This is a genomic window from Gammaproteobacteria bacterium (assembly GCA_016199745.1).
GTDB lineage: Bacteria > Pseudomonadota > Gammaproteobacteria > Acidiferrobacterales > Sulfurifustaceae > JACQFZ01.
The window spans coordinates 1-56401 of record JACQFZ010000014.1 but is presented as its reverse complement, the minus strand read 5'-3'; the positions used below and the strand labels follow the sequence as shown (position 1 = coordinate 56401).

56 protein-coding genes (1 of these 56 cut by a window edge) are annotated in these 56401 nt (G+C 59.9%); 40 read left to right on the top strand and 16 right to left on the bottom strand.

The genetic code is table 11. The features are described 5' to 3' along the window. Together HY308_03125 and HY308_03120 are read left to right on the top strand one after the other, a co-directional pair. Positions 1-243, top strand: the 3' portion of a protein-coding gene (locus HY308_03125) for a hypothetical protein (protein MBI3897271.1). 237 nt of this gene lie to the left of the window's left edge; only the last 243 of its 480 coding nucleotides appear in the window; its start codon lies beyond the left edge, outside the window; it ends in the stop codon at positions 241-243. 19 nt (positions 244-262) lie between these two features. Beyond that, positions 263-613, top strand: coding sequence for a hypothetical protein (locus HY308_03120; GenBank protein ID MBI3897270.1), 351 nt, complete (start codon positions 263-265; stop codon positions 611-613). A 70-nt stretch (positions 614-683) separates the two neighbouring features. Here HY308_03120 and modA read toward each other — a convergent pair whose 3' ends face one another. The 3 genes from modA to HY308_03105 are packed head-to-tail and all read right to left on the bottom strand — an operon-like array spanning position 684 to position 3321. Then, positions 684-1373, bottom strand: a complete 690-nt coding sequence (gene modA / locus HY308_03115; GenBank protein ID MBI3897269.1) for a molybdate ABC transporter substrate-binding protein — start codon at positions 1371-1373, stop codon at positions 684-686. After that, positions 1342-1992: a carbonate dehydratase gene (gene can, locus HY308_03110; protein MBI3897268.1), complete on the bottom strand. Its 651-nt coding sequence runs from the start codon at positions 1990-1992 to the stop codon at positions 1342-1344. Before can ends, modA begins: the two co-directional genes overlap by 32 nt. 15 nt (positions 1993-2007) lie before the next feature. Continuing rightward, the gene (locus tag HY308_03105) at positions 2008-3321 is read right to left on the bottom strand and encodes an NAD(P)/FAD-dependent oxidoreductase (protein MBI3897267.1); all 1314 of its coding nucleotides are present in this window, start codon (positions 3319-3321) and stop codon (positions 2008-2010) included. 209 nt (positions 3322-3530) lie between these two features. Between HY308_03105 and HY308_03100 the strand changes: the two genes are divergently transcribed. The 3 genes from HY308_03100 to HY308_03090 all read left to right on the top strand — a co-directional run bounded on the left by HY308_03100 (position 3531) and on the right by HY308_03090 (position 5386). Further along, on the top strand, positions 3531-3992 hold the full coding sequence (locus tag HY308_03100) for a hypothetical protein (protein ID MBI3897266.1): 462 nt from the start codon (positions 3531-3533) through the stop codon (positions 3990-3992). Positions 3993-4066: 74 nt separating this feature from the next. After that, a complete protein-coding gene (locus HY308_03095) occupies positions 4067-5074 on the top strand; it encodes a hypothetical protein (protein MBI3897265.1) in 1008 nt (335 codons plus the stop codon). A 12-nt stretch (positions 5075-5086) separates the two neighbouring features. Continuing rightward, on the top strand, positions 5087-5386 hold the full coding sequence (locus HY308_03090; GenBank protein ID MBI3897264.1) for an antibiotic biosynthesis monooxygenase: 300 nt from the start codon (positions 5087-5089) through the stop codon (positions 5384-5386). 112 nt (positions 5387-5498) lie between these two features. Here the strand turns inward: HY308_03090 and HY308_03085 are convergent, their stop codons facing one another. Continuing rightward, positions 5499-6089, bottom strand: coding sequence for a hypothetical protein (locus HY308_03085; GenBank protein ID MBI3897263.1), 591 nt, complete (start codon positions 6087-6089; stop codon positions 5499-5501). A gap of 145 nt (positions 6090-6234) precedes the next feature. On the opposite strand from HY308_03085, the gene HY308_03080 reads away from it, so the two are divergent. Further along, on the top strand, positions 6235-6882 hold the full coding sequence (locus HY308_03080; protein ID MBI3897262.1) for a histidine phosphatase family protein: 648 nt from the start codon (positions 6235-6237) through the stop codon (positions 6880-6882). Between the two features lie 50 nt (positions 6883-6932). On the opposite strand, the gene HY308_03075 is transcribed toward HY308_03080, so the two are convergent. Further along, complete coding sequence (locus HY308_03075; protein MBI3897261.1) at positions 6933-7430, bottom strand: VOC family protein; 498 nt, start codon at positions 7428-7430, stop codon at positions 6933-6935. 510 nt (positions 7431-7940) lie between these two features. On the opposite strand from HY308_03075, the gene HY308_03070 reads away from it, so the two are divergent. The 5 genes from HY308_03070 (at position 7941) to HY308_03050 (ending at position 10368) form a co-directional block, all read left to right on the top strand. Further along, on the top strand, positions 7941-8180 hold the full coding sequence (locus HY308_03070) for a DUF378 domain-containing protein (GenBank protein MBI3897260.1): 240 nt from the start codon (positions 7941-7943) through the stop codon (positions 8178-8180). A gap of 151 nt (positions 8181-8331) precedes the next feature. Next, on the top strand, positions 8332-8781 hold the full coding sequence (locus tag HY308_03065; GenBank protein MBI3897259.1) for a GNAT family N-acetyltransferase: 450 nt from the start codon (positions 8332-8334) through the stop codon (positions 8779-8781). 69 nt (positions 8782-8850) lie between these two features. Then, positions 8851-9060 (top strand): hypothetical protein, encoded by a 210-nt coding sequence (locus tag HY308_03060; GenBank protein MBI3897258.1) that lies wholly within the window; start codon positions 8851-8853, stop codon positions 9058-9060. 8 nt (positions 9061-9068) lie between these two features. Then, positions 9069-9626: a YaeQ family protein gene (locus HY308_03055; protein ID MBI3897257.1), complete on the top strand. Its 558-nt coding sequence runs from the start codon at positions 9069-9071 to the stop codon at positions 9624-9626. Positions 9627-9759: 133 nt separating this feature from the next. After that, complete coding sequence (locus HY308_03050; protein MBI3897256.1) at positions 9760-10368, top strand: GspH/FimT family pseudopilin; 609 nt, start codon at positions 9760-9762, stop codon at positions 10366-10368. A 10-nt stretch (positions 10369-10378) separates the two neighbouring features. On the opposite strand, the gene HY308_03045 is transcribed toward HY308_03050, so the two are convergent. Further along, positions 10379-10723: a hypothetical protein gene (locus HY308_03045; GenBank protein ID MBI3897255.1), complete on the bottom strand. Its 345-nt coding sequence runs from the start codon at positions 10721-10723 to the stop codon at positions 10379-10381. An 84-nt stretch (positions 10724-10807) separates the two neighbouring features. Further along, a complete protein-coding gene (locus tag HY308_03040) occupies positions 10808-11899 on the bottom strand; it encodes a porin (protein MBI3897254.1) in 1092 nt (363 codons plus the stop codon). Positions 11900-11975: 76 nt separating this feature from the next. Here HY308_03040 and HY308_03035 point away from each other — a divergent pair, with 76 nt between their 5' ends. Beyond that, positions 11976-12293: a hypothetical protein gene (locus tag HY308_03035; protein MBI3897253.1), complete on the top strand. Its 318-nt coding sequence runs from the start codon at positions 11976-11978 to the stop codon at positions 12291-12293. Between the two features lie 24 nt (positions 12294-12317). Here HY308_03035 and HY308_03030 read toward each other — a convergent pair whose 3' ends face one another. The 3 genes from HY308_03030 to HY308_03020 all read right to left on the bottom strand — a co-directional run bounded on the left by HY308_03030 (position 12318) and on the right by HY308_03020 (position 14266). Further along, complete coding sequence (locus tag HY308_03030; GenBank protein MBI3897252.1) at positions 12318-13160, bottom strand: sulfurtransferase; 843 nt, start codon at positions 13158-13160, stop codon at positions 12318-12320. A 6-nt stretch (positions 13161-13166) separates the two neighbouring features. Further along, positions 13167-13736, bottom strand: a complete 570-nt coding sequence (locus HY308_03025) for a polyisoprenoid-binding protein (GenBank protein ID MBI3897251.1) — start codon at positions 13734-13736, stop codon at positions 13167-13169. A gap of 146 nt (positions 13737-13882) precedes the next feature. Further along, the gene (locus HY308_03020) at positions 13883-14266 is read right to left on the bottom strand and encodes a tautomerase family protein (GenBank protein ID MBI3897250.1); all 384 of its coding nucleotides are present in this window, start codon (positions 14264-14266) and stop codon (positions 13883-13885) included. Between the two features lie 110 nt (positions 14267-14376). Between HY308_03020 and HY308_03015 the strand changes: the two genes are divergently transcribed. Beyond that, positions 14377-15156, top strand: coding sequence for a helix-turn-helix transcriptional regulator (locus HY308_03015; GenBank protein MBI3897249.1), 780 nt, complete (start codon positions 14377-14379; stop codon positions 15154-15156). Here the strand turns inward: HY308_03015 and HY308_03010 are convergent. Further along, a complete protein-coding gene (locus tag HY308_03010; protein ID MBI3897248.1) occupies positions 15153-17192 on the bottom strand; it encodes a UvrD-helicase domain-containing protein in 2040 nt (679 codons plus the stop codon). The two genes, HY308_03015 and HY308_03010, sit on opposite strands and share 4 nt — an antisense overlap. Positions 17193-17303: 111 nt before the next feature. Between HY308_03010 and HY308_03005 the strand changes: the two genes are divergently transcribed. The 23 genes from HY308_03005 to HY308_02895 all read left to right on the top strand — a co-directional run bounded on the left by HY308_03005 (position 17304) and on the right by HY308_02895 (position 45956). After that, on the top strand, positions 17304-17732 hold the full coding sequence (locus tag HY308_03005; protein ID MBI3897247.1) for a hypothetical protein: 429 nt from the start codon (positions 17304-17306) through the stop codon (positions 17730-17732). Between the two features lie 1194 nt (positions 17733-18926). After that, entirely contained in the window at positions 18927-19871 is a 945-nt protein-coding gene (locus tag HY308_03000; GenBank protein ID MBI3897246.1) for a sigma-54-dependent Fis family transcriptional regulator, read from the top strand. A 353-nt stretch (positions 19872-20224) separates the two neighbouring features. Further along, on the top strand, positions 20225-20461 hold the full coding sequence (locus HY308_02995) for a hypothetical protein (GenBank protein MBI3897245.1): 237 nt from the start codon (positions 20225-20227) through the stop codon (positions 20459-20461). A gap of 85 nt (positions 20462-20546) precedes the next feature. Further along, positions 20547-22511 (top strand): type VI secretion system contractile sheath large subunit, encoded by a 1965-nt coding sequence (gene tssC, locus HY308_02990; protein MBI3897244.1) that lies wholly within the window; start codon positions 20547-20549, stop codon positions 22509-22511. 26 nt (positions 22512-22537) lie between these two features. After that, positions 22538-23134: a type VI secretion system tube protein Hcp gene (locus tag HY308_02985; protein ID MBI3897243.1), complete on the top strand. Its 597-nt coding sequence runs from the start codon at positions 22538-22540 to the stop codon at positions 23132-23134. Between the two features lie 242 nt (positions 23135-23376). Continuing rightward, a complete protein-coding gene (gene tssE, locus HY308_02980) occupies positions 23377-23790 on the top strand; it encodes a type VI secretion system baseplate subunit TssE (GenBank protein ID MBI3897242.1) in 414 nt (137 codons plus the stop codon). Further along, complete coding sequence (gene tssF / locus HY308_02975) at positions 23787-25616, top strand: type VI secretion system baseplate subunit TssF (GenBank protein MBI3897241.1); 1830 nt, start codon at positions 23787-23789, stop codon at positions 25614-25616. Before tssE ends, tssF begins: the two co-directional genes overlap by 4 nt. Continuing rightward, entirely contained in the window at positions 25580-26605 is a 1026-nt protein-coding gene (tssG, locus tag HY308_02970; protein MBI3897240.1) for a type VI secretion system baseplate subunit TssG, read from the top strand. The genes tssF and tssG overlap by 37 nt, the downstream gene beginning before the upstream one ends. Next, positions 26595-29300: a hypothetical protein gene (locus HY308_02965; protein ID MBI3897239.1), complete on the top strand. Its 2706-nt coding sequence runs from the start codon at positions 26595-26597 to the stop codon at positions 29298-29300. The genes tssG and HY308_02965 overlap by 11 nt, the downstream gene beginning before the upstream one ends. 190 nt (positions 29301-29490) lie before the next feature. Further along, on the top strand, positions 29491-32244 hold the full coding sequence (locus tag HY308_02960; GenBank protein ID MBI3897238.1) for a pentapeptide repeat-containing protein: 2754 nt from the start codon (positions 29491-29493) through the stop codon (positions 32242-32244). Then, entirely contained in the window at positions 32241-33320 is a 1080-nt protein-coding gene (locus tag HY308_02955) for a pentapeptide repeat-containing protein (GenBank protein MBI3897237.1), read from the top strand. Before HY308_02960 ends, HY308_02955 begins: the two co-directional genes overlap by 4 nt. Further along, positions 33305-33859: a DUF3540 domain-containing protein gene (locus tag HY308_02950; protein ID MBI3897236.1), complete on the top strand. Its 555-nt coding sequence runs from the start codon at positions 33305-33307 to the stop codon at positions 33857-33859. The genes HY308_02955 and HY308_02950 overlap by 16 nt, the downstream gene beginning before the upstream one ends. A gap of 3 nt (positions 33860-33862) precedes the next feature. Then, entirely contained in the window at positions 33863-34255 is a 393-nt protein-coding gene (locus tag HY308_02945) for a DUF4150 domain-containing protein (GenBank protein MBI3897235.1), read from the top strand. A 167-nt stretch (positions 34256-34422) separates the two neighbouring features. Next, positions 34423-34887 (top strand): hypothetical protein, encoded by a 465-nt coding sequence (locus HY308_02940; protein MBI3897234.1) that lies wholly within the window; start codon positions 34423-34425, stop codon positions 34885-34887. Positions 34888-34914: 27 nt separating this feature from the next. Then, entirely contained in the window at positions 34915-36321 is a 1407-nt protein-coding gene (locus tag HY308_02935) for a type VI secretion system baseplate subunit TssK (protein MBI3897233.1), read from the top strand. Further along, a complete protein-coding gene (locus HY308_02930) occupies positions 36321-37070 on the top strand; it encodes a DotU family type IV/VI secretion system protein (protein MBI3897232.1) in 750 nt (249 codons plus the stop codon). Before HY308_02935 ends, HY308_02930 begins: the two co-directional genes overlap by 1 nt. Before the next feature lie 9 nt (positions 37071-37079). Next, entirely contained in the window at positions 37080-40994 is a 3915-nt protein-coding gene (locus tag HY308_02925) for a hypothetical protein (protein ID MBI3897231.1), read from the top strand. A gap of 5 nt (positions 40995-40999) precedes the next feature. Next, a complete protein-coding gene (tssA, locus tag HY308_02920) occupies positions 41000-42121 on the top strand; it encodes a type VI secretion system protein TssA (protein ID MBI3897230.1) in 1122 nt (373 codons plus the stop codon). 138 nt (positions 42122-42259) lie between these two features. Then, positions 42260-42922: a hypothetical protein gene (locus tag HY308_02915; protein MBI3897229.1), complete on the top strand. Its 663-nt coding sequence runs from the start codon at positions 42260-42262 to the stop codon at positions 42920-42922. Between the two features lie 244 nt (positions 42923-43166). After that, positions 43167-43877 carry a hypothetical protein gene (locus tag HY308_02910; GenBank protein ID MBI3897228.1) on the top strand — a complete coding sequence of 237 codons (711 nt, stop codon included), beginning with the start codon at positions 43167-43169 and terminating at the stop codon, positions 43875-43877. Between the two features lie 36 nt (positions 43878-43913). Further along, the gene (locus HY308_02905; GenBank protein ID MBI3897227.1) at positions 43914-44687 is read left to right on the top strand and encodes a hypothetical protein; all 774 of its coding nucleotides are present in this window, start codon (positions 43914-43916) and stop codon (positions 44685-44687) included. A gap of 14 nt (positions 44688-44701) precedes the next feature. After that, on the top strand, positions 44702-45586 hold the full coding sequence (locus HY308_02900; GenBank protein MBI3897226.1) for a hypothetical protein: 885 nt from the start codon (positions 44702-44704) through the stop codon (positions 45584-45586). Between the two features lie 91 nt (positions 45587-45677). Next, positions 45678-45956: a hypothetical protein gene (locus HY308_02895; GenBank protein ID MBI3897225.1), complete on the top strand. Its 279-nt coding sequence runs from the start codon at positions 45678-45680 to the stop codon at positions 45954-45956. Here HY308_02895 and HY308_02890 read toward each other — a convergent pair. Next, the gene (locus HY308_02890) at positions 45937-46467 is read right to left on the bottom strand and encodes an SPOR domain-containing protein (GenBank protein MBI3897224.1); all 531 of its coding nucleotides are present in this window, start codon (positions 46465-46467) and stop codon (positions 45937-45939) included. The genes HY308_02895 and HY308_02890 overlap by 20 nt on opposite strands. 282 nt (positions 46468-46749) lie before the next feature. On the opposite strand from HY308_02890, the gene HY308_02885 reads away from it, so the two are divergent. Then, a complete protein-coding gene (locus tag HY308_02885) occupies positions 46750-49503 on the top strand; it encodes an EAL domain-containing protein (GenBank protein ID MBI3897223.1) in 2754 nt (917 codons plus the stop codon). A 26-nt stretch (positions 49504-49529) separates the two neighbouring features. On the opposite strand, the gene HY308_02880 is transcribed toward HY308_02885, so the two are convergent. Continuing rightward, positions 49530-49964, bottom strand: coding sequence for a heme-binding protein (locus HY308_02880; GenBank protein MBI3897222.1), 435 nt, complete (start codon positions 49962-49964; stop codon positions 49530-49532). 271 nt (positions 49965-50235) lie between these two features. Here HY308_02880 and HY308_02875 point away from each other — a divergent pair, with 271 nt between their 5' ends. Both HY308_02875 and HY308_02870 read left to right on the top strand, forming a co-directional pair. After that, the gene (locus tag HY308_02875) at positions 50236-52704 is read left to right on the top strand and encodes a hypothetical protein (GenBank protein ID MBI3897221.1); all 2469 of its coding nucleotides are present in this window, start codon (positions 50236-50238) and stop codon (positions 52702-52704) included. A gap of 2 nt (positions 52705-52706) precedes the next feature. Next, complete coding sequence (locus HY308_02870) at positions 52707-54545, top strand: hypothetical protein (GenBank protein ID MBI3897220.1); 1839 nt, start codon at positions 52707-52709, stop codon at positions 54543-54545. 120 nt (positions 54546-54665) lie between these two features. On the opposite strand, the gene greB is transcribed toward HY308_02870, so the two are convergent. The 3 genes from greB to HY308_02855 form a co-directional block, all read right to left on the bottom strand. Further along, positions 54666-55220, bottom strand: a complete 555-nt coding sequence (gene greB / locus HY308_02865; GenBank protein ID MBI3897219.1) for a transcription elongation factor GreB — start codon at positions 55218-55220, stop codon at positions 54666-54668. Between the two features lie 138 nt (positions 55221-55358). After that, positions 55359-55583: a type II toxin-antitoxin system HicA family toxin gene (locus HY308_02860; GenBank protein ID MBI3897218.1), complete on the bottom strand. Its 225-nt coding sequence runs from the start codon at positions 55581-55583 to the stop codon at positions 55359-55361. A 16-nt stretch (positions 55584-55599) separates the two neighbouring features. Continuing rightward, positions 55600-55797, bottom strand: a complete 198-nt coding sequence (locus HY308_02855; protein ID MBI3897217.1) for a response regulator — start codon at positions 55795-55797, stop codon at positions 55600-55602. A 261-nt stretch (positions 55798-56058) separates the two neighbouring features. Here HY308_02855 and HY308_02850 point away from each other — a divergent pair, with 261 nt between their 5' ends. Continuing rightward, complete coding sequence (locus HY308_02850; protein ID MBI3897216.1) at positions 56059-56268, top strand: transposase; 210 nt, start codon at positions 56059-56061, stop codon at positions 56266-56268. Positions 56269-56401: the final 133 nt, after the last annotated feature.

Sequence of the window (56401 nt, the reverse complement as noted above, 5' to 3'; positions counted from 1 at the left end):
GTGAAAGATATTGGAATTCTTCAAGGGAAGATAATAGAAATAAACTTAGATGGGACCATTATCGTAACAGGTCGGGTCGATATCAAAATATCGATGGTAGATGAACACAATGATAAAACGGAGTTGCTGGAGAAGTCGGCAGTTAAGTGCAAAGGTATGCAACTTGCCGATACGAACGTTAGGGACGTGGCTACGTTCATTAGGCGGCCGATAACACACGGCCTGTCTTCACTAGCTCGTTAAAATTGCCTGCAGGCGAATCATGTCAGAAATTATTGCGACGAATCTTGGTCAGTCCCTATGGCGCGTGCTGCTGCGGATACTTAATATCGGCGCGTTGCTCTATCAGCTCGGTATCGGCGCGGTATTAGTCGTTGGGTCGTTGTCGATCGACAACTTCGTATGTCTCGGTGGGGAAACGACGAGCGCCGTAGTGAAGTGGTTGTTTGCGGCGGGGGTTTTGGCAATCTTACTTGGGTCGGTATTCAAAGAGGTAAAAAAGAAACCGCTGGATCTGGCGCGCCGCCTTATCTTGAATATAGCGATACTCGGAGTGCTCTATGGCGGCTTTCCGGTGAGCATATACTTAGGCCGGACGTGTTTTGGATTGTAAATGACAGGGAATCGCATCCCGCTGATTACATTTATTACCTCGATCAGCATCGCCCTCGTAAGAGGGCGATTCAATCTACTACGACGCCAAATACCCCAACTCCGTAATAATCGCTTTCACCGCCGGCGATCGCAAAAACGCTAAGAACCAACGCGACGAAGCCGAGTGAGGCGTTGCCGGTGCTGATGAATTGAAAAGTTTGGGCGATGTTCTCGCCCTGCACGAGGCGCGGTTCGATGCGAGTCCAAACGCCGAGCTTACGCATGACTTGCTCGGCGGCGCTGCCGTACGGCGCGGTCTTCGGGTTGGCGATGGCGAGATGGGCAAACTCGCCGTTGTGCAACACGGTGCCGCGATCGTCGACGATCGCTGGCTTTGCGCTCCACAATACGAGTCGACCGGTGGCATAGGTAAAACGGGTGGCGGCGACCGCGAGATTTTCTTGCGCCAATTTCTTTGGATGTTCGTCGTCGGCGGCTAACAGCACGTCGAACGGTGCGCCGTTTTTGATTTGAGCGTAGAGCTTGCCGGTGGCACCGAAACTAGCGACGACTTTGTGGCCGGTGGCGCGCTCGAACTCGGGGACGAGGCGGTTCATGGCGGCGGTAAAGTTGGCGGCGACGGCGGCGTTGACCTCATCGCTTTTTGCCGGAGCTGTTGCTACCAGCAGTGCGACAACAGCGAACGCCGGTCGTAACCAGTTCGGTAAACGCACTAGCTGCTCCGAGTTATTTTTTTGCAAGAATTGCCGCGACCGCATCTTGATAGCGGCTGTCGACGTCGCCTTCGTTGTTCAGCGACACGCGCAGGTCGTGGAGCAAACCGTCGCTCAGGCCGTAAACCCAACCATGCACCGTCACATTCTGACCGCGGGCCCAGGCGTCGCGCATCACCGACGTGCGGCAGACGTGCATGACCTGTTCGATCACGTTGAGCTCGCACAGACGGTCCCACTTCGCTTGCGTGCTGAGCGGCGCCAACGACGACGTGTGTTTGTCGCGGATGTCTTCGACGTGGCGCAACCAATTGTCGATTAAACCGAGATGTTGGCCATGCAGTGCTGAGTTCACGCCGCCGCAGCCGTAGTGGCCGCAGACGATGATATGTTTTACCCGTAGCACATCGACCGCGTATTGGATCACCGACAGACAATTAAGGTCGGTATGGACCACGACGTTGGCGACGTTGCGATGGACGAATACCTCGCCCGGTTCGAGGCCGGTGATTTGGTTCGCCGGCACGCGGCTGTCGGAGCAGCCGATCCAGAGATACGCCGGCGCTTGGATGGCGGCGAGCTTTTTAAAATACGACGGGTCCTGCGCGGTTGTCTTCGCCGCCCAGGCGCGATTGTTTTCGAGAAGCTGACGTAGATAGGACATAGTGCTCCCAGATAGCTAATGCAGCTTAGTGCGTGGCCGCGTCGGTCGCGTCAAAAAGTCGGCGATGACGAGCAGTGCGGTGCGTAAGGCGCCGTACAACGCAGTTTGATGCATTCGGTACAGGCTGCGGTAAACCACACGGGCGAGCCAGCCTTCCAGGCGGATATCGCCGGTGAGATTGCCCATGAGATTACCGACGGCGGTGTACTCGCTCAACGATACCAGCGAACCGTAGTCACGATATATATAGAGTGGCAACGATTTCCCCCTGATCTTTCGCGTCAATGATCGTACTAGCATCGATGCTTGCTGGTGCGCCGCCTGCGCTGTCGGTGGCACCGGCCGTTCGTAGCCCGGGCGCGGGCAGCTGGCGCAATCGCCGAGCGCGAAAATATCATCGTCACGTGTGGTTTGCAGTGTTTGCCGCACGACCAACTGATTGAGCCGATTCGTTTCCAGGCCGCCGATGTCGCGCAGGAAATCGGGCGCCTTGATGCCGGCGGCCCAGACCTTGTGCGCGGCGGGAATGAACAAGCCGTCGTGGGTGTGCAATCCTGCACGCGTCACCTGCGTCACCCGTTTGCCGGTATGGATCGTGACGTTCAGTCGTTTGAGCTCGCGTTCCGCCGGCTTGGCGATCCGCTCCGGCAACGCCGGCAAGATGCGATCGGCTGCTTCGATAATTGTCAGCTTCACGTCCTTTTCCGGATCGATGCGATCGAATCCATAAGCGACGAACAGACGGGCGACATGATGCAACTCGGCGGCGAGCTCGACACCGGTGGCGCCGGCACCGACGATGGCGACGTTCAATTGGCCGGCCGGCGATGTTTCCAGCGTTTGTGCACGCATGAAACTTTCCAGCAAGCGGCGTTGAAACTGATCGGCCTCGTCGCGGTTATCGAGGAACGTACAATGTTCGCGTACGCCGACGATGCCGAAGTCGTTGGTCACGCTGCCGATGGCGATGACCAGGATATCGTACGGGATGGTGCGTGGCGGAATGATGACGGAGCCGTCATCGCTCAGTGTCGGCGCGAGCCGAAGCTGTTTGCGTTCGCGATCGAGCGCCTCGAACCGGCCGAGGCGGAACTCGAAGCCGCGCCAGCTCGCCTGCGCTAAATAATCGAGCTCGTCTTCATGCGCGTCGAGCGCGCCGGCGGCAACTTCGTGCAGCAGCGGTTTCCACAAATGCGTGAGCGAGCAGTCGACCAGCGTGATTTGCGCCTTTTTGCGTCGGCCAAGCTTATTGCCGAGGCGGCTGGCGAGCTCGAGCCCGCCGGCGCCGCCGCCGACGACGACGATCCGAGGTAAGGTGGCTGATTGCATCATTAGTTATTTGTTCTATATGCCGTTTTTGGGTTCCGGCGAGGGTGCACGTATGTTGTATGACGGCGCGGAGGGGGTCAATGTTGCGCTACGCACAACATCGTGCGTGCGGCACTAGTACTATTGTGTGCGTTGACGTTCCCCTGAAAGTTCCCTAGTTTAACCGGTGCTGCTGTAACGTCCGGAAAATAACGAAAGGAGCTCGAGCCATGGAACCCATCAGTCTACTCGTGTCCGCTCTCGCTGCCGGTGCCGCTGCCGGTTTGAAGCCCACCGCCGAGCAAGTCGTGAAAGACGGTTATGTGGCGCTGAAAAGCTTGATTAAGCGCAAGTGGAGCAAGGTTCCGGTCGATCTGCTCGAAGATGATCCGGCTTGCGAATCCCGCCAGGCCGTGGTCCGCGGCGATCTTACTAAAGCGAACGCGGTTGCCGATCAGGAAGCGCTGACGGCGGCGCAAGCGTTATTGGAAAATATTCGCAAGTATGCGCCGGACGACGCGCTGCGCGTCGGCGTCCGTTTAGAGGATTTTCGTGCCGGTGGTCATCTATTGATCCGCGATGTCGAGGCTGAAGCGGCCGGCGTTGATATTAAAAAAGCGGTTATCGACGGCAACGTCGAGATCAGCGGTGTGCGCCAAGGAGGCGCGCGCATCGCTAAAAACCCTCAGTAGCGGCCGGCGGCGCTGCAACAGCGCCACCGGCCGCTACCTTACTCGCCGGTAAGGGCGATATCGATCTGACCGGCGTGTCGGCGGGTCAGAGCGTCAACATCGCCGAGGCGGTTCACAACCACACCGTCAACAACACCTACATCTTGCAGGTCGACGAGCAAGTCAACTCGATGCCGACGCAGGGCTATCTGGTGCAGCGCGGTGTGGTGCCCTATCAAGGTTATTTAACGCGACCGAACGATCCGGACTTATCGATTCGCGGAATCGAGTTGATCAGCGATTTGCGCGGCAAGTTGTTGCATCGCGAGCGTCTGCCGCAACCTCTGCGTATCAGTGTCCGCGGTACGTTGTTTCCGTGCGCGCTGCTGACTGCCGGCTGGTGGGAGCGTCCGGGCAAGGCCAAGATCACCCGCATCGAGTGGAAGGATCCGTTACAACATTGGTTATTTCACGGCTTCGACCTATGGGGCCCGTCGTGGGATTTCTCGTGGACGCTCGACGCCGATCCAACCGCTGACAAACCCTATTTTATCGCTCAGCTCGGTGGCGGCGACGAGGCCGACTCGTTGCCGGTTATTATTCCGCATACCAAGGCGCGCAAGCTCCGCGAGTTGTTCTTGGACAGCTGGGGCGGGCTCGAAGTAACTGTCACTGGTCTACTCGGTCATCGCGAGCAATTTTGCGGGGCTTACCGCGAGCTCGAGAAGTTCGGCGGTTTGCTCGACTACTGCCTATGGCTCGATGACGATGACAAGACCCACAAGATCAGCATCTCTGCCGAGCGCACCGAGCTCTATTCGGGTTATCTCTGGAAGTGCATCGCGCCGCGCAAGTGGTTGCAACAAAAACGCCACTTGAGTCTCGATCAGGTGTACTTTGTATTCGAGCACGTCAACTTCGCTAAGCGCGATGCCATGAACTACGGCTTGGACTGCCTGGCGCACAAGGAAGAGTATCTACGATCGATGCACGGCGAGATGGTGACGATCCAGAAGCTGTCGCCGCTGGTGCCGGGCGATTGCGCTTGGTCGCCGCAGGCGGTGTACGACGTGTTCATCGGCAAGACCACGCAAGATATCTAAAGAGGAATGACGATGGTCGTCATCGTATTTCGTACCCGCGTTCGCGCCGACGCCGATGTGCCGGAAATGGAGGCGTTGGGCGTACGAATGTATGAGCTGGCCGCGTCGATGCCTGGCTTCGTTTCCTTCAAAGACTTCGCCGCGCCCGACGGCGAGTATGTCTCGCTGGTCGAATTCCAATCGGTGGAAACGTTAGCGGCGTGGCGCGATCATCCGGCGCACAAAGAAGCGCAACGCCTCGGTCGGGAAAAATTCTTTTCCGAGTACCACATTCAGGTGTGCACGACCGCGCGTGAGTATCGGTTTCCTTAAAAAAAAGAACACACCGGGAACCTGTTCCCTCTCCAACCCTCTCCCCGCAAGCGGGGAGAGGGAACGGCCCTGGGGGCAGGGGGATCCCGTCGTAACGGGGGGAGAGATTCTTTTATTGTAGTTCCTTCACATCAACGCCCATCGGATTGGTCTGTAGTTTCCCGTCAGCACCGACACGCAGTTGTAAGGTCTTGCCGTATTCCAACGCCTGGTCGGCGGTCGTGTGCAGGCAGCGACCGACGCGGGTGAATTTAGCGTTGCCGAAGCCGACGGTAATGCCGTAGCGGCCGTCTTCGATCCATTCCTTCCAGTGGCCGGCGCCGTCGTTGGCCGGGCTGCGTGTGACCACTTCCCATTCCATGCCATCGTGGCCGACGTCGGGCTTGCCCAGCGGCCATTGGAAGTCGCCGAACATGAAGATCTGATCGCCTTCCTGGGTCGCGCGACCGTTCCAGTCGGGATAGGTGTCGGAGACCCAGATATAGCGCTGTTGCGTGCCGACGACGCCGGCATTGTAGAAGCATAGTCCTTGCGTGGCCCATTGCGCGTGCGTGGGACTGCTGTCGTCGTAAAAGGTGATGGTCCAGCGATTGCCGTCGCCGATGAGGTCCGGCAGATGTGGCGAAACGGCGGCGGCGGACAGCGAATAAAATAAACCGGTGGCGACGAGTCCGTGGCAGGTGATGCGTTTCAGTGATTTCATTTCCGTGATCTCCTTTTCCTTGATGAACGATTTGTGTCATTGCACCGACTGCGCCATGATCGCGGCGGCTCAGTCGGCGCAGGAGTAAATCACGCAGGCGTTACTGAAAGCGACACTGCTTTAGGACGGTACTTTGGTGCTATTGATGACGCATTTAATTTTGGTACGACACGGCGAGACCGAATGGAATCGATTGCAGCGCGTGCAAGGACACACCGATATCGCGTTGAACGACACCGGTATTGCGCAAGCGCGTAAGGTCGGACAGCGGTTGGCGACGGAAACGATCGACGCCATTATTTCCAGCGATCTGCAACGCGCCTACCAGACGGCACAAGCGATCGCCGAATACACGACCCATACGATTATGCTCGACCCGGCGTTGCGCGAGCGTTGTTTCGGAATTTTCGAAGGACTGACGGCGGAGGAAATGCGCCAGCGTTACCTGCCCGAGTTCGAGCGTTGGCAGGTGCGCGATCCGGATTACGAAATTCCCGGCGGCGAGAGCTTGCGCCGGTTGTACGATCGGGTTTGCACGGTGTTAACGGCAATCGCCACGCGTTATGCAGGTCGCCGCGTCGTGCTGGTTTGTCACGGCGGCGTGCTCGATTGCGCGTATCGATTGGCGGCGCCGTTAGCGCTCGAGGCACCGCGGCAACATTTGTTGTTGAACGCGAGTCTCAATCGATTGCGATTTGATACAGCGGCGCGCACCTTTACGATCGAACAGTGGGGTGAGGTCGAGCATTTACAAATGCCGGTGCAAGATGAAGTGGATCGGCGCGCCGTGTGATCATCCTTGCTCGCTCCCTCTTAGGCGGGAGCGGGGCGCGCCGAACCGGGCTAATGCTTTTGTTGTTGTGCTGTCGCTTGATTACTAGCGGCAGACATCGCCGCTGCCCGCTTTTGCATTTCCTCGAGCGTTATATCTTCTTTGTGGGTCGCGATATGCCAGCTGTGGCCATAAGGATCGATCAGGCTGCCGGTACGATCGCCGTAAAATTTATCCTGCACGGGTTGCGCTTCCTTGGCGCCGGCGGCGAGCGCTTGCCGGAATAGCGTGTCGACGTCTTCGACATAGAGCATGATGCTGACCGGCGTGCCGCCGAGCGATTGCGGACTTTGTGCGCCCATCTCCGGGAACTCGTCGGCGAGCATGATGGCCGAGTCGCCGATTCGGATTTCGGCATGACCAACCTTGCCTAGGTGATCGAAGCGCATCGTCTCTTTGGCGCCGAAAGCGCGTTGATAGAAATCGATTGCGCTGGCGGCGTCTTTGACGATGAGATACGGGGTTGCTGAATGGTAACCCTCGGGAATCGGTTTAACAGTATGTGCCATAGTTCGTCCTTGTCGGTTTCTACGAAGCTAGTTTGACCGGCGCTGGCGGTTAAGGTGCCATCGTCAGTGGCTGCGCTAATGATCCGGGTGAAATCTCTTGGGGAAAAACTCTGATCAAAGCTCCATGTCAAATCGACTAAGCAATCTTGCTTAGGGATAGGAGTCTTACTCATGAAAGGAATCTTAAGATGGGTAGTTTTGTTACTGGTGTTGCTGGCAGGTTCAACCTTGAGCGCTTGTAGCTCGATGCATGATGGGTCGGGTACGAGTGCCGGCGATAGTGCAGCGCAGCAATATGACCATGGGTATCCAGATAGCGAAGACTACCGGAGATAATCGCCAATCAAACATATGTGTGGCAGCGAAATGCGTAACCGAGACTATGGGCGCTACGCGTCAGCGTAGCGCCCAGGTCATGTCCCCATCGTGCTACCTGACTTTCCCCTCTAGTACGCCGTCGCTTAGACGCGCACTCTGGCGACCGCAATGAATCTCGGACGGAGGAGCGGTATGACACGGTTTAATGCGTTCGATTGGGTTGCGCTGATATTGCTGATCATTGGCGGGCTGAACTGGGGGCTCGTTGGTTTGTTCGGTTTTAACCTGGTAGCGGCGATCGTTGGCGACATGTCAGTGTTGGCACGCATTATCTATGTACTGGTCGGCATCGCCGCGGTTTTTGTCGCGATCGATGCATTTCGTTGGCGTGGACAAATGGCTGGACTTTCCGAAAGAGGGCATGTTCGTTAACTAATTAAAAATAACAACGGCACGGTAAACGACGGCGCCGGCAGCATTGACGGCGCCGTGGTAGGGGATCGTCATCGTCCTGCTGGCTAAGATTGATTTAGGTCATTAGCGGGAGTACCGTCGCTGCGTTTATATATATAGATATGCAGCAATGACCGCCACCGACACACACCGCATTGATTATCGCTACGGAAACGATCTCTCCCTCGATGAAGTTTACGATCTCTACCAGGCGTCCACGCTCGGCGAACGGCGACCGATTGACGATCGGCAAATCCTGCTCGACATGATCCGCCATGCTAATTTGGTGGTGACCGCCTGGGATGGATCGCTGCTGGTTGGAATCTCACGCACGCTCACCGATTTTTCCTACACCGGTTATCTCGCCGATTTAGCGGTGCGAAAGTCGCATCAGCATCGGGGCATAGGAACGATGTTGATCGAGCAGACCCGTGCCAAAATGGGACCGAGATCGAAGCTGGTGTTGCTCGCTGCGCCGAAGGCGGTAGATTACTACCCCAAGATCGGTTTCAGCAGGCACGATAGTGCCTGGGTGTTGTCCGCGGACGATGCGTTCCCGCTGTCGCCGGCGGATGAGTAGTGCGGACCGCGCTTGCAATTGGCGACTGTGCCGTCGTTGTGAAAACCCGCCCATCAAGGAGGAATAAAAATGGCGAAATATAGTAAGAAGGCATCGACGAAAGTGGCCAAAGCCATGCACGAACGTAAGCGCGGCAAATTGAAGAGCGGTCGTTCCGGCAAAAAGGTAAAGAGCCGCCAACAAGCGATCACTATCGGTTTGTCGCAAGCGCGCAAGGAAGGAGCGAAGGTGCCGCGTAAGAAGAAAACCAAAAAGAAGTCCGCCCGTCGGAAGATATAATTCATCGTATGGCGTCACGCGCAACCATTTATAAAGTCGATCTGCAAATTGCTGACATGGATCGCAATTACTACCAGAACCATGCGCTCACGGTCGCGCAACATCCGTCCGAGACCGAGGAGCGCATGATGTTGCGCGTGCTGGCGTTCGCGTGGTGCGCCGATGCCGCGTTGGCTTTCGGTCGCGGCCTGTCGACCGAGGATGAGCCGGATCTTTGGCGGAAGGATTTGACCGGCGCGGTCGAGCATTGGATCGACGTTGGTCAACCGGAAGAACGCGACATTCGCCGCGCTTGCGGCCGCGCCAAGCAAGTGACGCTATTTTGTTACGGTGGCCGCGGCGTCGATTTTTGGTGGACTCAAATTCGGCCGCAACTCGAACGTTTGCGCAATCTCACCGTGCTGAACGTGCCGACGATTGCGACGCAAGCGCTAGCGCGGCTGGCCAAGCGAACTATGCAGTTGCAATTCACCATTCAAGACGGTCAAGCGTGGGTAACGGACGGGGCAGAGGCGGTATCGATCGAGCCGCTCGTCTTATTTGCCCCGGAAATGGCGGCGCGTTGAGTCATTTCCGCCCCATGTCGATCCGGCATGGGTAAATTCCGGGGAAAACCCGCCTGACGTAAAGTCGACGTTGTCCCCCGCGTGGCATAAGCGTTGCTCCTATAGAAGTAGATAACAATGAACGGGGCGCACCATGCTGTATCGTACCGAGCGGGGAGTCTCACTAGCTGAATTCGTGGTAACGCTGACATTGCTGGCAGTTTGCGCGTTGCTGACAGCACCGGTGTATTACAAATTTGTCGACGAACTGAAAGCGACCAATTTTACGAATAGTTTGGTCGGGGTGCTGGGTTATGCGCGCGGACAGGCGGTCGAGCGCGGTCTAGCGGTCAGCATCTGCAGCAGCGATGACGGCCATCACTGCACCGATACGCCATGGGAGCACGGTTATATCGTGTTCGTCGACGATGCCGGCGAACCGCAAGTACTGAAACGTTACGAGCCGGAGAATTCGGCGATACGAGTCACATTGACTGGTCACCGCTATATCCGGTTTGCCCCTGCCGGAAATTTAGCCATCCAAGCGTCGCTCGACGAGCATGCTGTGGATACGAGCCCATGGTTGGCCAAGCTTTCGCCAGTGGCGGCAGCATATGCCGATGACGATGTTCCGCCCACCCTCACGAAAGAAATCGTCGCCGACACCCGCGGTACGTTTCAGATCTGTGCCGGCCATGCTGGACGTGTGGTGCAGCTATCGATGATCGGTCGCATCAGCACCAAATCCATTCGCTGCGACTAGCCCCCATTCGCTAGTGCGTTGCCTTCCAGGCGCGATACGCTTTCCACTCGCGCCAATCTTGGAATTCTTTATATTCCGGCGTGTCTTTGTTGGCTTCCTTCCAGCGTTGGAATTCCTGAAATTCTTGGAACTCGCCGTAAGCTTCCGGCGTCGACGCGTCAGCGACTTTAGCGGTCGCCGGTGTATTAACCTTCGCCTTCTTATCGGAATAGACCGTGAACTCGCCGGTCTCGCCGGAAAATATGCCGGGTCCTTCCGGAATCTCGTTGCGACTTTGATAGGTGAAGGGAGTGCCGCCGCAGCCGACTAAGAAGACGGTGAGTAGTGATATCAGCAACGCGTTACGAGCGATCATTGATTGAGCCTAAGAATTAACAAGAAAAAGAAGTATGCACCGTCGGCAACGCGTTGAATATCGCTGCCGATGGTGTCAGGACAACTAGAACTTCAGGCGGGTACCGACGGTAACGATCTTGATGTCTTCATATTCGGTGTCCGGCCGATCGAAGCTGTGGATCTTGGCGCCGGCATACAGCTCCGCCCACTTGGTGGCGTTGTAGACGTAACCGAGGCCATACACCGTCGACTCGTCTTCGGCGAGCAAGAAATCCTCGCCCTTGCCGTAGTCGACAGCAATCGCATGATCGCCGAACTTATAGCCGACCTTGACGTAATTGAAGGTGGAGTCCTTCTTTGTCGGTGTCGCTTCGTCTTGCACGTTCGAGTGGGAGTAGGTGAGATTCAGACCGAACGGTGCCAACCAAGAGATCGAGCCGCCGACGGTTTTTTCCTGTCCGCGGGCCGAGTTGGTATCCTCTTTGGCGTAACCGATGGTGCTGGCGAGCATACCGCCGGCGCCTAAATCCGTGTTCAAGCTCACCGCGGCTTCGTTGATCGTGTCGCTGGTTGCGCCAGTGGCGGTGTTGTTGGCGTCACCGGTACTGATCGCGAATTTGATCGGACCGAACGCCGGTGAGTCATAGCGCAGGCGGTCGTAACGGCTTTTGAAGTCCTGCTGGTTAATGGTGTCGTTGATCTTGATGGTGGTGGCAACGCCGGCAGTGGTATAGAAAACTAATGAACCGCCGAGATCGGCGACGCCGGCCCATTGCACGACGTTAGTACCGGAAAGATCGACTTCCGTACCGCCGTCGGCCGCGCCCGAGCCCTGGCCGATACTAAGGCGGCCGAGGTCGTCGTTGCTGAAGTACGCTTCGATAATGCGCTCTTTCAACGTCGAGTCGGCGTACTTGTTGGCTTGCGTGACTGATTTGGACGAATTGGAAAGATATTCCCATTCCAAATTAACGCCGGCCTTTAGGCTCGGAGTGATGTCGTCGCTGCCGGTGAAACGGAAACGGGTGCTGCTGATGGCGTTGTCGACGTTGTGCAGTTCGGTGGTGGCGCTGTCATCGGCCCACATCAACGCCCGGTTAACCTGTCCCGATAACTTCGCCTCGAGTGCATAGGCAGAAGAACCGGCAGCATAGAGTGCGGTGCCGATCGCTACAGTCAATAACTTCTTGTTCATGAACTTCTCCTTAGTAAAAGTGATTAATCAGAATTTCTTCGGTTGGCAGCCGCGACCTCCATGTCGAATTTCCTCCTTGGCGAAAAACGCGCTCCGGTCGATAAAAAACAACACAGGCCCGTCAATATCGGTGGCCAATATAAAACCGACGGACAATTCCCGGTCCGTCGATCTTGTCTTTACTTCAAGCGCTGGTGCGTTTGCAGTACCGCGCCAAACGCTGGGTCAATCCATTGCTCAGGTTCGCGCAAGATACGGTCTGCACTTTGCAGATTTATTGCGGATTTCTTTCGCACATGTGAAACCGACTGCAACTGTATCGGCGAACTATGACAAAGATTTGAGCGCCGACGAAATCAATTTTTATTATGGTGATAGAACTGATTTGGAATAGAGCGGATTGACGATGTGTCAATTGTTATCGTGTCGCTATCGGTCGCCGTGGATCGCTGCACCATTCACTCCATGAGCCGGGATAAAGCCGTGCTCCCTGTAGCCCGGCGATTTCCAAGGCCAATAAGTTATGACAAGCGGTGACGCCCGAACCGCATTGATTGACGAGGGTGTGAGCAGGGTGATCACCCAACAGCGCATCGAATTCTTGGCGCAGTTGCGCGGCCGGTTTGAAGTGACCCTCCGTGGTTAAGTTGTTTTTGAAAAAACGATTGCCGGCGCCGGGAATATGGCCGCCGACCGGATCGAGGGTTTCGTTCTCGCCGCGGAAGCGATCGGGGGCGCGTGCGTCGAGTAGTAGCATGTCGGGTTGTTGCAGATGTGCCCGCACATATTCCGCGTCGACCGTCGGCTCGCTCAGTTTCCAAGTGAAGACCGTCGGTTGCACCGAGGGTATCGCTTGCGTGACGGCATGACCGGCGTGTTGCCAGGCCGACAAGCCGCCGTCGAGCACGGCAACCTTGCTGTGTCCTAACCAACGTAACAACCACCAAAGCCGCGCCGCGAACATACTGCCATGATTGTCGTAAGCGACGACTTGAGTATCGTTCGTTACGCCGCAGCGGCCTAAGGTTGTCGCTAATACGGCTGGATCGGGCAGGGGATGGCGACCGTTGTCGCCAGTCTTCGGCCCGGAGAGGTCACGGTCCAAATGCAGGAACTGGGCATTGGCGATATGCGCGGCGCGATAAAGCTGCTCGCCGGCGTCGGGCTGCGCAAGATCGTGGCGGCAATCGAAGATGCGCCACGATCCCTCATTACTATAAGTCGTCAATTCCCCTACCGAGACGAGCGTGCGAAAGATCATTGCGCCTCAATCCTTCTGTGCTTCGACTTGGATTAATAGCTTTACCTTGTCGCCCACCATCGGCACACCGTAGGAGATGCCGAAGTCGGAACGCTTCAAGGTTGCCGATGCTTCGGCGCCGCATACCGTCTTTTTCGATTTCGGATGCGGACCGCAGCGCAGCTTATTAATGGCAAGCGCTACCGGTTTGGTCTGGCCGTGCATTGTCAATTGACCATCGAGCCCGGTCAACCTATCGCCGTTGAAGTGCGCACCGGTCGATTTGAACGTGATCGTCGGGTATTTTTCGACATCGAAGAAATCCGGTTTGCGCAAATGCGCTTCGAGATCAGCCAGGCCGGTGTCGATCGACGCGGTATCGATGGTGATTTCGGCCGCGGCTTTTTTCGCCTCGCGGTCGAGCGTAAGGCGGCCGCTGGTGCTGTTGAAACGGCCGCGCTGCGTGGAAAAGCCGAAATGGTTGATTTCGAAACTGGGAAACGTGTGTTGCGAATCGATCGTGTAAGTTTCGGGTGCGGCGAACGCCGTGCCGGCGATAAGACCGATGGTGGTGACGGCGGCGAGACGTGCAAACATAGGAACAGCTCCTCGTAGCGATTAGCTATGTTCATTTAACACATTTTTCGGGCAACGTCCGCCGACGCTTTAAATTTTGGTAAGAGATCGAAAGATTCGCGATCGAGAATACGCGGTTAGTAATATAGTCGTGCTTGTCGGCGATCTTACACGTGCATCAGTCGGCCGCCGGCAAATGACCAGTTTTCCCATGCTGTTTCGCTGAAATAAATCATGACGTTTTCAGGGTTTAGTGCCGGTGCACGGGCGAGCCCGGAAAGAATGTCCTGTAAAATTTTCTTTTTGACCTTAACGCTACGGCCGACGGAAAAAAGAATTTCGATCAGGACGAAGTCGTCGGTGCGGTCGGCCGTGGCATCCGGATAGCGCGGATCGAAGCGGAAATTCTCCGGCTCGAGCTCGAGTACGCGGTGAAATTGGTCCTGCTGCGGTACACCGGACAGCACGAGCGCGTTGTGCACGGCGCTGAAGACCGCCGCTTTGAAGTCGGCCGATTTCGGTTTACGGACAGTGATGGTTACCAATGGCATGGGGGTTCTCCGGATAGTGTAGGAAGAGTCTAAGAATACCCGTGCTAATCTACCGTCGAATTTCGCCGATTCGCCAGACGATGTCGCCAACCAGACAACCTTATGTGCCGATGCACCCGCCAATGCTGGAGCGCCTGCCGCGTCCGGTATACGTGCGCGCACAAACATTGGCGGCTGGCACACACTTCACCACCCATCAGCACGATTGGGTGCAATTTTTATATGCCAGCTCGGGCACGTTACGCGTGCGCTTACCGACCGGCAGTTTCGCGGTGTTGCCGAAGTACGCGGTGTGGATTCCGACCGGGATGCCGCACGATGTCGCTACCTTCGGTAAAGCGAGTTTTCGCAGTTTGTATATCGATCCGACCGTGGCCGGCGTCGCCGGCACGCGCTGTCGTGTGGTCGAGGTGACGGCGTTGGTACGCGAGCTGATCAGCGCCGCGACGTTGTTGCCGGTGGAATATGAAGAGCGCGGGCGTGACGGGCGGCTGATCGCGACGTTGCTCGATGAGATCGCCGCGCTTACTGAAACCGATGTGCACTTACCGATGCCAGTCGATTCGAGACTGCGGCACATTTGCGACGTGTTGTTGGCCGAACCGGCCGATCCGCGTGGCCTCGACGAGTGGGCCGACACCGCCGGCGCATCGACGCGCACGCTCGCACGTCTGTTCATCAAAGAAACCGGAATGGGCTTTCGCGAGTGGCGCCAGCGGTTACGCCTGCACAGCGCGCTCGAACGAATCGCCGGCGGGGTCCGTATCACCGTGGTCGCGTTGGAAGTCGGCTACAGTTCGACGTCGGCGTTCATTGCCGCGTTCAAGGAACATTTCGGTCGACCGCCGGGCGAGTTGTCGCCGAAGCCGGTGGTCGACGACGACGATTAAGCGGCGTCGTCCTCGCTCGCCACTTGCGTCGCCGGATTTTCGGCCGGCGTTTCTTTCGTCGACAATAGCGCCCTCAATGCTGCCAAGCTGGCGTTGCCTTCCGCGCGGCTCGCTTCGGGGTCGCGCTTCTCGCCGCTGATTTGCAAATTGTCGCGCCCCATCTCGTCGATGAAGCGGCTCGGCTGGCAGCGGTGCCAATCTTTGCCGCGACGCCGCTTCGAGCAATAGCTGATGAACAATTGTTTCTTGGCGCGGGTGATGGCGACGTACATCAGCCGCCGCTCTTCGTCGACCTTGCCGGTCTCGGCCGACTCGCGATGCGGCAGAATCTCTTCCTCGGTGCCGACTAAAAAGACGACCGGAAATTCGAGGCCTTTGGCGGCGTGGATCGTGCTGAGCTGAACCGCGTCGCTGCCTTCGTCCTTGCCTTCGAGCATATTCATCAGCGCCACGGTCTGCGTCATTTCCAGCAGCGTTTTCTCGTCGGCTTCGGCGCGGGTCGATATCCAGTTGACGAAGCGCTGCACGTTCTCCCAGCGGGTCTCGGCATCGCGTGGCTCGAGGCTGTCGGTGAGATGCATCTGGTAATCGATCGCCTTCAACAGATCGTTCAGCACGGCGCCGGCCGGCTCGCCGTCGGCGCGCACGGCCATGTTGTTGATGAAGTCGCAGAAGGTCTGCAGCGGTGTCAGTTGTTGCGGCTTCAAGCGCAGCGTCAACCCCATCTCGTAGACGGCGGCGAACATACTAAGTTGGCGCTCGCCGGCGTAACTGCCGAGCGCTTCCAGTGTCTGTGCACCGACACCGCGCCGCGGCGTGGTGACGGCGCGCACGAATGCCGGATCGTCGTCGGCGTTGGCGATGAGCCGCAGATAAGCGACGATGTCTTTGACCTCGGCGCGATCGAAGAACGATTGCCCGCCGGAAAGACGATAGGGAATGCGCTGGGCGCGTAAAAACTGCTCGAACACGCGCGCCTGGTGGTTGCCGCGGTAGAGAATGGCGTAGTCCGAATACTTCGTGCGGCTTTGCAGCTTGTGCGCGCCGATGCGCATGACGACGCTCTCCGCTTCGCGCTCTTCGTCGGCCATGGCGGTCACCTGAATCGGGTCGCCGTAGCCTAGATCGGACCACAGCCGCTTCTCGAACAGCTTCGGGTTATTAGCGATTAGCGTGTTCGCCACTTTGAGAATGCGCCCGGTCGAACGGTAATTCTGTTCGAGCTTGATGACTTTGAGCGTCGGGTAGTCGGTTTGCAGCGTCTGCAAGTTTTCGACGTTGGCGCCGCGCCAAGCGTAAATCGCCTGGTCATCGTCGCCGACCGCGGTGAAGCGGCCGATGTCGCCGCACAGCTGACGCAGCAATCGATATTGCGCGCCGTTGGTGTCTTGGTATTCGTCGACCAAAAAGTAGCGCAACTTGTCGCGCCAGCGCGTGAGCGCTTCCAGGTTGTCGGCGAACAAGCGCACCGGCAGCAAAATCAAATCGTCGAAGTCGACCGCTTGGTAAGCGCGCAAGGTGTCGTCGTAGTTGCGGTAAGCACGTGCCGCCGCCACCTGGGTATCGTCGGTCGCCAGGCTTTCGGCGGTATCGGCGCCGACCAGCGCGTTTTTCCACGACGATATCTGCCATTGCGCTCGGCGTACCGTTTGTTTGTCGACCGTGCCGATAATCTGCGAAAGAATGGCGAAGGCGTCGTCCGAATCGAGGATCGAGAAGCGCGGTTTGAGCCGCAACGCCGCCGATTCGGCGCGCAGGATCTTCACGCCGAGCGAATGGAACGTCGAGATCGTCAGGCCCTGCAGCGCTTTGCCCGATGCCATCGACGAAATGCGCTCTTGCATCTCGCGCGCGGCTTTGTTGGTGAAGGTAATGGCGGCGACATGGCTCGGCTTGTAGCCGCATTTGCCGACCAAGTGCACGATCTTGTGGGTGATGACGCCGGTTTTACCACTGCCGGCGCCGGCCAAAACAAGAAGTGGCCCGTCGACGTAACGGACCGCTTCGGTTTGCGGAGGATTGAGTGCGATTGCCACGAGTGCCGATTGGAAAAATGCGAGAACGGTGAAAGCGAATCAATGAGCCAGCGATTATAGCCGACCGGTCCGGCTTCGTTCGACCGCGTTATGCATTGAGGAGGGTGGAGCATGAGTGCGTCGTCTTTTCAAGAAATGTTTTGTCGTTTGTTGAACGCAAAGGATCAAGGTCGCGCCGCTAAGACTATTGAAATTTTTGGTTGGTTGATCCTGGTGGAGGCGACGCTGATGTTATTTCTGCCGCATTTCGTCGCGACCGTGTTGTATTTGCCGGCGTTGACCGAGCAGGGCGCCAATTATTTTCGTTTGGTCGGTGTGTTGGTGGGTGGCTTGGGCATGTTGTACGTCGTTAGCGGCCGTTTGAACGCCGACGGCTTCGTGTTCGCGTCGTTGCTCGATCGGCCGTTGGTGCCGCCGGTAATGGCGCTGCTTTGGTATCTAGGGATCGTGCCGGGACCGTTGGCGCTGGTATTTGCCGTTACCGATTTCGGTAGCTTTTTATGGACCTTGCTGACCGTGCGCCGGCACGGATTTAAGTAACGCCACTCGTCCGCCGGTTCTCAGCGCAAATCAGATTTACATTTGTTGTCGTCAGCGTCCGTGTTCTGATGGCAAAGCCTTAGCGGCCGGGACAACAGCGGTGCAGTGCAGCGCCGATACACTACCCGGGGAGGCCTGAATTCAATGAAGAACAACAGCACAATCCGCGACGGTGTAGGGGTAGTACAAGTATCCCGCTTTAGCTAGTTCGTTCCTCAAATTTAATTATTATTTATATGCGATCGTTGGCCCACCGGCGGTATTGCCGGCAGTGTGTCCCGCGATGACATCCTTAAATCTCCGCAGGCCGCGCTAAAAAGCGCATTGATCGTTCGATCATTTTTTAGTGTGCGCAAAAAATTTCGCTAAGTATTTTTTCAAACAAGCCGATACGTTCGGAATGAACGGTCGTTGACGGAATCGTTAGAGATCCTATATTTCAACAACGACTCCAATGATTCGATGGAGCAGTGCTCGACGTACAGGGAAGTATCCGCACCCGGCGGCAACACTAAGCACAAGGACGGGCGACCAGCTTTGCGTTACTGTCGACGACTCTCGTCGTTGACGCCATTAGCGCCATTATTACGTCCTCGCAGTGATTCTGTGCCCTCTTTTGGCACGGAGGTGGGTTTGTGTGCGTCGTTTTTTTGGGCCGTGTTGCAGTTGTGTCTTTTTAACGTGTTAGAGGCAGAGTGACGCGAGCGGTCGGGCAGAAGGAATAGGTCCGACTTAATTCCCGTTATTCAAACAAGGGAATGAGGGGTGGTGGTGGGCGAGACGCAACGGAGAGAGGTTCGCTCGATATTGCTGGTGGCCAACGCCGGTGATTCCGAGATCGCCGCCTTGCAACAGGTGTGCGCGCGTGCGTCTTATAAATTGATCCCGCCGCCGGTGCAGGATGTCGATATCGGCGCGCGCGTGCTGTTGATCGGCGGCGGCCAGACCGCCGAGACGACGCTGCGTCTTATCGGTGATGACACCGATGTATTCGATTTGCTCATTACGCATGATTCGGCGGTGCTCGACTGCCCGGAATTGTTGCAGCGCTGTGCCAATGTGCTGGTCGCGCCGTATGCAGAGGCGGTATTGTTACAGAGCCTAGAATTTCCGTCGCTCGACGACGATTCGCCGCCCGAAGTGTGCGCGAATCTCATCGGCCGCTCGCCGCAAATCAAACAACTCATCCGCATCATGCACACCGTCGCCGGCTATGACGCGCCGGTGCTCATCAAAGGCGAAACCGGCACCGGCAAAGAATTGGTGGCGCGTGCGATTCATTACAGCAGCCCACGGCGCGATCAACCATTCGTGCCGGTCAACTGCGGTGCGCTCAATGACGAATTGTTGTTAGCCGAATTATTCGGTTACGAACGCGGCGCGTTCACCGATGCCAAGCGCTCGCATCGCGGACTCGTGGCGCAGGCCAAGGGCGGCGTGCTGTTCCTGGACGAAGTCGACTGCCTCTCGCCCAAAGGCCAAGCGGCGTTACTGCGTTTTTTGCAAGAGCAGGAATACCGGCCGCTCGGTGCCGAAACCGTGTATCGCAGCGACGTACGCGTCATCGCCGCTACCAACAAAAATTTGGAAACGCTGATCGCGCAAGGTCAATTCCGCGAGGACTTGTATTACCGTGTCCACTTGCTCGATCTTGAGTTACCGCCGCTGCGGTTTCGCGATCACGACGTGGCGGTGCTGGCCGAGCACTTTCTGCAAAAGCTCAGCCAGCGCTACGGCGCGCCGCTGAAGCGGTTGCATCCGCTGACCTTGCAGTGGATGAAGCAATACGCCTGGCCCGGCAATGTGCGCGAGTTGGAAAATTATTTGTATCGGTTGTTCGTGCTCTGTAAGGGTCCGATTATTTGTGCGCCGCAGGTGAAGGGCGATCCGGTACCGTACGCGTCGTTGCAGCCGCCGCTGCAGGATGAAGGCACGCCGCGCGCGTTTCGCGACGAAAAAAATCGTGCGTTGCAGGAATTCGAGCGAAGTTATTTGCACAAAGCGATGCAGGCCGCCTACGGCAACGTCTCGCTCGCCGCGCGCCGCGCCGGCAAAGAACGCCGCGCGTTTCGGCGTTTGTTGAAAAAGCACGGCATCGACCGTCTGCGCTACGACACTCCGCAACATCTCGAAAAATAATTTTTAGAAAAATGTAGCGTGGGCAGCGCTTTGCTGCCCACGCGTTTCCGTTTGTCTGCTAATTCGCGTGGGCAACAAAGCGTTGCCCACCTTGCATTGAATTTTAATTGCTGCGTTTGCCCCACGGGGCAGACATGCCCCATCCGGTTGTTGTGTACGCCATCGCAAGAAAATTGTGTTGCCAATTTTTTTGGTGGGGCACTAACGCCCCATAAAAATTTTTATCGCCACGCAGTGCTCGCGAAAATCAACGACCGCGACTATTTTTTTCTGTTGGCACAGCGATTGCTCAAAGGCGTATCGACGCTTACTCGAACAACCGATTCGAGCAAGGTGGACGGAGGAAAACCAGCGTGAGCGTGATCGAACAAAGCGGTGTGGTCGAAGCGGCAGAAGTGATTCAGCGTTATCTGGACGTGCGTCCGAACGCGGCAGAAACCGTCGAGGGCGTGGCGAAGTGGTGGTTGGCGCGGCAGCGTTACAACGAGTCGATCGAATTGACGCAGCAGGCGTTGGATTACTTGGAAGCGAACGGTCAGGTGGTCAAGTTTCAGTTAGCCGGCGGCAGGGTGATGTACCGCCGGGCGTAAGAGGGGTGAAGGCGCGGGTATAGGTCGGACGTTTCCGCTTTCACCGATGCCGTATGACAAATTCTGAACGAGAGAGGGAAAACGTATGCAAGGCAGCATTCAAGAAAAACTGACGCGAATCCGGCCGCCGCGCGTCAAGATCACGTATGACGTCGAAACCGGCGGCGCCATCGAGAAACGCGAGCTGCCGTTCATCGTCGGCATTTTCGCCGATCTGTCAGGCGAGCCGTTGGCGGAGTTGCCGCCGGTCAAAGACCGCAAGATGGTCGAGATCGATCGCGACAACTTCGACGCGGTCATGGCGTCGGCGTTGCCGACCGTCAAGCTCTCCGACATCGCCAACGTGCTGCCCGGTGGTAGCGGCAATCTCACGGGTGCGCTGTCGTTCTCATCGATGGATCAGTTCGGTCCGCTCGAGGTCGTGAAGAAAGTCGCGGCAATGCAGGCGCTGTACACCGCCCGCAGTCGTGTGCGCGACATGCACACCAAGACCGAGACCTCGGATGCACTGGCGCGGTTGCTCGACGACATGGTCGCACCGGGCGATGAAGGTAAAAAGCTGCGCGACGAGCTCAAGGCGGCGTTCGATCCGACCAAGCCGGAAGAGTGGGTCAAGGTTACGCCCGCCGGTACGGTCGAGAAGCTGCTGACGAAGGAGTACATGCTGCTCGACGAGAATCAACGCGAGCACGTGCTCAATCTCATCGGCCAGTTCGTCACCGAGATCGTCGTGCCGATTACCGACGGCACCGACAAAGGCGCCGGCAACTTGATGGTGTTGCGCGTCGCCGAGATCGACGAGGCACTGGGCAAGCAGCTTAACCTGATCATGCACGCGCCGAACTTCCAGAAGATGGAAGCGACCTGGCGTGGCCTGCATTATCTGGTCATGCGCTCCGAGACCGGCAAGCTGCTGAAGCTGCGCATCATGAACGTCGCCAAGCGCGAGCTGCTGAAGGATCTGCAGAAAGCGGTCGAGTTCGATCAGAGCACAATCTTCAAGCTGATCTACGAGGCCGAGTACGGCACCTACGGCGGCGATCCGTACAGCATGCTGGTCGGCGACTACGATTTCGGCCGGCATCCGGAAGATATCGAGCTGTTGTACAAGATGGCCGAGATCGCCGCGGCCGCGCACGCGCCGTTCATCTCGTCGGCGTACGCCCGGCTGTTCGACATCGACACCTTCGAAAAGCTCACGCGTCCGCGCGATCTGACGAAGATCTTCGAAAGCGCCGAGCTCGACGGTTGGCGCTCGTTCCGCCAGAGCGAAGACTCGCGATACGTCACGTTGACGCTGCCGCGGGTGTTGTTGCGGCTACCGTACGGCCCGAACACGGTCACGGTCGAAGGCATCGACTTCGTCGAAGAAGCGAACGGTCGCGACGCCTCCAAGTTCCTCTGGGGTAACTCGGCGTTCATTCTCGCGCAGCGTGTGACTAACGCGTTCTCGCTCTACGGCTGGACCGCGGCGATCCGCGGCGTCGAGGGCGGCGGTTTGGTCGAGGGCTTGCCGACGTACAAGTTCAAGACCAACGACGGCGACATCGAGATCGTCTGTCCGACGCAGATCGCGATCACCGACCGGCGTGAGAAGGAGTTGAACGATCTCGGCTTCATGGCCATCTGTCACTGCAAGGGCACCAACAAGGCGGCGTTCTTCGGCGGCCAGACCACCAATCAGCCGAAGAAGTACATTTCCGACGCCGCCAACAGCAACGCGCAGATCTCGGCGATGTTGCCATACGTGCTCGCCGCCTCGCGTTTCGCACATTACATCAAGGTGATCATGCGCGAGAAGGTCGGCACGTTCCTGACGCGGACCAACATCGAGCAGTTCTTAAACAGTTGGATCGCGCAGTACGTGTTGCTCGACGACAACGCCACGCAAGACGTAAAGGCGGCGTATCCGTTGCGCGCGGCTCTGATCAACGTCACCGAGGTTCCCGGAAAACCGGGTGCGTATCGCGCGGTGGTGTTCTTGCGGCCGCACTTCCAGCTCGAAGAGCTGACGACGTCGATTCGTTTGGTCGCCGACATCCCGGGATAACGGACAGGAAACTCGAGGACACTCTCATGGATTTGATATTGCTCCAACCTGGTAACACCACCATCTTCGGCGACGGCGACACCAACAGTTGGGCCACCGGCGGCAGCTTGATCGACAAAGGGCCGGGCGGCGCCGAGTACGGGCTCGACGACAAGGTGGCGGAGACGTTCGGCATGTGCATCGAGTTGGTGTCGATGCATCAAGGCATGAAGCAGCAGGTGACGACCGACGTCAGCAACTCGGCACGCACCTCCGGCCGGCCGATCATCACCGAGTTCACGTGTGTGAAGTATGTCGACAAGACCTCGGTGAAGTTCTACGAGTACTGCCTGCGCGCCGAGCCGCTCGGCAAGGGCAAGGACCAACCGACGCGCATTTATATCCTGCGTAACTCCGGCGACAAGACCGCGAATATCATTACGTTTTCGTTGCGCGACGCGATCATCAGTGAGGTGCAGTTTCAATCGCACCCGGACGATATGCCGACCGAGCAGTTCAAGCTCAACTTCACCGAGATTCTTTGGGAGTACACGGTGCAGAACGCGGATACGAGTCGTGCCGGTATCAAGTCGTCAGGCTGGAGCTTGGCGCGCAATCGCGTGATTGGGGCGTTCACGGATTAACGGGGTTACCCCCGAGATCAGATATCGCGTTCCTCCCCCTTCAGGGGGGAGGACAGGAGGGGGGTGGGTTTTTCCTCCGCAACCGCCAAACCCACCCCCACCCCGGGTGTTCCCGCCCGGTGCGCAAGAAAACCACTTGCGCCCGTTCGGCGGCGCGAATGTCCACCGGACATTCGCGAAACCCTCGCCTCACCCCCCTGAGGGGGAGGGAGGTACGTCGTGGTACGCGTCACGGAGTGATCATGAAGTACTTGTTCGAGCGACTCGTGCAACCCGATTCCGGCCTCACCGGCAGCACCGCCTTCGACATCAAGCGTGCCGTGCGCGAAAACGTGCAGCGGCTGTTGGCGAACCGCGCGATCGGCGAGCTCGACGATGAGCCGAACGTGCTGAGCTGCGGTTTGCCGAGCGTCGCCGAGCTCGGTGGTGCTGATCAGCCGGCGCTGGAAAATTACGCCGCGCGCATCCGCCGCTTGATCGAGCACTACGAGCCGCGACTGCAGCAGCCAACGGTCGAGATCGTCGACGCTGGCAACTCCATGGCGCCGTTCCGCGTTGTCATCACCGCCAAGCTCGACACCGCCGACGGTCCGGAAGAAGTGCGCTTCCCGTTGATCGAAGACGATGACGCGCCGAAAACGCCGAGGGCAGCATGAGCAGCGCTGGCGCCGGTAAACCGGGCAGCCTCAAATATTATTTCGAGCAAGAGTTGCGGCACCTGCGCGACGAAGCAGCGACGTTCGCGCACGATTATCCCGCCATTGCCCAAGAGCTGGCATTGAGTCGCGGAAAATGCGCCGATCCGCATGTCGAGTTGCTGCTGCAATCGTTCGCGTTCCTTGTCGGCCGCTTGCAACATGAGCAAGATGCCGAGCAGGCGACCATTCCGAACGCGCTGCTGCAGCAACTCTATCCACATCTCACAGCGCCGCTGCCATCGATGGCGATTGCGCAAGTCGACGTCAAATCCGACGGCGCCAACTTTGCCAACGGCTGGACCTTGGCGCGCGAACGCACCGCCTTCGCCATGGCCAGCAACGACAGCGGCCGGCGCGTGTCGTGCCGCATGCGCAATTGTTACGACACGCCGTTGTGGCCGTTGACGGTGCGTGACGCCGGTTTGGTGCCGACTAATCAATACGATTTCCTCACCGGCGCGCGCGATGTTTTTTCGGTGTTACGCGTGCGCATCGGCGCCATGAGCACCGAGCCGATTCAAGATCTGCCGATCAAATCGCTGCGGTTCTATCTGCACGGCGACGATCACGAGGCTTACCGCTTGTACGATCTGCTGGCGGCGCACTTGGTCGGTATGGCAGTGCTGGTGCCGAACGATCCGACGCCGCGACGGCTGCCGGCCGAAGCGCTGCATTGGCTCGGCTTCGGCGATGACGAAGCGATGTTGCCGATCAAGACCGAGACGCCGCCGGCGTATCGGTTGTTGCAGGAATACTTCGCATTCCCGGAAAAGTTTTTGTTCTTCGAAGCGCAGGGGCTCGACTGCCGCGGCGCCACCACCGAGTTCGATCTATTGTTCCTGCTCGACGTCGCCGACAAATCGGTACGCGTGCCGGCCGGCGCGCTGCGTTTGAACTGCGTGCCGTTGGTCAATCTGTACGCGCAACCGCTAGAGCCGTTGCGGCTCGATCAGCGTCAGTATGAATACCGGCTGATCGCCGACCAGACGGCGCATTCGTACTGCGAGATCTATCAGCTCGACCAGGTGGTGGCACTGAAGCCCGACGCCAGTCCGCGGCCGGTAGCGCCGTATTTCGCGATGGAGAGCTACGCCAAGATCGATCGCCACGATTACTTCTACGCTACCCGTCGCGTCGAGAGCCAGATGAAATCTGTGCCCGGCACCGAGCTCTACATCGCGTTCCTCGATAGCAATCTCGATGTCGCCGTGCCGCCGCAGGAAACTATCGGCGGCCGCGCGCTCTGTACCAATCGCCGCTTGCCCGAGAAGCTGCGCGCCGGCGAGCGCCTGCATCTCGAAGGCCCGGGTCCGGTCAACGCCATTCGCTTGCTCAACAAACCGACGTCGCACCAGACGCCGAGCCTGCTCAACGCCCAACCGTGGGCGCTGGTGTCGCAGCTGAGCGTAAACCATCTGTCGCTGACCGGCCGTGCCGACAGCCTCGACGTACTGAAGAGCATGTTGCGGCTGCATACCGGCCGCAGCAACGGCAAGAGCGCCAAGCAGATCGACAGTCTGCTGGCCATACGCAGTCAGCCGGTGGTGCGTCACATCGGCGATCAACACTGGCGCGGCTTCTGCCGCGGTATCGGTATCCATCTTCTGTTCGACGAGGAGCGCTTCGCCGGCGGCAGCTTGCTGTTGTTCGGCGAAGTGCTGCGCCGCTTTTTCGCGCTGTACGCGAACCTGAACACATTCGCGCAACTCACGCTCGAGAGCCAACAACGTAAGGGAGAGATCAAGACATGGCCGCCATTAGCGGGCGATCAGATCGTCCTCTAAGCGCGCAGCTGCGTAGCGACTACGCGCGCTTCGATTTCTTTCAGCTCGTGCGGTTGTTGCAGCGCGAGCGCATTGCCGCCGATCCGGCGGTCGCGCTCGAGCGTTGCGTGCGGTTTCGTTCGGAGTTGTCGCTGGTGTTTCCGGCGAACGAAGTGACCGCGCTGCGCAGCACGACGGATACGGAAACGCCGGCAACCGTGACCACGCCGAACTACGGTGTCGCCGGTTATCTCGGTCCATTGCCGGAGGCGCTCACCGAGTGGATGCTCGAGCGCCGCGCCGCCGGCGACGCCGCGGTCGCCGACTTTCTCGATCTGTTCAATCACCGCGTCAATGTCCTGCGCTATCACTCGAAGGAGCGCGTGCATCCGGCGTTGAGCAATCGTCCGCCGGAGCAGACAGCGTTGGCCGATCGGCTGGCCGCGGTGATGGGATTTTTGGCACCGGGATTGGCCGCGCAATTACCATTGCCGCGGCGGTCGCTGCTCGGCGTCGCCGGTTTGCTCGCCAACCGGCGCAAGAGTGCGGCGGCACTGAAGCAGGTGCTTGCGCATTTTCTGGATTGCGCCATCGAGTTGACGCAATACAGCGGCGCCTGGCAGACGATTCCGGAGGACAACCGCCTGCATCTCGGCCGGCGCAACAGTCGACTCGCGCGCGATGCCGTCGTCGGTCAGCGTGCCTGGGATCAGGCGGCGCGCATCGATGTGCGTATCGGACCGTTGCCGTACGAGCGTTTCCTGGAATTATTGCCGAGCGGTGCGCTGCACGCATCGCTCGTATCGTTGCTACGGTTTTTGACCGATCGCCAAGTCGACTGCCGCGTGTTGTTACAAGTCGACGCGGCAACGTTGCCGCCGCCGACACTGCTCGGCGTGCGTCTGACACAAACCGCGTGGACCGCGCAACGCCGCACCGACGCGACCCGCACCGTGACCTTCATCGTACCGGCCTACGATCCGCCGGCGGAGACCGCCGATGCTGCTTGATGACGACATCGGCCACACCCGCATCCGTAAGTCGACGCAGCCGTCGGCCTACTTGCACTGCGCGATTTTTCTGGCGAGTGGCGACATCGTCGACGACGAGACGTTCCGGTTGGTGAGTCTGCAGGGTAAGGAATCGATCTCGACCACGTTCGAATTCAATTTAACGCTGCACGGCAACACCGCCGATCGCGAGCGCCGCCAGCCGCCGCTCAAATTCTCCGATCTGATCGGCCGGCGCATCACCGTCGGCATCCAGCGCCCGTTCAGCGACGTCGACGATCGCCCCGGCAGTTATCGCCGGTTCCGCGCCGCCATCGCCGGCGAGGCGGCGGTCGGGCTGTCGTTCTTCAACGGCATCGTTACCACCTTCGCCATGCAAGAGCCCGGCGTCTATCGACTGACGATGAAGCCGGCGCTGTGGAAGTTGACGCTCGCGAATCGCTACAGCGTCTACTCGCGCCAGAACATTCGCGACGTCATCGCCAGCGTCTGCGGTTTCCACGGCATCCAACCGGCGCTCAACAAGCTCGGCGGCATTGCCGAGACGCGCGTGCAGGATTGGTTACAGGCCGGCGAGCCCGACAACGAATTCGTCGAACGCCTTATGGGCAAGGCGCACATCTTTTATTACTTCACGCACAGCGCCACCGATCACACGCCGGTGTTCAGCAACCGCGCCGAATACCCCGAAGTCTTGTTCGGTGACCGCGCGCGGCCACTGCGTTACACGCAGGCGAGCGCCGACGAGCTTGGTGCCGAGGAAGACGACGTCATCACGCAGTACGAGTACGAGCAAACGCTGACGCATAGCGGTGTCGACGGCGCCTACACTCGCCAAGAAGAGGCGTGGGAGCAAGACACCGTCGCCGATTACCAAACGTTCTATGCCAGTGATGGCGAAGCCGGTTCGACGACGTTTCGGTTGTACAAGATTTATCAGTACGGCGGCAGTGATTGGCTGGCTAAGGACTACACCAAGGCGACCGCCGATGCGCTGATCCACGGCGCCAGCCAGTTCACCGGCAGCAGCCGCTGCGCCCAGTTCCGCGTCGGTCACAAGTTTCGGGCGATCGAGAAATTCGCCGGCTCAGCGCCAGCGTTTCCGGTGCGGCCGAGCCTGAACGATCAGTGGTTCGTGCTGACTGAGGTCGAGCACGAGGTCGCGCTCGACGGCACTTATCAGAATCGCTTCGTCGCCACCGAGGCCAATGGTTTGATCACGCCTACGTCGATACACGACACCCATCAGGGCTCGATTCTGGCCAAAGTCGTCAGCACCGGCTCCGGCGTTGCGCCGAGTGACTGGCGCTACTACACCAAAAATAATTTCGATCCGGAGCCCGACACCGCCAGCGACGCCGACGCCGATCCGGCGGTAACGAGCTTGACCGGCATCTACGTGCATTTCTCCAACGACAGCGATCCGGATTCGAAGGTGTGGGTCAAGCTCGCGCCGCACATGCAATCGGCGCCGGAGATCGGTGCGTTGGTAGTGGTGACGCGCTCGGGCGACGAATCGGAATTGCCGGAGATCCAAAACATTGTCGAGGCCGCCGGCCAAATCGTCGTGACGCCGTCACGCTGGACCGCCGACACCCACGTCGGCAGCAATTATTCGACGAGCTACGGCGACGGCAAGAGCGTGCGCTTTGGTATGAATTCGGCGGCGAATCTCGACAGCGCCGTCAGCATCATCAATAGCGCCTACGACACGGGTCAGTACCGCGACGCCAGCTACTCGCAAGGCGCGCACTATAGCTACGACACTGCCGAGCAAGGAAAGAGCGGCATTTTGAGCACGAGCGAATCGTACGGCTCGACCTATAGCAAATCGTACGCTGCCGAGCGCAAGAGCTACGACGAGGTCGATAACAGCTACAGCGAACAGAAGATCGGCAACAGCACCAGCATCCAGCATACCGACTACAGCCTCAACCGCTCGACCGTCGGCAACAGCGACAACTATTCCACCGTCAGCGGCCGCAGCTACAACGAATCCACCATCGGCCAATCGGAAAATCACAACACCATCACCGGCGACAGCAAGAACTACGACACCGTCAACGGCAAGACCTACAGCGAATCGGTACACGCCGACAGCGAGAATCACAGCACGGTTCTTGGGCCCAGTAAGAGTTACGAGACCTTCGGCGGCGATCGCTACAGCGAATCGGTGTCGCAAGGGGCGATCGAGAACCACAACACCGTCAACGGTACCAACAGCAGTTACGAAACTTATAACGCCAAGCGCTATTCGAGCTCGGTGACCAACGCCGATTCGGAAAGCTATAGCCAAGTTACCGGCGAGGAAAAGAGCACCAGCGACATCGCCGTCGCCACGCGCAGCAACACCTGCGGCGTCAGCAGCGACGAGACCAACACCGGCGTTAGCAACAGCAAGTCGGTGATCGGCGTGCAGAACGGCGACAGCTTGACCGGCGCATCGCTCGAAAGCCGTATCGTCGGTGCGTCGCTGGCACTGAACGTCACTGGCGTCAGCGCCAACACGTCGGTGCTGGGATCGAGCACCGATCTTACCGTTGCCGGCGTCACCTCCAATATCTCGGTCAAGGGTATGGCGAACAACGTCGACATCGTCGGTGTTAGCACTGAGTTGTCGGTGAAGCCGCTGACACTGAAGCTCAACATCTCCGGGCCAGAGATTACGTTGCCGGAGATCAAATTGATTTTATGAAGCGTGACGCAATGAACAGACATCCGTTGGCGTTCCCCTCACCCCTTGCGGGGGAGGGGGCCGGGGAGAGGGGGAAGATTATGCGAATAAATATTAAGACTACCCCTCTCCCCCTTCCCCTCCCCCGCAAGGGGGGAGGGGGGCGTAGCCTGACGCCGCACAGCATGGCGGTTGGCATGAGGCTCACCGCATGAAAGTCGTCAAACCCCTCAGCCTCGGCCTGTTGCACAAGCCGTACCGCTACCAACAGCGGCATCACTTCGTCGTCACTGCGCTCGGATTCTTCCGGCTTGGCCAACCGGTCACGTCGTTCTTGCGCGAGCAAGATCACTGGCCGGCGGTGATAAAGGCGTTGCCGGCGGATCAACCGCTCGACTTCGCTATGCCGAAGGGTCGCGGCGAGGTGCTGTTGGCGGCGAAGGCGTATGCGCCGAATGCGCAGCCGGTGCCGGAGATGATGGTGCGCGCGACGGTGGCGACGATCGATAAAGGATTGCGCGTCTTCGGCGACCGCGAATGGTTGTACGGACTCATGCCGCTGCATCGCATCACGCCGCCGCAACCGTTCACTGTCATGCCGATCGGTTACGACCGCGCCTACGGCGGACCGGCCTACGCCGAGAACACCCTCGGCCAAGGCCACGCCGCGAGACCGTTGCCGGCGTTGGTCGGTAACAACCGCGGCCGCATGCCGAATGTCGAATATCCCGGTGTGCCGGTGCGCTCGCATCGCGCGTCGTACCTGCCCGCCGGCTTCGGCCCGACCGACATCCGCGCGCCGTCGCGCCGGGCGCAGGCGGGGACCTACGACAAGAAGTGGTTGCAGAACGATGCGCCGGGGTTACCGGAAGACGTGCAATGGACGTTGTTCAACGCCGCGCCGCCGGATCAGCGGATCGACGGCTACTTCGCCGGCGGCGAGCCGTATCGCCTCGAAGGGATGCATCCGCAACAGTCGGTGATTGAAGGCAAGCTGCCGGCGATGCGCGTGCGCGCGTTCGTGCAGCGCAAGGGCACGCCGGTCTCGGCCGCGGAAGAAATCGCATTGGTCATGGAGACGGTCTGGTTCTTTCCCGACGCCGAGCTCGGCGTCGCTATGTACCGCGGCCAGACCGGCATCGACGACAGCGACGCACTCGACGTCGAGAGCGTGATGATCGCCTATGAGCACGCGCACGATCCGGCGCGACCACTCGCGCATTACCGCGAGGTGCTGCAGTTGCGCACCGATCGCGCGGTCGCGGCGTTGCACGCGTTGAACGACGCGCCGTTGACGCCGATGGTCAGCGCCGAGGAGCGTGCCGCGATCGACGCGCAACAACGGCAAGCGGAGGCCGACGAGTTGGCACGGCGTCAGGCGGTGCTCGACGAGTCGACCGCCGAATTTTGGGCGCAGAGCAACGTCGCACCGCCGAAAGATTACCAGCCACCGAAGGTCGTGCCGCCGCCGTTGCCGATGCTGACGCCGGCCCGCATTCAGCGCGGCGACGTTGACTTGAGCATGGTTTGTGCCAAGGCCAAGGAGCTGGCCGATCACGCGCGTCAGCAGGGCGAGGCCAAGCTGAAGGCGTTGGCGCAACCGCCGGCGACACCGACGAAGACCTTGTCCGTCGATGCGCAACGCCACGCTGTTGAAGCGCGCGCGTCGGCGGTGGCGCACGATCTTGTCGGTGATACCAAGACCTCTGCTTCTATCTCCCTCCCCCTCAGGGGGAGGGTGGGGGTGGGTTTTGACGCGACACCACAAACCCACCCCCACCCTATCCCTCCCCCTGAGGGGGAGGGAACCCTTCGGTTGGCGAGCGAGGGAACTACTGCGATCGAGCGCGTGCGGCACAGTCTAGACAAGGCGATCGCCGCCGGCGCCAAGGTCAGCGCTGCCGATCAAGCGCGCGCGCTCGATGGCTTGGCGCAACTACCCGCGCTGCAACGCCAGGGCCGGCGATCATCGCCGACGCCGCTGGCGCCGAAGCAACCGCTGTCGTTGGAAGCGGCGGCGCATCTCGGGCGATTGGTCCGCGAGTGGCAACGCACCGGCGTGTGCCTAGCGGGCCGCGACCTGGCCGGCGCGTCGTTGGCCGGGATCGATTTCGCCGGCGCCGATCTGCGCGAAGTCATGTTCGAATGCGCCGATCTCACCGGCGCCAATTTCCGCGGCGCCAACCTGAGGGGCGCAGTGTTCACCGGCGCCAAGGTGGAGCGTGCCGATTTCACCGGTGCCGATCTCACGGACGCCAATTTCTGTACCGCCGACGCCACGGCGGCGGTGTTTCGCGAGGCGTGCTTGCAAGGCGCGTTGGCGATGGAGGCGCAATGGCGCGGTGCCGATTTCACCAAGGCCAACCTACGATCGATCGTGGCGACCAAGGCGTCGCTGACGGCGGCGGTGTTCGACGACGCCGATCTGACGTTGGCGCTGTTGGTCGAGGCGGTCGCCGATGGTGCGCGCTTCGTGCGTGCGCGCTTCGAACGAACGATATTGCTCGGGGCGCATTTGCGCGCCGCCGATTTCAGCGACGCGCAGTTGAATCGTACGGTGTTGTTGAAGGCCCACGCCGACGGCAGCCGCTGGTGTCGCGCGCGGTTGACGGCGGTTCAGACCGGCAGCGGTGCTTCGTTCGTCGGTGCCGATTTGCGCGAGATGCGCGCCGAGAAGTGCGGCTGGCGTGGCGCCGATCTGAGCGGCGCCGATTTCTCCGGCGGGCGTTTCATGATGTGTGATTTCGGGTTGTGCCGGCTCGATGGCGCCAAGCTGCAGAACGCGACCTGGTGGCGCTCGATTTTCATGCAGGCGGTGCTGACGAATTGCGACGCGCAGTCGGCCGACTTTTTCCACGCGATCTGTCGCAAGGCCGACTTCCGCGGCACCGAGTTGCGCCAGGCGAAGCTGACGCGCGCCGATTTCTCCGAGGCCGTGCTCGGCGAAGCGCAGGCACCGGCATGATGGCGCGCGACGAATTACAACGACGCCTGCGCCGCGGTCAGCCGATCGTCGATGCCGATCTCGGCGGTGTCGATTTCACCGGCGTCGCCTTGACCGGTGCCACGTTTCAGCGCGGCCGCTTCGTCGGCGCGCGGCTCGCCGGTTGTGATCTGACGCAGGTCAGTTTCATCGGCTGCGATTTCACGCAAATGGATTTTACCGATTGCACGCTGCAAGCGACCACCTTCGTCGATTGCCAACTGGCCGGCGCCAACATTGCCGCCAAAACCATCGGCCACCTGAGCTTCGTGCGCTGTGAGTTAGCCGATAGCGTTTGGTGCAACCAAAAAGTCGCACTCACGACTTGGACCGACTGCAACCTGAGCGGCGCACAGATGCGCGGCGCCTCGTTCACGCGCACGGCGGCGACCGGTTGCGTCTGGGACAAAGTCGATTTGCGGCAGGCGACGTTGTTACAGGTTGCGTTCAACGACGTCGATTTTCGCCAGGTACAGATCGACGGCTTGCAAGCCGACACCGCGGTGCTGCTCAACGCCAACCTTAGCGGCAAGAACCTCGCCGGCATGGCGTTGCGGCGCTGCACGCTGCGCAACGCCGATCTATCCGGCGCCGATCTCAGCGGTGCCGATCTGACGAATGCCATTTGCCTGGGCGCAAAATTTCACGGCACCCGCCTGCCGCGAATACTGGCGCCGCGCGCCATGTTCCTGCAGGCCGATATCGTCGACGCCGATTTCACCGGCGCGCAGTTGGAGAACGCGGTGTTCCAGCAAGCGACGCTGCGCGGCAGCCGCTTTGACGGCGCCGAGCTCAGCAAGACCGCTTGGGCCCACAGTCGTCACCTCGATATGTCGTTCCGTGACGCCGATCTGCGCTTCGCCGATTTCTCGCACGCCGTCGTCGAACGCGCCGACTTGGACGGTGCCCAGCTATTGCGCTGCAACTTTCACAATACCGATTTGCGCGAGGTGTCGTTCGTTGGTGCGAACCGACACCAGGCGCTGGCCACGGACGTCGCGCTGTTGGCGGCGGAACAAAACTTCTTATCGGAGATACCTGCATGCGTGCGGCAATAAAAGCCCAAACGGATGTTTACTCGTCAACGCCGAGGTTGGACGAGGGCCATGTCGTCGACGAATCCGCGGACGGCGTGCTGCGCCTCGCCGACGGTCGCCGCGCGCTGCCGGCGGTGTCGTGCCTGGTGCGGCCACAGCCCGGTGATCGAGTGTTGTTGGTGAGCGGTGTCACCGGCGAGGTGTTCGTGCTCTCGGTGCTGACGCGTGCGAGTGGTCAGGTGGCGCAGCTGCAAGTGCCTGGCGCCGATGCGATCCACGTGGTGGCGCCGAGCGTCACGCTACAGGCGGTCGACGCGATTCGTCTGCAATCGCTACGCGACGTCGAGCTGACCGCGGTGACCGGCGACGTCAGCGTCAACGCGCGCAACCTGCTGACGACCGTGACCGAGTCGTTGATCGAGAACATCAAGCAACACATCGCCCACGTCGGCACCTACGCGCTGCAGGTGAAGACGCTGCTGCGGATGCATAGTCAACAGGCGATCGTCACCGCCGAGCAGGACATCAAGGTTGACGCCGAACGGATCAGCATGGGGTGAATCATGTTTCTCAACATCAATCTCGGTGTGTTGAATCTTTGCTTTCCCGACGTGTGCTACCTCATCACGCCGGTCGGGCCGATTCCGTTGCCGTTAGTGAACCTGACGTTTTCGTGCACCAAGTTTCCGCCGGTATTCCGCGTGATCATCGGCGGCGGTATGTCGGAGAACTTGTTCAGCTTCAGCCCGATATCGATCGGCGATGAGGCCGGGACCGGTATGGGAATGATCTCAGGAATGATCATCGGTCCGGATCACACCATCATCGGCAGTTTCACGGTGTTCCTCGAATGCGCGCCGGCGACGCACATGTTGTCGCTGACGATTCAGAACATGATCAACGGCATCGGCCTGTCGCTGACGTTGATGCAGCCGAGGGTGTTGGTGTGTTCGTGAGGGTCGTAACTGTGCTCCTAAGGATTGTGACGAAACAGTCGTCGAAGAACAGCGAGCCCCTCTCCCCCGAAAGGGGGAGAGGGGTTGGGGAGAGGGGCGGACTATTTCCCCTCTCCCTAGCCCTCTCCCCCTTTCGGGGGAGAGGGGACGAGAGCGGTGGGGCGGGAATGAGGGGACGTTGGATTCGACCGTGGATTTTGCTGATGGCTGCACTCGCGCTTGACGCCTGCAGCGTCTTTTCGAAAGCACCACCGAAGACCGCACTACGCGAGATTCAAGTGATCGCCGAAGTCGAAGCCAATCAAAACAGCGCCACCGCGCTCGATCTGGTGTTCGTCTACGACAACAGCGTCGTCGCGCTATTACCGAAGACCGGACCGGCGTGGTTCGAGACCAAAGCAGCATTGCTGAGCGGCAACCCGCAGGCACTGGAGACGATGTCGTTGCAAGTGCCGCCGTCGATCACGGTGGCGCCGATGAAAGTCAGCGGCCGGCGGCGCGACGCGATTCGAGTGCTGGCGTACGCGAATTATTTAGCGGAAGCGGGGCAGTCGCCGCTGGACCTGACGGCGTTCAAGCGAGCGGCGATTCGGTTGCAGGCGAAGGGTGTGAAGGTTAGCGAGAGCAATTGAACAGTGCCGGCGAAGAGGTCATGACACATGGATAAGGACACACGGGTTCCGGATCTTCTGCAGTGGTTCGACGGGATGCTGCTGACACCGCAGCACTTTCAGCAGAACGATATTTATTGGCATGTGTTGCTGCGGCATCAGATGGCGCAACTGCAGCCGCACTACTGGGGGCTGCTCGATTTCAAGATCGACGAAACGGCGGTACGTGGCGGCAAGGTGCAGATCACGGCGTTGCACGCGGTCATGCCGGATGGATTGGTCGTGCAGTATCCGGCGTCGGATCAAGCCGACAACTTGAGCCTCGACGTGTCCGCCGAGCCGGCGTTGCGCGCCGATAAGCCGCTCAAGGTGCACTTGGTGGTGCCGGTGCGCGCCGACGGCGCCGCCAGCAGTGCCAGCTCAATTCAGCGTTACGACTCGGTCAAGGGCGAGATCGAACAGGATGAAAACACCGGCGACGGTAACGTCGAGGTGTGCCGGCTGCGGCCGCGGCTGAGTTTGTTGTGCGGTGACAAGGTACCGGCGAAGTACGTCTCGCTGACGTTGCTCGAAGTGCGGCGCAATCTCGGCGGCCACTTCGATCTGACCGAGTATCACCCACCGCTGCTGCGGCTGAGCGCGTCGCGCTTCGTCGGCGACAACGCTTTGCAAACGCGGCTGGAAGCGCTCGGCGCGCAAATACGGGCGAAGGCGCGCGAGTTGATCGGCGTTACCGACAACGCGCCGGCGCGGCCGATCGCCAATGCGTATCACCAGCAAGTGGTGAGCAAATTGGTAACGGCGTTGCCGGCGTTCGAAGTGTTGGTGCGCTCGGGTGTGGCGCATCCGTTCGAGGTGTACGTGGCGCTCGGCCACATCGTCGGTCACATGGCCGGTGTCGGCGCCGATCCGATGCCATTGTTACTCGATGCGTATCGTCACGACGACGCGGCGCCGGCGTTCTTCAAAGCGCTGCGTTATCTGACGTCGCTGTTGGCGAAGCTGAACGCCGCGTATGAAGTCGCGGCGTTCGAGCATGTGCGCGAGGACCTCTTTAGTTTGATGCTGGCGGCGAACGCCGGCGTCGATCGCATCGTCATCGAGCTCAAACCGCAACCGGGGCAAACGCCGCAGGCGTTGGCGCAGTGGTTGAGTCAGGCGTGCATCGGCACCGCCGCGGCGATTCCGTTGTTGCGCCAGCGGCGCTTGCCCGGCGCGCGCGTGCGGCCGTTGCCGCCGGAGCAAGTAACGGCGATGGGTTTGCCGGGCGGCGTGTTGTTCGAGGTCGTCAACCAGACGATCGAGCACGACAACAAATCGGTGGCGGTGATGCAGCCGGGCAGCGCGCTGCACATTCAAGGCGCTAGTAGCTTAACGGTGCCGGCGATGATCGTGCTGTACACGCCGAATCGAATCAACAAAAGGCCGGCGGCGCCGGCGCGGGCGGTAGCGTGATGAAAGTCGCGACCTCGTTGCTCGTCTGCTTCGCCGAAGTCTACGAAGAGATTGCGCGCATCAAGCTCGCGATTCGCGACGGTCGGTTGCCGTTATATCTCGGCGACGGCAAGGAACCGGTGGCGGCGAACGGTAACGATCTGGCGGCGGCGGTGAGTCAACGATTGAAAAGCCGATTGCAGCAGCAAGCGCGGATGCTGAAGACCTGCGGCACCGAGGCCGAGATCGAAGTCTATGGCGGCGCCCAGTACGCGATGGTGGCGCTGGCCGATGAGCTGTTCATCCTCGAAGTCGACTGGCCCGGCCGCGATGCCTGGCAACAGGTGTTGCTGGAGCAGGGTTTGTTCGGCAGCAGCAACGCCGGCCGCCGTTTTTTCGCACAACTCGACGAGCTATTGAAGTCGCGTGTGCAAAATCCGCTGAACGACGATCTGGCGGCGGTATTTTTAATCGCGCTGCAACTTGGCTTCAAAGGCGAGTATCGCGGTCAGCGCAACGCGCCGGTGTTGAAGAGTTACCGCGAGAAGCTCATCCAATTTCTCGGCGCCGGCCACGCGACGCTGATGGAGCGGCCGGCGTTTTTGCAGGCCTATCAATATCGCATCAGCGAGCCGCGTGGCGAGCGCTTGGCGCCGGTGTCGCGGTGGTATCGGTTGGCGGCGTTGGGCTTGTTGATTTACCTGATGGTGTCGAGCGTCGTGTGGATGGCGCTGATCCAGCATTTCAACGACGTGTTGAACGGCGGATAGGAGACGTCGGTGATAAACGAGTTGCGCGCGAATGGGTTGTTGCCGCTGGCGATCGTGCTGCTGCTGGCGTTGCTGGCCGGCGTCGTCGCCGGCTGGCTGATCATGCGTGCGCGCAAACCGCTGCGGCTGCCGGCGTTCGACGGCGCCGCGGCTACGCACAGTGCCTGGCATCCGGCGAACTGGTGGCGCGCGCTGCGTGATGCGTTCGACGAGCTGATGGTTACGTTGCGCTATCTGCGGACGCGGCGCGAGTGGCGTTATCGCGCACCGTGGGTATTGTTGATCGGCGAAACCGGTAGCGGTCGCAGCAGCCTGGCAATTTCTATCGGCGGCCGCCGGCAACAGATGACGGCGCAGGAGCAGGCGCTTACCGTCAGCGGCGGCGTCTGGCATTTCTTCGATCGCGGATCGCTGATCGACGTCGACGGTGCCACCATGCCGGCGGTGAAGCAAGACGCGGATAATCATCAGTGGCACGACGTGCTGCGGCAATTGAACGACTACCGACCGGAGCGCGCGATCGACGGCGTGGTGTTGGCGTTGTCGGCGCACACGTTGTTGCGCGGCAGCGGCGCCGATTTACAGCAACTGGCCGAGCGTTGTCGTTCGCAGCTGTGGGAACTGCAGCAGCGCTTCGAATTCGCGCTGCCGGTGTATGTGATCGTCACCCAGTGCGACACGATCGATGGCTTCAGCGTCTTCTGGCAGGCGCAGCCGGAGAAACGCCGCGCGGAGATGGTCGGTTGGTCGAATCCGTATGGGCTCGACAACACCTTCGTCGTCGATTGGACCGACGAGGCGCTCGACCGCGTTACCGACACGCTCAAGCTGTTGCAATTGCAAGCGGCCGCCGGCGATCGCGTGATCGACCAGGTCGACGAGTTCTTTTTGTTTCCGCAACGCTTCAACGAATTACGTACGTCGTTGCGCGCGGTGTTGGCGCCGATGTTTCGCGCCAGCGCGTATCAGGCGGACACCGTGTTCCGCGGTCTCTATTTTGTCGGCAGTATCGACGCCGCCGGCGTCGTCGTACCGTCGCCGCGCGAGGACATCGGCTTCGTCGATCACCTGTTCGAGGAGAAAGTGTTCGCCGAATTGAATTTGGCGCAGCCGACGCGCCACGGTTTGTGGTCGCGGCATCAGCTGATTCGGCGGGTGCAGGTCGCGACCGTCAGCGTGCTGGCGTTTCTGTTTCTGACGTTGCTCGGCACCGCGATCGGTTTGCATCGGCAAGTCGGCGCCACCGTCGACTCGTTATCCTTAATAAGGAATCCGCCGCGGTTGACGCCGGACGAGGGCGCTTGCATCGGTAAGGACGTCGTTTACGAGCTGCTGACCAACGTCGCCAAGCTCGATGTCAGTTTTATCTACGTCAACATTCCCGCGTCGTGGGTCGACCGGCGGACGACCTACCGTGGCAGCGCGTTCGTGTCGCAGCAGGCGATCGAAAAGGTGGTGTTCCCCAGCCTCGCCTGCCACCTCGAGCAACGGGCGCAGGCATTGCTCGATGACGAGGATGGCGCCGCCGACAAGACGCTGGCGGCCGATCGCTTGCAGCGCTACGTCGATCGGGTGGTGGCGTTCGAACGTAATCTCGCGCGGTTTCACCAAATCGTTGTCTACAACGAAGACGATCCCGCCGACCAAATGATGCAAGCGTTCGACGATTTGGTGCTGTATCTATACGGCGAATCGTTACCGCCGATCTCACGTCGCACCGACGATCAGCACCGGCGTTCGCTGGCGAACGCCGAGTACACGCGCGAGCTGGCGCTTCCTGTCAATATGCGCGGACAAATCGCCAAACGTATCGTCGGCATGGCCGACGATACGCGTCAGCAGTTGGTCGCCGAAGTTCAGTCGGGTGGCGCGTTGCTGGACGCGCTGAAGCGCGAGCAAACGCCGATGTTGGGCAACTTGCGGCGCTTCGATCAATGGCTCGACCGCGTGCGCAGCGTTTGGCTGGCATCGAACGAGCACGTTAATCCGTGCCACAAGATCGCCGACACGCTGACGCCGGCGGTTGCCGAGTTGCAACGCATGGGCTACCCAGCTGGCTTAGCCGAGTTGCCGCCGTCGTTCGGTTTGGAAACGTGCTACGAGCCGTCGATGCGCCAGTTAGCGCAGCTGCAGGTGGCGCCGCACGGCGTGTTGTTCCGCCACGGCAAAGACCGCTGGGAATTGACGCCGGCGATCGTCGTCGAGGCCGAGGGATTGCGCGCCGCCGCCGGCGCCAGTTTCATGCAGCTCGATCCGGCGTCGCCGTTTACCTGCCAATTGCCGCTGCGCGGCTGGCGCACCGCCGATCTGGCCGAGGCGGCGACCCATATCCGTGAGTATCAGCAGCTGGTGCGCGGCGACGACGCGACCAATGCCGCCCGACCGCTGTACGTGCGCGTGCTCGCGCGGCAATTGCAGGCGGTGCTGGACGACACATTGAATCGGGCGCAGCTGCGCGCCGGCTACGCCGACGGCCGCGGCACGCCGACGGTCGACGCGTTGTCGCAAGCCGATCAAGCGATGGCGCAGCAGTCGAACGACTTCACGCGCTCGATCGACTCGTTGTTGTGGGTGTTGCGCATGTATCAACAGCTCGGTTTCGATGCCAGCCAAGCGCGCATCAACCAATGCGCGCGTAACTACACCACGCAATCGTTGCAGACGATTTACGGTTTGGCCGAAAGCAGCCGCTTGTACGATCCGGGCTTCGGCGTCGCCAGCGGTGGCGACGATACGGTCGAGCCGTTCGTGGCATTGACCGGCACCGCGCAAATCAAGGACTACCTCGATCGACAATTGCAGCGCGGCCAGGTGTTGGGGTCGTACGCCAGCCCGTTCGTTACGTTCTTGAAGAATACCGATGCCGTCGGCGACGCCGAACTCGGCGCCAACAACGGTCGCGTTTACTGGGAGAACACGATCCAAGAATTGAATCGGTTCATTCAATTCAAAGAGCCGAACGCGCAAATCGCCAAGCTGAACGATTTCTTCCTGAAGCAACTCGACGGCATCGACACCGCCAATTGCGAGCAGGTATTGAACGCGTACCGGCCCGAGGTCTACGGCGACGATTTGTTTTCGCGGCGGCGTCGGCAAATCGAGCAGCAGGCGCAGTGGAATTGCTTCGACCGCAGCCGCGCCGTCGCCTATGCGCAGTATCAGAATTTGGTGCGGCGTTTTTCCAGCGAGCTTTCCGGGCGCTTTCCATTCGGTTCGTTACAGGATAATGAAGCATCGGTAACCGCGGTGCGTAGTTTCTTTCTCGACTACGCCAAGCAGCGCGACACGCTGCGCGCCAAGCTCGGCGGTTTGAAGGGCGACGGCTGGCGTGAGATCGGTTTGTTTCTCGATCAGCTCGACGAGGCGGCGGCGTTCTTCGCCGGTAACGTCGCTGCTGCCGACGCGGTGCAGCCGCTGCGCGTGCAAGTGGCGTTTCGCGCGTTGCCGAAGCAATCGGTCGGCGCCGAGAACATCGTCAACTGGCGGTTGAACGCCGGTGGTCCGACGGCGACGTATCCAAACGGCAAGACCGAACTCGATTGGCGTTACGGCCAACCGGTATCGGTCGATTTGACCTGGGCCGATCTCGCACACGTCGAGCCGTTACCGGATCCGCAGCAGCAAAACTTGCACGTCAACAACAACGCCGCAACGTTCGACGCCGACGGCCCGTGGGCGTTGCTCAAACTGTTGCGTCGGCACGCGCCGTCGCAGGGGCCGCGGCTCGATCCGAACGATCCGAGCGTGGCGTTGCTCGAATTCCGCGTGCCGACGCAAGACAAGGCGCACACCGACGCTGCGGCGCCGGTCGATAGCCGGATTTATCTCGGCCTGCGCTTGCAAGGCGTCGATCCGAAGACGCAAACGGCGGTGGCGCTGAAGCTGCCGAAAGTTTTCCCCGCTTACGCGCCGATGGTTTGGTGAAGCCGATGAATGCCGACCTCCAAGCCAAAACCGAACGCTACTTCACCGAGCACTTCGGCATCGATGTCGACGCGCTGCTGGCGCCGATCGCTGCGGCGCAGCCGGGCGGCGACAGCTTGCGCGGCAACAGTGTGTATCGCGGCATTCAAGAGGCGCGTCGGCAAGACGATCCGACGTTGCCGCTCGGGCCGTGGGCGCACGAGCTGAAGCGCGCCGATTGGCAAAAGGTCGGCGACGTCGCTGTCGACGCGCTGGCGAAGCAGAGCAAAGACTTGCAGTTGGCGGTGTGGTTGCTCGAAGCCGAGATCAACAAGCACGGTTTCGAAGGTGTGGCACCGTGTTTGGCGCTGATCGACGCCATGTGCCAAAAGTTTTGGCCGCACTTGTATCCGGCAATCGACGGTACCGACATCGAGCACCGCGCCAACGTCATTCATTGGGCCAACGAAAAGTTGTTGCCGATCGTGCGGCAAGTGCCGATCACACACGCCGGCCGCCAAGACCGCGAGCTGCATTGGGCCGATTGGGAGCAGGCCAAACGCAACGAGCAACTGCGCGGCGCCCACGGCGGTAAGGCGCTCGAGCATGTCGAAGGCGTCAATCCGCTCGAGTTCTCGGCGGCGATGGCCGGCACCGCCAGCGACTGGCACATCGCCTCGTACGAGCATCTCGACGATGCGCTCGCCAGCATCGACGCGTTGACGCAAACGTTGAACACGCTGTGCGGCGAAGCGGCGCCGGGATTAAGCAGTCTGGCTAACCTATTGGAACAAATTCAAACGCTGATCGGCTCGGAGTTACACAAGCGCGGTCTGCAACTGGTCGATGAGGCGGAGGAGGCGGCGATGGCGCCGGACGATGAACAGCTGAGTGACGCGGCGCCATCGGCGCCGGCCGGCGGACCGATCCGCGATCGCGCGACCGCGTATGCGCGGCTCGCCGAAATCGCCGATTACCTGATGCACATCGAGCCGCACAGCCCGACGCCGTACTTGATCAAGCGCGCGATCGTTTGGGGCAACCTCAATACCGCCGAGCTGTATAGCGAGTTGTTCGTCAAAGCCGGCGGTCAACTGAACATTTTCGAAGTGCTCGGCATCGCCGGGCAGAAGTCGAAGGGTGAGTGACGGATGCGCGGCGTACATAAAACCTTCGACTCGTTAGGGATCGCCCGGCAGCAAGCCGGCGGTAATTGAAACGCATGGTCGGTGAACGACACCGGGAGACTTGCTATGGCGCGATCGCCATCTAAATCGGATCGGACGATGAGGAAGTCGACGAAGGCAAACACGCAAATGGTTGCCAAGTTGCACAACGTGCGCAGTACCTTCAACTCCGCGCGCGCCGGAAAAAAAGTAGCGCGCAAAGTAGTTCACCGCGACTTTCCGACCGGCACTTATGCGCGCGGGACCCAGATCGGCTCGCAGCTCCTGAATCAGGGTCATAGTCACTCGGCCGCAGTCGAGGTCGATCACATTCCCACCGATGGCTCGCAACGCGGTTCTGTGGGACGACAGTCGAAAACAAACCAAGAGGCGACGTTGCAACGGCCGGCGGCGCCGTTGTTGAAATCGATTCATCGCGAACACCCAACCACTGCCGGTGGTCGCCGTTACGACCCAGGATTTGCCGCCATCCAACGTAAGGTTCAGCTCGGTTATCCGCACGTCGGTACCGTTGACCAGATGCGCCAACGCGGGCGCGAAGTAGCGACCGCGATGCACATCGATGCTTACGAACCGATCGTAAAGCGGCTTCGCCCGAGCGCGACTCGACGCAAGCTGATGGCGGGTGCGGTCGCCGAGACGCTGGATCGACCGACGATATTAAGAACGGATGCCGGCGAGGTGCATCATGTCAGTTTCGAACCAGAACAGCGTGAGCGGCTGACAGTGCGGGCAAAGCGCAAGTTCGGCGTTGACGATTGAGCGCGAGCCGCGCCGGTTAGGAACATGCGGTTGAAGCAATGACAGGAGAACTGAAATGCCGGAAAGGGTGAGTAAACGATCCGATCATAGCTAGAGGCCATCTCATAAGTGCCAATATCGGCACTTCTTCCCTCATCCCCGTCCCTTCTCCCGGGGGGAGAAGGGAGTAAAACCCCTCTCCCCCCGGGAGAGGGGTTGGGGTGAGGGACTTATGAGATGAGCTCTAATAGGAAGGAGATGAAACATGCCGAAAGAAAAAAGAGAGCGAACCCGCGCAGCGACGTTCGCGCCTTACACGGTTCGCTCGTCGACACGCGAGCAAACCGTGAGCGGTGCGCGGGCGCGCGGCGAACGGTCTACGCGCACGTCCGCCGCTGCCGGCAAGGTGCGGCGGTCAACGATGTTGAGCGGCGATTTTCCGTCGGGCTCTTACGGCCACGGGCGTCAAACCGGTCCGGGGCTGATGAACAAGGGCCACGGTAGCCACATCAAGGTGGAAATTGATCACGCGCCGACCGATGGCTCGCAGCGCGGCGGATTGGCGCGCGAATCGGCGGAGAACCAGGCGGTGACGTTCCAGCGACCGGCGTTCGTCGTACCGAAGTCGTGGCACCGGCAGCATCCGACTACCGCCGGCGGTTCGCACTTCGATCCGAAGTTTGCGCAGATGCAGCAGCACATGCAGCTCGGTTATCCGCACGTCGGCACTGAAAGCGAAATGCATCAACGTGGCCGCGAGGCGGCGACCGAGCAGCATCTGTTGGCGTATGCACCGATCGCGTCGTCGTCGTCGCTCGGCGCCAAGCGCCGGCAGACAATCGTCGGCGCGGTCGAGGCGATGGTGACGCAGCCGACACAGCTGCATACCGGTGGTGGCCACGAGCAAGTTCACTTGACGGCTGATCAGCAGCGTTCGTTGGTGGGTACGGCGAAGAAAGTGTTCAGCGATCTCTGATGGTAACGATGCGAAGGCCGATCTTGAGGAGGCATCATGGGTAGACATGTAAATACGGCGTCGTCGTCGCGCCGTAACGTTCACAAGAAACGGTCGAAGTTCGGTAAGCGGCCCGAGTGGATTCGAGTCTCCAGCGTCAACACCCAAGGCGCTAAGTCGGATGTGATCAGCGCGTTGCGGCACGGTGTGGCGACATCGTCCGCGCCGGCGTTCGCCGCGTTCCAGGAGTCGGGGGCGGCGCCGCATGGTTGGCCGCTGACGCCGCATCCGTCCGATCCCCAGATCATGACCGGGCAGATCAGCGCCGCCGGACCGCGGCGCAGCGCGGTGTACGCCGCTGTGCAACTTCCGATCGGGCGCAAATCCAAGCGGCCGGTTCGCAACGGTCAGATCCTGTTGTCGAATCGACCGTTCCGACGCGTGTTCCAAACGACGTCGGGTCGTACCGGGCCGGGCCTGCGACCGGCGCTGGCGGCGCTGACCGACGACGCCTTGGTTGCGACGGTGCACGAACCGTCGGGCACGCCGGCGTTCGCCGCGTCGCAAGCGGGCTATCATTTCGCCGAGCTATCGACGGTGGCGACCGGCGCCGGTGTGCCGCTTGGCATGGTCGGTGACATGAACACCAGTGCCGAGCGCATGCGCGCGCGGCTGCCGACGACGGCGCACATCGTTACGCCGCCCGGCGCGACCCATCAATCCGGCAGCACGCTCGATCACGGAATCTTCACCGGTCGCGCGCGCGTGGCGATGGGCACGGCGATGGCGGGCGATCATACGCAACAAGATTACGAGATGACGGACAGCTAATTGCGGAGGGCGTTATGGCAAAGGCACCAACCAGTCCGAAAGCATCGAAAGCGGTAAAGCGAAGTTCTGGCGGAATCGTTAAAAGGACAGTGGCAACGCGTGCGCGTGGCAAGATCAGCGATGCGCAGGCGCGCGCGAACATGGACTTCATTAACAAGTTTGATTCGAGGAACATGCGCGGTGGTGTCGGTATTCCCGGTGGCCGGAAATTGGCCGACGTTCGCAAGTTTGCCCCGCTCGATTTCAAAAACATCCACGGTGAGCTCAAGACGATCCTGCAGACGTCAAAAGATCTGCATGCGATGAAGGCTGTTGCTCATAAGAAGAAGGCGGGCAAGAAAGAGTTGGGAAAAGCGCGGCAGTTGGCGGGTAAAGTGAATCGCCGCATCGTGTTCCAGCCGGGGCAGATGGGCGAGCATTCGGTGCATACCGCCAACGACATTGCCGCCGTTTGGAATAGCGAGAAACAAGGCAAGAGCAAGGTATACGACTACGCGAGCCTGGCGCCGAAGCTGGAAACCCGCGTGCAGACTCCAACCCGCAGCGGCAAGAAATATTGGACGAAGCCGATGACGGCCGATCAGCGCCGCGCCCATATCGCTACCGCGATGGGGCATGCGATCGAAGGCGACATTGGCGCCGCCGATAAGGCGATAGCCCACATCGGGCCGACAGCGCGGGGTCAAAAATGGGTGAACAAGATGTCGTCGCTGATGATGGCAGAGCGCGGTCGCGAGGTTTTTGCCGGCAAAAAAACCAAAGAAACCAGCGCGGTGCACGCCGCGCTCCGTCACGTCGCCGATAAAAAAACTTTTAGCGACGTATTCGTGAACCGCGCCAGCAAGCTGGCACCGTTCGCGCAGATCGGTGGGGCCAAGACCTTTAGGAATGGGTCATGAGAATCACGCTCATGGCGTCGAAATGACCGATGGCGGATAGAAGGCGATGTGCCACCGAAGACGACGACTAACGATCGCGTACGGATGATCCATGGCACGTGTCTATCGAACCTTTGACTACGGCGAAGCGCGGGTACGCGTGGCGTTAGTCGACGATCCTGGCGCGGCCGATCTGCTGGTGCATCGCGTCGGCACGTGGGGCACGGCGCACGGCGATGCTTTGTGGTACCTCACCGGCAACAAACAAGACGCGACGGTGTGGGTTTATTTCGGCAGCATCGGCGCCAGCGATGTGAAGGTGTATTTCGTCGATAGCTACGGTCAGGCCGGTTGGCAGCGGCCGCATCGACTCAAGGGGCGGTTTGGCTGATCTTGGCTTTGGTTTCCGCCGGCAGCTGAATGACGGTCAACGATTGTGACAGTTGCAATTGCTGCGACAAAAATCCGCGGGCTGACTGCGCGGCGGCGACGGAGTCGAAGGTGCCGGCGGCGAGCGCGCTCCAGTGAGCGCCGTTTTGGTCGATCACCGGAATCGTTTTGAACGGATAACGTAATTCGCGCAAGCGCTGCGTCAACGAGTTGGCGCTGGCGGGTTCAGTAAATAATCCCAACTGCAGCGCGTACTTAACGTCGGCCGCCGGTGTGGCCGGTAGTAGCAGCGCTTCATACGGCAGCGGCGCGCCATCGGCTGACTCGGCCGGCGCGCTGTTAGCGGCGGTTGGCGATTTTGCCGCTGATGTGTGGCTCGACAGCAGCGGCGCCCACTGATCGATCGCCGTTGTTAGCGGTTGCCGGATCGACGGTGGTGCCAGCGTGCCGGCGACGAAGGCCAGTGCGCCGAAGGCTGCAACCAATAGCAGAAACCCTAGCTTGGCGAACATTGGCTGGCGGTCATGCGGTTACGGTCGAATGGATTGAGAAACAACGCGTATCCAAGCCTAGTACAGCCATCCCGCTTTCTCAACGCAGCACCGGCGTGCACGGCGGTTGCCGCAAAAAAATTTTTCGACGAGAGCGGTCGCGGGTGAACCGAGTATACTGCCTCGGCGATGTATTTTATTCGCGCTACATGGATAAGGCCGCCGCTACCGACAGGATAAATGTCGGCGGTGCGACAAAAAGGAGATCGGGGTTGTGAATGTCGATTATCAACGGCAATGCCAATGATGGAGTCGTCGACGCCATCGTCTTCGGTTCATCCCACCGTACGCTCACGCCCGCTCGATAACGTCGTCATTGCCTCCGCCGTCCGGCTCGGGCGCTGGCTGACGCGCGTCCATAGCGGCGATCCGCTGCGGCGCGCGCTAAATCGCGGGTTTGCCGCGGCACTGGTCGTTCTCATTGTTATTTCTGCGTTCGTCGCGCCGTCGGTTTATTTTGCTGCTGGAAAATTGCACACGGCCCTTATCGCGCTGGCGAACGTTCCGTTATTCGTCGGCGCTTGGTGGCTCAATCGTCGCGGCACGGTTTATGGCGCCGTATTGACCACAATCGTGCTGGCGGTCGCCAGCGCTGTTGCTTTGCTTCCGCCGAGCTACGCACTAACGCTGACACCGGTGCCGTTGGCGCTCATTTTTTCGATCCTCACCGCTACGTTGTTCATTCGTCCGCGCGCGGGAATTTTGGCATTGTTGTTTCAAGTTGCTGTGCTTGCCATCGGTCTCGCCGTTGTCGACATACCTTGGCAAAAAAATTTATCGTACTTGCTAGTATGTTCGTTGGTGCTGACGGTATCGACGGCATTGTTGATTGTCGGCGCTTCCATCCTCCGTCGCGCGTTGCTGCGCTCGATCGCCGCCAACGAATCGCTGCAACGCGTCAACGCCGAGCTGGCGCAAGAAAATATCGGCCGTGAACGCGCCGAGCAGCGGTTTGCGCGCGTATTTCATGCGAGCCCGGCGCCGATGTTGGTGGTGCGTGCCACCGACGGTGCATTCGTCGACGTCAACGACAGTGCGCTCAGTTTGCTCGGTTTTGCTCGGGACGAAATGATCGGCCGCAACGCGGTCGCGATCGGTTTGATCAGCGAACAACAGCAACAGCGTGCCGGCCGATTGCTGAAAAAGAGCGGCAAGATTCGCGATAGCGAATTACGCGTGCGCACGAAGAGCGGTCGCTGGTGCTGGTTGCTGGGCTCGATGGAATCGATCGAGCTCGACGGCGAGCGTTGCCAGGTTGTGACCTCGCTCGATATCACCGAGCGTAAACAGACCGAAGAAGCGCTGCGCCGTTCACAGCAACAGTACGCGTCGCTGGTCGAGACCATTGACGGCATCGTCTGGGAAGCGGACGCGACGACATTGCAGTTTTCGTTCGTCAGTCGGCAGGCGGCGCGGCTGCTCGGTTATCCGTTGCGGCAATGGATCGGCGAGCCGAACTTCTGGCGCGATCGCATTCATCCGGACGACCGCGAATGGGTGGTCGACTCGTGCCTGGCGGCGGCGCGCCATCTGGACGACCGCGAGTTCGAGTACCGCATGCTCGCCGCCGATGGCCGTGCCGTTTGGCTGCACGATCTAGTGTCGGTGGTGGCGCAAGATGGGCGCGCCGTGAAATTACGTGGAGTGATGGTCGACATCACCGAACGTAAGCAAGCCGAGGAGCGACTTAGCTTTCTGGCGCATCACGACGTGCTGACCAACTTGCCGAATCGGTCGCTGCTGCACGATCGCTTGCAATTATTGATGCATGAGTCCGATCGCCGCGGCGGTGCCATCGGCGTGATGTTTCTCGATCTCGACCACTTCAAGACCATCAACGACAGCCTCGGCCACGCCGTCGGCGATCAGTTGTTGCAGCAAGTCGGCCAGCGTTTGAGCCGATGTGTGCGCGTCGGCGACACCGTCGCGCGTGTGAGTGGCGATGAGTTCGCGCTGGTCTTGGCCGGCGTGCAGCAGTCGGACGACGTCGTGCTGGTGGCGCGTAAGGTATTGGAATGCTTTGCGCGTTCGTTCACGGTCGGCAGTCATGATCTTTATATCACCTGCAGTATCGGTATCACGCTGTATCCGCACGACGGCAAGGACATCGACGGCTTGCTGCGCAATGCCGACGTCGCCATGTACCGCGCCAAGGAGCTTGGACGCAACACCTATCAGTTTTACGCTGCCGAGATGACGGTGCGCGCGCAGGAGCGGCTGGCGCTCGAGCACGACTTGCACCGCGCGCTCGAGGCGCAGGAGTTCGCGCTGCACTATCACCCGGTCATCGATCTGCGTACGCGCGCCATTATCGGCGGCGAAGCATTGTTGCGTTGGCATCATCCGTACCGCGGCGGTCTGATGCCGTCGGAGTTCATTGCGGTCGCCGAGGAGAGCGGGCTGATCTTGCCGCTCGGCGATTGGGTGCTGCAAACCGCTTGCCAGCAGTGTCGTCTATGCCGTGTCGAGGGTGTGGCGGTACGGATGATTATCAACTTGTCGCCGCGCCAGTTTCAGCAGCGCGGCTTGATCAACGATCTGATCGATGTGCTCAAGAACGCCGAAGTCGATCCATCGGTGCTGACGCTGGAGATCACCGAGAGCACGCTGATGCGGCCGGAGACGGGCACCGAGACGGTGCTACATCGGTTGCACGATCTCGGCGTGCGCATTTCGATCGACGATTTCGGCACCGGTTATTCCTCGCTCGCTTACCTCAAGCGCTTTCCGATTTCGGTATTGAAGATCGACCGGTCGTTTATCGACGGCATCGGCCGCGACCCGAACGACGAGGCGATCATCAACGCCGTCATCGCTATGACCAAGAGCCTGCACATCGAGGTGGTAGCCGAAGGTGTAGAAACAGAACAGCAGCTGCGCTTTCTCGAGGAGCGCGGCTGCGATGCGGTGCAGGGATTTTATTTCAGTAAGCCGCTACTGCCGGAGGAGTTTGTGACGGCATTAAAAAAGCAGGCGGACGCGATTACGGTGAATTGATCGTCCGGTGTCCGCCCGTTGGCGAATCAAAGTGCTTCCGCACCGGCCTGGGCAACTTGGGCATCTTGCGAAGAGTGCATGCCCGATACGCCGATTGCGCCGATAACTTCGCCGTTCGCCAATAGCGGAATACCGCCCTCGAGCGCGGCGACGTTTGCCATCGACAGAACACGTACGCTACCGGCGGCCAATGCGTCTTCGAAGACTTTCGTCGGCCGGCGAAACTTCAACGCTGTTTCCGCTTTTGCTTGCGCGATCTCGACACTGCCGTATTGCGCCTGGTCGAGCTTATGCAGCATTACCAGGTGGCTGCTGCTATCGACGATGGCGATGACCATCGGCCAGTGATGGCGGGCCGCTTCGGCTTCCGCTGCTGCCATGACTTTCTTGGCGGCGGTTAGCGAGATCGGTGCGCCGTAACGCGGTGGCAGGGCGGTGGTGGCTGAGGGTGTGGTCGGCATTATCGAAACGTTTTGATTATTCATTACGGGACTCCCCGAATAGGTAAAGCCATGTTACGCAACGGTGCCGGGATAGCCAACCATGGGCTCGACGGTGCCATCATTCATGCTGAACGGCGGCATTTTTCGGTCCACGCTCAGATCTGTCTTAAATTTTCTTCAAATTCTTCGCTACTGACGAATTGTCACCGTGTATCAGTATCTGGATCGCGGTAGTCGGTTAAGGCGCGACATTAACAGTCCATTCGCGAAAGATTGAGAACAACAATAAATGATAAGGGGAGGTGGCATGATCGCCACTGGGAAGACGTCGTTTGCAACGTCCCGTGCTTTTTGTGCGAAGCGGGTTAATCTGTCTGCAGTCGCTATTCAATCGGTTCGCTCGGGTTCACAGCTTTGCAAACTCGCCGCCGTCGGCGCGATGTTGCTCTTAGGCGGGTGCGGCGGCGGTCAAGCGTCCGATGGTGCTAGCAACGCAACGCCGACTAACCCGTCGCCGACCGATCCATCGGCGACATACATATTAAGTGTCACCACCTCCGGTTCGGGAACAGTGACGTCCGCTCCGGCGGGTGTTACCTGCGGCAGCGACTGTAGCGAGTCCTACGCCAGCAACACCGCAGTGACATTGACTGCTGCGCCCACCTCCGGTTTTGTCTTCAGTGGTTGGGGCGGCGACTGCGCCGGTACCAATTCCTCGTGCACCGTGACGATGAGTGCGGCGCGCAATGTCACCGCGAGCTTTAGCGCCAGCACGCCGTTGTCGATCAAGCTGCAAATAGATTCCGTATCGGCGGCAACGCCGGTGACTTTCGGGCACGTATTCGTCAAGGGCGATGTCACGGCGAATTCGGGGCTGGCATTGCGTACCGTCGCCGGACAGCTGCTGCCGGTGCAGGTCGATAACAAAGCAACCAGCAGCGGCTCACTGCGTTATGGAATTTTGAGCGCCGTCGTGCCGGCAAGTGCCGGCAGCGCGTTCGAGTTGGTGGCGACAGCGCCGCTTGGCGCGCATACACCGCGCGATGTCGCCGAGTTGTTGAACAGCGGGTTCGATGCTGTGGTTACCCTAAAAACGTCGGGCGGTCGCACGCTCACGGCATCGGCGCGCACGTTCTTCCTGCGCAAGGCGACGCGTTGGCTCGATGGGCCGATCGTCACTGAATGGGAAACCAGCGGCGCGCCGAGCGATGCCAACGGCGATGATCCGCACCTCGCCGTTCGCTTCAACGTGCGCAGCTACGCCGGAATGACCGGAGAGCGAGTCGACGTGGTGGTGGAAAATGATTCGACCAAGATCGAAACGCCAAGAGTCTTTACCACCAGCAATGTCACGTACGACGTCGACATCTCGATCCGCGGCACGTCGGTATATTCGAAGCCGGCGCTGTTGCACTACCGTCAGGCGCGCTGGCGCAAGGTCTTCACGCCGTTCACCGACGTGGCGCCGCGTTACGACGTCGCTTACCTGAAGAAGACCGGTGCGGTGCCGAATTACGATCCGACGGTGACGCTCAACGACAAGACGCTGACCTCCTGGAGCGATCATTCGCTGTCGATCGAGCCGTTGACCACCGTGCTCATCAACCCGGTGATGGGGACCGCCGGTGGTCGATCCGAGATCGGCATCCTGCCTGGGTTCACCGCGGCTTATGTCATGAGCATGGATGCCCGCGCGCGTCAGGCGTTGCTTGCGGTTGGAACATTGGCCGGCAGCTTTTCGATCCACTTCCGCGATAAGAACACCGATCGACCGGTATCGATCACGACCTATCCCGACTTGACGCTGCTCGGTAATCCCGGCGATACCAAGCACCCGTTCCCGGCCTGCAGCGGCGATTGCACCAACTCGCCGTCGCTGGTCCCGGAGACGGCGCATCAACCGTCGCTGGCGTATCTGCCGTATCTCATCACCGGTGATCGCTATCACCTCGACGAACTGCAATTCTGGGCGGACTACAACGCGTTCGTGTCCAACCCGGCCTATCGGGCGAATGCCCAGGGGCTCGTGAAATGGGATCAGGTGCGCGGTCAAGCATGGTCACTGCGCACGCTTGCGCAGGTCACGCTCATCACGCCGGACGACGATCCGCTCAAGAATTATTTTTCGACGATTCTCGATTACAACCTCGCGTGGTATCGCGATCACTTGGTCAACGGCGAGTTCACCAACAACCTCGGACTCGTCGCCAACGGTACCGTATTTGCCTACCAGAACGGCCGCGGTTTCGCGCCGTGGATGGACGACTTCTTCACTTCCGCGGCGAACGAAATGTTCGCCATGGGTTTCGATAACGCCAAACCGTTACTGAGTTTCAAGGCCGGCTCGCCGGTGAAACGTATGCTCGATATGTGTTGGATCGGCGCTGCCAGCTACTCGATGGTCGTGCGCGCCGATACCACGAGCCCGCTGTATCAAAGTTTCGGTGACGTCGAGCGCGCGACCTTCGACACGAGCGCGTGGCAGAACGCGGACGGTAGTCGCTACCTCGATCAACCGTGCGCAGGCCAACCGATGGCCGATTGGTTGACGGTGCACGAGAAGACCAAATACGTGCTCGGCCAGATGATGGGAAATCCAACCGATCCGGAATCGTACACCGCGACGCTGCAAGCAGCGCTCGCCGCTGCTGTCGATGCCAACGTCGATCGCGCCAACGACGCCTGGAGCCGCTTCGCCGGTCGCTCGGTCAAGGCGAACTACGCGTCTGAGCCGCAGTTCGCCATGGTGCCGAGGTAAACATGAAAACTTATTTGCGAAGCGCGGTATCCAGCGCATTTTGCGCCACGTTGTTATTGGCCGGATGCGGCGGTGGTAACGCCACCGACACGTCTGCCGATACACCGTCGAATCCGACGTCCCCTGATCCCGCGCCGACTTACGTGCTTAGCGTTAGCAAATCCGGTTCAGGCACCGTGACCTCAGATCTCGCCGGCATCGCTTGCGGGAGCGACTGTAGTGAGTCCTATGCGAGCGATGCCACTGTCACGCTGACCGCCGCGGCCGCGACCGATTTTGTTTTCAGTGGTTGGAGCGGCGACTGCAGCGGTAGCGTTGGCACGTGCGTGGTAACGATGGGTGCCGCACGTAATGTCACGGCAACGTTTAGCGTTGTGCCGGCGGCGTCGTCATATACATTGTCGGTAACGGTGGCCGGTGCCGGCACGGTCAAGAGCGATCCGGCCGGCATTACCGATTGCACCGTCAGTTGCAGCGCAAGCTTTGCGAATGGAACCCGCGTTGTTCTGACCGCCTCGCCGGTGGCGGGACACACCTTCAGCGGTTGGAGCGGCAGCGGTTGTTCGGGCGTGACGCCGTGCACTGTGGAAATGAGCGCGGCGCGCAGCGTCACTGCCGGTTTTTCCGGACCGCCCGATAACAGCCTCAGCGATTTCGAGCGTCACTTAGTCGAGCTGCCGCCCGATACATGGTACGAAGTACCGAATACGCCGATGAAAGCTGTCTGCCCGCCCAGTCCCGGTGGTGTCCAGGGTTGCGAGGCGGTCATCAATAGCTGGTCGGGCGGTGCTTACGATCCGCTGCACCGCAAGCTGCTGATTTGGGGCGGCGGCCACAACGACTATTGGGGCAACGAGGTCTACAGTTTCGATCTGCGAACCGGTAAATGGGAGCGCTTGACCGATCCATCGCCGACCAAGGATCCGGTAACCGGCGCGCCGTTGGCCGGCGCCGATGTCGATCCGCTGTCCGACGGTAATCCGGTGTCGCGCCATACCTACGATGGGCTCGTTTACATCACGCACGTGAATCGTTTCCTCGGTGAGGGCGGATCGCGCGCGTGGAGCGGTGGTCCGACGTCGGTGACATGGTTGTTCGACGTCGAGCAGCGCAAGTGGACCGACGTGCTCGATCCGAAAATGGTTGCCGCCGGTGGCTCCGAAGCCGGCAAGCTCTTGGGACCGGGCGGCTACGAAAACGCCAGCGGTTACGATCCCGCGAGCGGACTCGTCTTCATGCGTATGCACGCACTGCTGTACAGCTACGATGTCAACGTCAACCAATGGAAGACAGTGACGGGCTTCACCTTCAACGATCCGGCGAAGCCGGCGAGCGAAGCGGTTTGGCCGCGTTACGATGTGTCCGGCGCCAAGCGCGCCGCGATCGACACCAAGCGCCGTCTTTTCTGGTCGGTGGGCAGCAACGATTACTTGGTGTGGGACATCGCTCAGGCCAAGTTAGTCACTAACGATTGGGTCACCACCGGCGGCGGCGACTACAGTAACGAAGCCCGCCTCGGCAAAAACACCGACGGTAGCCAACGCTATCCAGGTCAGGTCTTCCGTTCCGGCGGCGGCGACATCATGAACGCCGGCGCGCCGGGCTTCGACTATGACGCTAAAGCCGATCAATTCGTCGCCTGGAAAGGCGGGTCACCGTACGTGCTCAATCTCGCGACCAAAGTCTGGACGATAAAAAATGCCACCGGCGCACCGGCGGCGCAGACCGTCCGCGGCACCTTTGGACGTTGGCGTTACCTCGAGCGGTACAACGTTTTCATTTTGGTGAACGAGGTTTCATCGAACGTTTATTTCTACAAGAACAGCGCCGGCGGTCCGTAGCCGATAGCGCCGGGTTTTGTTGGCACCGTATTTTCGGTGTTGCGGTTAGCCGACGCGGTGGAATGGGTGACCGGTGGGTGGATCGTGTTTCTTGGCGCAGATTAGCCGAACAAAAGCGACCTACGTGAGCGTTTGATACTGAATCTTCAGGATCTCCAGCTCGCGTATCCCGGCCGGCGTCTGTAGTCGCACGACATCGCCGACGCGCGCCTTGAGCAGCGCCTTGGCGATCGGTGAAACCCAGCTGACATAACCGCGTGCGGGATCGACTTCATCCAAGCCGACGATCGCGATCGTCTGCTCGACGTTTTCCTGATCGCACACGCTGACGGTGGCGCCGAAGAATACTTGTTCCGTATTTTGGCGTTGCGGATGAACGATCTCGGCTTTCTCTAGCCGCCGGATCAGAAAACGAATGCGCCGATCGATTTCACGCAGCCGGCGTTTGCCGTAAATGTAATCGCCGTTCTCGGAACGATCGCCGTTCGACGCCGCCCAGGCGACAGTCTCGACGACTTTGGGCCGTTCTTTATTCACCAGTTGTTCGAGCTCGTTCTTGAGGCGCGCATGGCCGGCGGGGGTGATGTAATTTTTCACGCCGACTGGAAGACCGGCCGGTTCCGGCAAGTCGTCGTCATCGTCAGTGTCGGATTCTTTGGTAAATGCTTTGCTCATGCCCGTTTGTCTCGAAGGATTCGCCCTACTGGCTGGATCATAAGCCTAAAGTATGGCTAGACAAACTAGGGACTTAGATCAAAAATCCCTACCCTTTTTCACAAAAAAATAGGCGTTAGCCCGGCTCCGCTGGGTGGCCTACCGGTTAGGGCGCTTGGCGGTTAACTCGGGCGCCCCGGTGATCAACGTAGTTTCAGGAAATCCTCGACCGCGAAACCCGCGTCTTTCAAGATTCGCGAAAAGTTTGCGCGCTTCATGCCACAGCGTTAGGTGACTGCCGGACTGGCGGTCCGCGACGAAACCTTGTGATTTGAGAAAGTGGACCAGCTCGCGTGCGGTGAGTTGGGGCAATCGGGGTGTCATTAAGCGACCCGGATGGTCAGCTCTTAATGCCGGGCATGCGGTGGTCGAGCAGCGCCAGATCGATATCGTTGGTGGTGGCAATTTCAATGGCCTGAGTGCCCGACGTCGCCGTCACCACATCAAAGCCCGCCTCGGTGAGCGCTTGCTCAGCGTAGAGCAAAGTCAGTTCATCGTCGTCGACGATGAGAACGCGTTGTTTGTTGGGTATGCTCATACATCCTTGTCGCCGCGGTCACCGCGGCAAAAAAATCAGTTGAACGCACTAGGCCGTGTTAACAATCATCAATCCAAGCATGCTCCCACCCAGCCATAAACGTAGAGCGATTCATGGAACGATGGGCACAGACGAACCATGGGAACGGATCAAAGACCCGCGGCCGGGCAAGCCGAGCAATCCCGGCGTGATCGCGGCGACCATCGACGCTTTGTTAAAGCGGTGTTGTAGAGTGGGTGTACCGACGCTCCGTGGCGTGACCTGCCGGAGACATTCGGTTCTTGGCACACAACGTTTACCCGCTTTGCCTGTTGGACCCAGGCCGGTGTCTGGGATCGCGTGTTTCCCCCGCGGTGTTTGATACACCTATCTCAGCCGATACCCAATTTGCGGCAATTCACGACGTTCGAGCGCCACACGAGTAAACGAAATCTCTTTATAATCCAGTGCGCGAAGCTGGTCAGAAGTTAATTCGATCCTCGGCATGATTCCTTCGTTGGTAACTGTTAGTGGCGGTCCAAATCCGCGTAAATCTGGCGGCGAGATCGGTGGAGATATATTAGTAAGTCAGCGTTAGGAGTTGTCATCCGATCCGGCGTCGGTG

Excerpts from the sequence above, each read along its gene's own strand:
- HY308_03120 (MBI3897270.1), top strand. The coding sequence starts at position 263 with ATGTCAGAAATTATTGCGACGAATCTTGGTCAGTCCCTATGGCGCGTG.
- modA (MBI3897269.1), bottom strand. The coding sequence starts at position 1,373 with ATGCGGTCGCGGCAATTCTTGCAAAAAAATAACTCGGAGCAGCTAGTG.
- can (MBI3897268.1), bottom strand. The coding sequence starts at position 1,992 with ATGTCCTATCTACGTCAGCTTCTCGAAAACAATCGCGCCTGGGCGGCG.
- HY308_03105 (MBI3897267.1), bottom strand. The coding sequence starts at position 3,321 with ATGCAATCAGCCACCTTACCTCGGATCGTCGTCGTCGGCGGCGGCGCC.
- HY308_03100 (MBI3897266.1), top strand. The coding sequence starts at position 3,531 with ATGGAACCCATCAGTCTACTCGTGTCCGCTCTCGCTGCCGGTGCCGCT.
- HY308_03090 (MBI3897264.1), top strand. The coding sequence starts at position 5,087 with ATGGTCGTCATCGTATTTCGTACCCGCGTTCGCGCCGACGCCGATGTG.
- HY308_03085 (MBI3897263.1), bottom strand. The coding sequence starts at position 6,089 with ATGAAATCACTGAAACGCATCACCTGCCACGGACTCGTCGCCACCGGT.
- HY308_03080 (MBI3897262.1), top strand. The coding sequence starts at position 6,235 with ATGACGCATTTAATTTTGGTACGACACGGCGAGACCGAATGGAATCGA.
- HY308_03075 (MBI3897261.1), bottom strand. The coding sequence starts at position 7,430 with ATGGCACATACTGTTAAACCGATTCCCGAGGGTTACCATTCAGCAACC.
- HY308_03070 (MBI3897260.1), top strand. The coding sequence starts at position 7,941 with ATGACACGGTTTAATGCGTTCGATTGGGTTGCGCTGATATTGCTGATC.
- HY308_03065 (MBI3897259.1), top strand. The coding sequence starts at position 8,332 with ATGACCGCCACCGACACACACCGCATTGATTATCGCTACGGAAACGAT.
- HY308_03060 (MBI3897258.1), top strand. The coding sequence starts at position 8,851 with ATGGCGAAATATAGTAAGAAGGCATCGACGAAAGTGGCCAAAGCCATG.
- HY308_03055 (MBI3897257.1), top strand. The coding sequence starts at position 9,069 with ATGGCGTCACGCGCAACCATTTATAAAGTCGATCTGCAAATTGCTGAC.
- HY308_03050 (MBI3897256.1), top strand. The coding sequence starts at position 9,760 with ATGCTGTATCGTACCGAGCGGGGAGTCTCACTAGCTGAATTCGTGGTA.
- HY308_03045 (MBI3897255.1), bottom strand. The coding sequence starts at position 10,723 with ATGATCGCTCGTAACGCGTTGCTGATATCACTACTCACCGTCTTCTTA.
- HY308_03040 (MBI3897254.1), bottom strand. The coding sequence starts at position 11,899 with ATGAACAAGAAGTTATTGACTGTAGCGATCGGCACCGCACTCTATGCT.
- HY308_03030 (MBI3897252.1), bottom strand. The coding sequence starts at position 13,160 with ATGATCTTTCGCACGCTCGTCTCGGTAGGGGAATTGACGACTTATAGT.
- HY308_03025 (MBI3897251.1), bottom strand. The coding sequence starts at position 13,736 with ATGTTTGCACGTCTCGCCGCCGTCACCACCATCGGTCTTATCGCCGGC.
- HY308_03020 (MBI3897250.1), bottom strand. The coding sequence starts at position 14,266 with ATGCCATTGGTAACCATCACTGTCCGTAAACCGAAATCGGCCGACTTC.
- HY308_03015 (MBI3897249.1), top strand. The coding sequence starts at position 14,377 with ATGCACCCGCCAATGCTGGAGCGCCTGCCGCGTCCGGTATACGTGCGC.
- HY308_03005 (MBI3897247.1), top strand. The coding sequence starts at position 17,304 with ATGAGTGCGTCGTCTTTTCAAGAAATGTTTTGTCGTTTGTTGAACGCA.
- HY308_03000 (MBI3897246.1), top strand. The coding sequence starts at position 18,927 with ATGCACACCGTCGCCGGCTATGACGCGCCGGTGCTCATCAAAGGCGAA.
- tssC (MBI3897244.1), top strand. The coding sequence starts at position 20,547 with ATGCAAGGCAGCATTCAAGAAAAACTGACGCGAATCCGGCCGCCGCGC.
- HY308_02985 (MBI3897243.1), top strand. The coding sequence starts at position 22,538 with ATGGATTTGATATTGCTCCAACCTGGTAACACCACCATCTTCGGCGAC.
- tssE (MBI3897242.1), top strand. The coding sequence starts at position 23,377 with ATGAAGTACTTGTTCGAGCGACTCGTGCAACCCGATTCCGGCCTCACC.
- tssF (MBI3897241.1), top strand. The coding sequence starts at position 23,787 with ATGAGCAGCGCTGGCGCCGGTAAACCGGGCAGCCTCAAATATTATTTC.
- tssG (MBI3897240.1), top strand. The coding sequence starts at position 25,580 with ATGGCCGCCATTAGCGGGCGATCAGATCGTCCTCTAAGCGCGCAGCTG.
- HY308_02965 (MBI3897239.1), top strand. The coding sequence starts at position 26,595 with ATGCTGCTTGATGACGACATCGGCCACACCCGCATCCGTAAGTCGACG.
- HY308_02960 (MBI3897238.1), top strand. The coding sequence starts at position 29,491 with ATGAAAGTCGTCAAACCCCTCAGCCTCGGCCTGTTGCACAAGCCGTAC.
- HY308_02955 (MBI3897237.1), top strand. The coding sequence starts at position 32,241 with ATGATGGCGCGCGACGAATTACAACGACGCCTGCGCCGCGGTCAGCCG.
- HY308_02950 (MBI3897236.1), top strand. The coding sequence starts at position 33,305 with ATGCGTGCGGCAATAAAAGCCCAAACGGATGTTTACTCGTCAACGCCG.
- HY308_02945 (MBI3897235.1), top strand. The coding sequence starts at position 33,863 with ATGTTTCTCAACATCAATCTCGGTGTGTTGAATCTTTGCTTTCCCGAC.
- HY308_02940 (MBI3897234.1), top strand. The coding sequence starts at position 34,423 with ATGAGGGGACGTTGGATTCGACCGTGGATTTTGCTGATGGCTGCACTC.
- HY308_02935 (MBI3897233.1), top strand. The coding sequence starts at position 34,915 with ATGGATAAGGACACACGGGTTCCGGATCTTCTGCAGTGGTTCGACGGG.
- HY308_02930 (MBI3897232.1), top strand. The coding sequence starts at position 36,321 with ATGAAAGTCGCGACCTCGTTGCTCGTCTGCTTCGCCGAAGTCTACGAA.
- tssA (MBI3897230.1), top strand. The coding sequence starts at position 41,000 with ATGAATGCCGACCTCCAAGCCAAAACCGAACGCTACTTCACCGAGCAC.
- HY308_02915 (MBI3897229.1), top strand. The coding sequence starts at position 42,260 with ATGAGGAAGTCGACGAAGGCAAACACGCAAATGGTTGCCAAGTTGCAC.
- HY308_02910 (MBI3897228.1), top strand. The coding sequence starts at position 43,167 with ATGCCGAAAGAAAAAAGAGAGCGAACCCGCGCAGCGACGTTCGCGCCT.
- HY308_02905 (MBI3897227.1), top strand. The coding sequence starts at position 43,914 with ATGGGTAGACATGTAAATACGGCGTCGTCGTCGCGCCGTAACGTTCAC.
- HY308_02900 (MBI3897226.1), top strand. The coding sequence starts at position 44,702 with ATGGCAAAGGCACCAACCAGTCCGAAAGCATCGAAAGCGGTAAAGCGA.
- HY308_02895 (MBI3897225.1), top strand. The coding sequence starts at position 45,678 with ATGGCACGTGTCTATCGAACCTTTGACTACGGCGAAGCGCGGGTACGC.
- HY308_02890 (MBI3897224.1), bottom strand. The coding sequence starts at position 46,467 with ATGTTCGCCAAGCTAGGGTTTCTGCTATTGGTTGCAGCCTTCGGCGCA.
- HY308_02885 (MBI3897223.1), top strand. The coding sequence starts at position 46,750 with ATGATGGAGTCGTCGACGCCATCGTCTTCGGTTCATCCCACCGTACGC.
- HY308_02880 (MBI3897222.1), bottom strand. The coding sequence starts at position 49,964 with ATGCCGACCACACCCTCAGCCACCACCGCCCTGCCACCGCGTTACGGC.
- HY308_02875 (MBI3897221.1), top strand. The coding sequence starts at position 50,236 with ATGATAAGGGGAGGTGGCATGATCGCCACTGGGAAGACGTCGTTTGCA.
- HY308_02870 (MBI3897220.1), top strand. The coding sequence starts at position 52,707 with ATGAAAACTTATTTGCGAAGCGCGGTATCCAGCGCATTTTGCGCCACG.
- greB (MBI3897219.1), bottom strand. The coding sequence starts at position 55,220 with ATGAGCAAAGCATTTACCAAAGAATCCGACACTGACGATGACGACGAC.
- HY308_02860 (MBI3897218.1), bottom strand. The coding sequence starts at position 55,583 with ATGACACCCCGATTGCCCCAACTCACCGCACGCGAGCTGGTCCACTTT.
- HY308_02855 (MBI3897217.1), bottom strand. The coding sequence starts at position 55,797 with ATGAGCATACCCAACAAACAACGCGTTCTCATCGTCGACGACGATGAA.